The sequence below is a fragment of the Corynebacterium kroppenstedtii genome (genome assembly GCF_016894245.1).
Taxonomy (GTDB): Bacteria; Actinomycetota; Actinomycetes; order Mycobacteriales; family Mycobacteriaceae; genus Corynebacterium.
This window is the reverse complement of the sequence record NZ_CP069792.1, coordinates 2,249,192-2,306,862: the sequence shown is the minus strand read 5'-3', so window position 1 is coordinate 2,306,862 and position 57,671 is coordinate 2,249,192. Positions and strand designations below refer to the sequence as shown.

At 54.4% G+C, this 57,671-nt stretch carries 47 protein-coding genes and 1 pseudogene (2 of these 48 running past the window's edge); 34 read left to right on the top strand and 14 right to left on the bottom strand.

All coding sequences use genetic code 11. The features are described 5' to 3' along the window. The 7 genes from I6J23_RS09875 to I6J23_RS09845 form a co-directional block, all read left to right on the top strand. Nucleotides 1–233, top strand: the 3' end of a protein-coding gene (locus I6J23_RS09875) for a YggS family pyridoxal phosphate-dependent enzyme (protein WP_204581912.1). 517 nt of this gene lie to the left of the window's left edge; the window shows 233 of its 750 coding nt (coding positions 518–750); the start codon falls outside the window, past its left edge; it ends in the stop codon at nucleotides 231–233. Nucleotides 234–273: 40 nt separating this feature from the next. Continuing rightward, nucleotides 274–786 carry a cell division protein SepF gene (locus tag I6J23_RS09870; RefSeq protein ID WP_204581911.1) on the top strand — a complete coding sequence of 171 codons (513 nt, stop codon included), beginning with the start codon at nucleotides 274–276 and terminating at the stop codon, nucleotides 784–786. A gap of 58 nt (nucleotides 787–844) precedes the next feature. Next, nucleotides 845–1,150 carry a YggT family protein gene (locus I6J23_RS09865; protein ID WP_204581910.1) on the top strand — a complete coding sequence of 102 codons (306 nt, stop codon included), beginning with the start codon at nucleotides 845–847 and terminating at the stop codon, nucleotides 1,148–1,150. A 342-nt stretch (nucleotides 1,151–1,492) separates the two neighbouring features. Further along, complete coding sequence (locus I6J23_RS09860; protein WP_204581909.1) at nucleotides 1,493–2,545, top strand: DivIVA domain-containing protein; 1,053 nt, start codon at nucleotides 1,493–1,495, stop codon at nucleotides 2,543–2,545. A gap of 106 nt (nucleotides 2,546–2,651) precedes the next feature. Beyond that, entirely contained in the window at nucleotides 2,652–2,846 is a 195-nt protein-coding gene (locus I6J23_RS09855) for a hypothetical protein (RefSeq protein WP_204581908.1), read from the top strand. Nucleotides 2,847–3,265: 419 nt separating this feature from the next. Continuing rightward, a complete protein-coding gene (gene ileS, locus I6J23_RS09850; protein ID WP_204583067.1) occupies nucleotides 3,266–6,508 on the top strand; it encodes an isoleucine--tRNA ligase in 3,243 nt (1,080 codons plus the stop codon). 73 nt (nucleotides 6,509–6,581) lie between these two features. Then, nucleotides 6,582–8,141: a DNA polymerase IV gene (locus I6J23_RS09845; RefSeq protein ID WP_204581907.1), complete on the top strand. Its 1,560-nt coding sequence runs from the start codon at nucleotides 6,582–6,584 to the stop codon at nucleotides 8,139–8,141. Nucleotides 8,142–8,272: 131 nt separating this feature from the next. Here I6J23_RS09845 and I6J23_RS09840 read toward each other — a convergent pair whose 3' ends face one another. Then, nucleotides 8,273–9,274 carry an asparaginase gene (locus I6J23_RS09840; RefSeq protein WP_239454913.1) on the bottom strand — a complete coding sequence of 334 codons (1,002 nt, stop codon included), beginning with the start codon at nucleotides 9,272–9,274 and terminating at the stop codon, nucleotides 8,273–8,275. 10 nt (nucleotides 9,275–9,284) lie between these two features. Then, nucleotides 9,285–10,262, bottom strand: a complete 978-nt coding sequence (locus I6J23_RS09835) for a hypothetical protein (RefSeq protein ID WP_204581906.1) — start codon at nucleotides 10,260–10,262, stop codon at nucleotides 9,285–9,287. Nucleotides 10,263–10,302: 40 nt separating this feature from the next. On the opposite strand from I6J23_RS09835, the gene lspA reads away from it, so the two are divergent. Then, nucleotides 10,303–10,779 (top strand): signal peptidase II, encoded by a 477-nt coding sequence (gene lspA, locus I6J23_RS09830; RefSeq protein WP_204581905.1) that lies wholly within the window; start codon nucleotides 10,303–10,305, stop codon nucleotides 10,777–10,779. 19 nt (nucleotides 10,780–10,798) lie between these two features. After that, nucleotides 10,799–11,740 (top strand): RluA family pseudouridine synthase, encoded by a 942-nt coding sequence (locus I6J23_RS09825; RefSeq protein ID WP_204581904.1) that lies wholly within the window; start codon nucleotides 10,799–10,801, stop codon nucleotides 11,738–11,740. Nucleotides 11,741–11,749: 9 nt separating this feature from the next. Here the strand turns inward: I6J23_RS09825 and I6J23_RS09820 are convergent, their stop codons facing one another. Continuing rightward, nucleotides 11,750–11,950, bottom strand: coding sequence for a hypothetical protein (locus I6J23_RS09820; protein ID WP_204581903.1), 201 nt, complete (start codon nucleotides 11,948–11,950; stop codon nucleotides 11,750–11,752). Between I6J23_RS09820 and I6J23_RS09815 the strand changes: the two genes are divergently transcribed. Both I6J23_RS09815 and rarD read left to right on the top strand, forming a co-directional pair. After that, the gene (locus I6J23_RS09815) at nucleotides 11,949–12,809 is read left to right on the top strand and encodes a hypothetical protein (protein ID WP_204581902.1); all 861 of its coding nucleotides are present in this window, start codon (nucleotides 11,949–11,951) and stop codon (nucleotides 12,807–12,809) included. The genes I6J23_RS09820 and I6J23_RS09815 overlap by 2 nt on opposite strands. Before the next feature lie 161 nt (nucleotides 12,810–12,970). Next, the gene (gene rarD / locus I6J23_RS09810) at nucleotides 12,971–13,849 is read left to right on the top strand and encodes an EamA family transporter RarD (RefSeq protein ID WP_204583065.1); all 879 of its coding nucleotides are present in this window, start codon (nucleotides 12,971–12,973) and stop codon (nucleotides 13,847–13,849) included. A 26-nt stretch (nucleotides 13,850–13,875) separates the two neighbouring features. Here the strand turns inward: rarD and I6J23_RS09805 are convergent, their stop codons facing one another. Beyond that, complete coding sequence (locus tag I6J23_RS09805; protein ID WP_239454912.1) at nucleotides 13,876–15,381, bottom strand: alanine racemase; 1,506 nt, start codon at nucleotides 15,379–15,381, stop codon at nucleotides 13,876–13,878. Nucleotides 15,382–15,682: 301 nt separating this feature from the next. Between I6J23_RS09805 and dnaE the strand changes: the two genes are divergently transcribed. After that, nucleotides 15,683–19,261 (top strand): DNA polymerase III subunit alpha, encoded by a 3,579-nt coding sequence (gene dnaE / locus I6J23_RS09800; RefSeq protein ID WP_204581901.1) that lies wholly within the window; start codon nucleotides 15,683–15,685, stop codon nucleotides 19,259–19,261. Between the two features lie 109 nt (nucleotides 19,262–19,370). On the opposite strand, the gene treZ is transcribed toward dnaE, so the two are convergent. After that, entirely contained in the window at nucleotides 19,371–21,554 is a 2,184-nt protein-coding gene (gene treZ / locus I6J23_RS09795; RefSeq protein WP_239454911.1) for a malto-oligosyltrehalose trehalohydrolase, read from the bottom strand. A gap of 77 nt (nucleotides 21,555–21,631) precedes the next feature. On the opposite strand from treZ, the gene I6J23_RS09790 reads away from it, so the two are divergent. Genes I6J23_RS09790 through I6J23_RS09775 form a run of 4 tightly spaced genes read left to right on the top strand, consistent with a single transcriptional unit; the run spans nucleotide 21,632 to nucleotide 24,158 of the window. Next, a complete protein-coding gene (locus I6J23_RS09790; RefSeq protein ID WP_204581900.1) occupies nucleotides 21,632–22,393 on the top strand; it encodes an IMPACT family protein in 762 nt (253 codons plus the stop codon). Nucleotides 22,394–22,399: 6 nt separating this feature from the next. Continuing rightward, entirely contained in the window at nucleotides 22,400–23,485 is a 1,086-nt protein-coding gene (locus tag I6J23_RS09785) for an ABC transporter substrate-binding protein (RefSeq protein WP_204581899.1), read from the top strand. A 25-nt stretch (nucleotides 23,486–23,510) separates the two neighbouring features. Then, nucleotides 23,511–23,747, top strand: coding sequence for a hypothetical protein (locus tag I6J23_RS09780; RefSeq protein ID WP_204581898.1), 237 nt, complete (start codon nucleotides 23,511–23,513; stop codon nucleotides 23,745–23,747). 9 nt (nucleotides 23,748–23,756) lie between these two features. Further along, nucleotides 23,757–24,158, top strand: a complete 402-nt coding sequence (locus I6J23_RS09775; RefSeq protein ID WP_204581897.1) for an RNA-binding S4 domain-containing protein — start codon at nucleotides 23,757–23,759, stop codon at nucleotides 24,156–24,158. Between the two features lie 42 nt (nucleotides 24,159–24,200). On the opposite strand, the gene I6J23_RS09770 is transcribed toward I6J23_RS09775, so the two are convergent. From I6J23_RS09770 to I6J23_RS10830, 7 genes are all read right to left on the bottom strand, one after another. Beyond that, nucleotides 24,201–24,350, bottom strand: a complete 150-nt coding sequence (locus tag I6J23_RS09770; RefSeq protein ID WP_156441630.1) for a hypothetical protein — start codon at nucleotides 24,348–24,350, stop codon at nucleotides 24,201–24,203. Nucleotides 24,351–24,507: 157 nt separating this feature from the next. Then, nucleotides 24,508–25,578 carry a GTP pyrophosphokinase gene (locus I6J23_RS09765; RefSeq protein ID WP_204581896.1) on the bottom strand — a complete coding sequence of 357 codons (1,071 nt, stop codon included), beginning with the start codon at nucleotides 25,576–25,578 and terminating at the stop codon, nucleotides 24,508–24,510. Nucleotides 25,579–25,655: 77 nt separating this feature from the next. After that, complete coding sequence (treY, locus tag I6J23_RS09760) at nucleotides 25,656–28,178, bottom strand: malto-oligosyltrehalose synthase (protein WP_204581895.1); 2,523 nt, start codon at nucleotides 28,176–28,178, stop codon at nucleotides 25,656–25,658. Between the two features lie 1,155 nt (nucleotides 28,179–29,333). Continuing rightward, entirely contained in the window at nucleotides 29,334–30,224 is an 891-nt protein-coding gene (locus tag I6J23_RS09755; protein ID WP_204581894.1) for a fructose bisphosphate aldolase, read from the bottom strand. Nucleotides 30,225–30,734: 510 nt separating this feature from the next. Then, nucleotides 30,735–32,402, bottom strand: a complete 1,668-nt coding sequence (locus tag I6J23_RS09750; protein ID WP_204581893.1) for an exonuclease domain-containing protein — start codon at nucleotides 32,400–32,402, stop codon at nucleotides 30,735–30,737. Between the two features lie 48 nt (nucleotides 32,403–32,450). After that, nucleotides 32,451–34,766, bottom strand: coding sequence for a glycogen debranching protein GlgX (glgX, locus tag I6J23_RS09745; RefSeq protein ID WP_239454910.1), 2,316 nt, complete (start codon nucleotides 34,764–34,766; stop codon nucleotides 32,451–32,453). 31 nt (nucleotides 34,767–34,797) lie between these two features. Further along, on the bottom strand, nucleotides 34,798–35,640 hold the full coding sequence (locus I6J23_RS10830) for a TetR/AcrR family transcriptional regulator (RefSeq protein ID WP_204581892.1): 843 nt from the start codon (nucleotides 35,638–35,640) through the stop codon (nucleotides 34,798–34,800). 238 nt (nucleotides 35,641–35,878) lie between these two features. Between I6J23_RS10830 and I6J23_RS09735 the strand changes: the two genes are divergently transcribed. The 18 genes and pseudogenes from I6J23_RS09735 to pyk all read left to right on the top strand — a co-directional run bounded on the left by I6J23_RS09735 (nucleotide 35,879) and on the right by pyk (nucleotide 54,260). Continuing rightward, a complete protein-coding gene (locus I6J23_RS09735) occupies nucleotides 35,879–36,604 on the top strand; it encodes a hypothetical protein (RefSeq protein WP_204581891.1) in 726 nt (241 codons plus the stop codon). Between the two features lie 110 nt (nucleotides 36,605–36,714). Further along, nucleotides 36,715–37,779, top strand: coding sequence for a biotin synthase BioB (gene bioB, locus I6J23_RS09730; protein WP_204581890.1), 1,065 nt, complete (start codon nucleotides 36,715–36,717; stop codon nucleotides 37,777–37,779). A 9-nt stretch (nucleotides 37,780–37,788) separates the two neighbouring features. Next, nucleotides 37,789–38,109 carry a hypothetical protein gene (locus I6J23_RS09725; RefSeq protein ID WP_239454909.1) on the top strand — a complete coding sequence of 107 codons (321 nt, stop codon included), beginning with the start codon at nucleotides 37,789–37,791 and terminating at the stop codon, nucleotides 38,107–38,109. A 47-nt stretch (nucleotides 38,110–38,156) separates the two neighbouring features. Continuing rightward, entirely contained in the window at nucleotides 38,157–38,693 is a 537-nt protein-coding gene (locus I6J23_RS09720) for a hypothetical protein (protein WP_204581889.1), read from the top strand. 61 nt (nucleotides 38,694–38,754) lie between these two features. Next, nucleotides 38,755–40,086 (top strand): histidinol dehydrogenase, encoded by a 1,332-nt coding sequence (hisD, locus tag I6J23_RS09715; RefSeq protein ID WP_204581888.1) that lies wholly within the window; start codon nucleotides 38,755–38,757, stop codon nucleotides 40,084–40,086. 84 nt (nucleotides 40,087–40,170) lie between these two features. Next, a complete protein-coding gene (locus tag I6J23_RS09710; RefSeq protein WP_204581887.1) occupies nucleotides 40,171–41,442 on the top strand; it encodes a histidinol-phosphate transaminase in 1,272 nt (423 codons plus the stop codon). 5 nt (nucleotides 41,443–41,447) lie between these two features. Then, nucleotides 41,448–42,104 carry an imidazoleglycerol-phosphate dehydratase HisB gene (hisB, locus tag I6J23_RS09705; RefSeq protein ID WP_239454908.1) on the top strand — a complete coding sequence of 219 codons (657 nt, stop codon included), beginning with the start codon at nucleotides 41,448–41,450 and terminating at the stop codon, nucleotides 42,102–42,104. A 2-nt stretch (nucleotides 42,105–42,106) separates the two neighbouring features. Beyond that, nucleotides 42,107–42,928, top strand: a complete 822-nt coding sequence (locus tag I6J23_RS09700) for an imidazole glycerol phosphate synthase subunit HisH (protein ID WP_204581886.1) — start codon at nucleotides 42,107–42,109, stop codon at nucleotides 42,926–42,928. 42 nt (nucleotides 42,929–42,970) lie between these two features. Next, the gene (priA, locus tag I6J23_RS09695) at nucleotides 42,971–43,708 is read left to right on the top strand and encodes a bifunctional 1-(5-phosphoribosyl)-5-((5-phosphoribosylamino)methylideneamino)imidazole-4-carboxamide isomerase/phosphoribosylanthranilate isomerase PriA (protein WP_204581885.1); all 738 of its coding nucleotides are present in this window, start codon (nucleotides 42,971–42,973) and stop codon (nucleotides 43,706–43,708) included. Between the two features lie 72 nt (nucleotides 43,709–43,780). Continuing rightward, nucleotides 43,781–44,653 carry an inositol monophosphatase family protein gene (locus I6J23_RS09690; protein WP_204581884.1) on the top strand — a complete coding sequence of 291 codons (873 nt, stop codon included), beginning with the start codon at nucleotides 43,781–43,783 and terminating at the stop codon, nucleotides 44,651–44,653. Nucleotides 44,654–44,786: 133 nt separating this feature from the next. Then, nucleotides 44,787–45,893: pseudogene (hisF, locus tag I6J23_RS10770) on the top strand (imidazole glycerol phosphate synthase subunit HisF); the annotation flags it as partial. 63 nt (nucleotides 45,894–45,956) lie between these two features. Next, nucleotides 45,957–47,600: an anthranilate synthase component I gene (locus I6J23_RS10765; protein WP_239455066.1), complete on the top strand. Its 1,644-nt coding sequence runs from the start codon at nucleotides 45,957–45,959 to the stop codon at nucleotides 47,598–47,600. A gap of 169 nt (nucleotides 47,601–47,769) precedes the next feature. Continuing rightward, nucleotides 47,770–48,561 (top strand): TIGR02234 family membrane protein, encoded by a 792-nt coding sequence (locus I6J23_RS09680; protein ID WP_204581882.1) that lies wholly within the window; start codon nucleotides 47,770–47,772, stop codon nucleotides 48,559–48,561. Between the two features lie 219 nt (nucleotides 48,562–48,780). Beyond that, entirely contained in the window at nucleotides 48,781–49,596 is an 816-nt protein-coding gene (gene trpC, locus I6J23_RS09675; protein ID WP_204581881.1) for an indole-3-glycerol phosphate synthase TrpC, read from the top strand. 84 nt (nucleotides 49,597–49,680) lie between these two features. After that, complete coding sequence (trpB, locus tag I6J23_RS09670) at nucleotides 49,681–50,943, top strand: tryptophan synthase subunit beta (protein WP_412523840.1); 1,263 nt, start codon at nucleotides 49,681–49,683, stop codon at nucleotides 50,941–50,943. Further along, nucleotides 50,943–51,746, top strand: coding sequence for a tryptophan synthase subunit alpha (gene trpA / locus I6J23_RS09665; RefSeq protein ID WP_204581879.1), 804 nt, complete (start codon nucleotides 50,943–50,945; stop codon nucleotides 51,744–51,746). Before trpB ends, trpA begins: the two co-directional genes overlap by 1 nt. Beyond that, the gene (gene lgt, locus I6J23_RS09660; protein ID WP_204581878.1) at nucleotides 51,739–52,674 is read left to right on the top strand and encodes a prolipoprotein diacylglyceryl transferase; all 936 of its coding nucleotides are present in this window, start codon (nucleotides 51,739–51,741) and stop codon (nucleotides 52,672–52,674) included. Before trpA ends, lgt begins: the two co-directional genes overlap by 8 nt. Nucleotides 52,675–52,832: 158 nt before the next feature. Then, nucleotides 52,833–54,260 carry a pyruvate kinase gene (gene pyk / locus I6J23_RS09655; protein WP_204581877.1) on the top strand — a complete coding sequence of 476 codons (1,428 nt, stop codon included), beginning with the start codon at nucleotides 52,833–52,835 and terminating at the stop codon, nucleotides 54,258–54,260. 149 nt (nucleotides 54,261–54,409) lie between these two features. Here the strand turns inward: pyk and I6J23_RS09650 are convergent, their stop codons facing one another. Both I6J23_RS09650 and I6J23_RS09645 read right to left on the bottom strand, forming a co-directional pair. Then, on the bottom strand, nucleotides 54,410–55,696 hold the full coding sequence (locus I6J23_RS09650) for an amidohydrolase (RefSeq protein WP_204581876.1): 1,287 nt from the start codon (nucleotides 55,694–55,696) through the stop codon (nucleotides 54,410–54,412). 200 nt (nucleotides 55,697–55,896) lie between these two features. Beyond that, nucleotides 55,897–57,671: the 3' portion of a hypothetical protein gene (locus I6J23_RS09645; RefSeq protein WP_204581875.1), read on the bottom strand. It continues 19 nt past the right edge of the window; the window shows 1,775 of its 1,794 coding nt (coding positions 20–1,794); its start codon lies beyond the right edge, outside the window; its stop codon occupies nucleotides 55,897–55,899.

Genomic DNA, 57,671 nt, shown 5'->3' with positions numbered 1-57,671 from the left:
CGTCGCACTATCTCACCCTGGAGGGGCTGATGGTGGTCCCGCCCCGGGATGATGATTCAGCGCAGGTCTTTTCCCGCGCTGCTGAATTATCTGATGCCATTCTCCACAAGCATGGAGGTCGCGGTGGTTTGTCGGCCGGGATGTCGGGCGACTTAGAAAATGCGATTGCTGCTGGATCAACAGTTGTGCGTGTCGGAACAGCTATTCTTGGCTCTAGGCCAGTAACTTTGTGAGCATATCAACGGAGGAAGGACTCTTACTATGGCCGGCTCAATGGATAAAATAAAAGAATTCTTCGGCCTTCAGCCTGTAGAAGACTATAAACGCGATAGCTATTATGACGATGATTACGAGGACTATGACGATTACGATGATCGCCCAGTAGAGCGTGAGCGTCATGTCGACTCTTATTCCCGCGACTCTTATGGTTACCGCTCGGGAAGTAGCTATGGTGGATCCCGTTATTATTCTTCGTCGACGCCGGAATCCCGGGGGTCGACGGCAGAGACGTCTCGTGAGCCCGAGATTGTGCGGATAACCCTGGCCTCGTTCCGGCAAGCCCGCCAAATTGGGGAAGCGTTCCGCAATGGCGACATCGTCGTTTATGACGTGTCAGCGATGGAAAAGTCCCAGGCGCAGCGTGTGGCTGATTTCGCTGCGGGGATTCAGATTGCGCTTGACGCGAGGACGGAAAAACTGACTCCACGCAAGTTCGCCCTCATACCTAAAGGAGTCAGGTTGGATGACGAGCAGAAAGAGCAGCTGAAAGAGCCCGACTCTCTCTAAACACCGGTCGTCCGGTACGCTGTATCGAAATTATTTGTTAATGCGGTAAAGGACACGTGTGACTGCTCTTTCGCTCACTATTTATACGATCGCGCGAATTTACTCTTTCATCCTGGTTGTCAGGATCGTCGTTGAGATGATCGCGAGCTTCTCCCGGTCTTGGCGGCCCCCACGGTGGTTTGCCCTGGTTGCAGAGCCTTTCTTTGTTGTCACGGATCCGCCGGTCAAAGCTCTGAGAAAACTCATTCCTCCCCTCAACCTTGGGGGTGGTGTGGGCCTTGACTTATCAGTCCTCGTGTTGTTCTTCGCGCTAGAAGTAATTGCGATGATATTCCGACCGACTGGCGTGTTCGGCCTGTACTAATCTCGCGCTAATGGTCTGCTTTCGTTAAAGTGGCGAAAAAATTGGGGCACTTGATACGCTATATGAGCTATAGTGCGGTAGACTAACGACGTTAATCGAATATTTTGGGCTCGCAGTAGATAGCAACGGCTGATCGGTAGTAGTTAATAGCTGCTGAGATTGCCGGGGTTGTTGTGATCAGAGCATTTCTCGGCGATGTAACGTGTAAAGCGTTATCAATGAAGTTAAAGTAGATCTGACAACTGCGTGTCCAGAGACAGATAGAAACTCGGGACGGTATCCGAGTCCACCGGGTGAGGTGGACGGTGGTTGGCGTTCCGTATGAAAGTGAAGGGAATTTCCATGCAGCTGACTCCCGCTGATGTGCATAATGTAGCGTTCAGCAAGCCGCCGATCGGCAAGCGTGGCTACAACGAGGATGAGGTTGACCAGTTCCTCGACCTTGTCGAAGACACTCTCAGTGAGCTGCTTGATGAAAACTCTGAACTCAAGAGTGCCGTAGAAAGCAACTCGACAGAGTCTCGCGATGCTGCCTCATCGTCTGCAGCATCGGCACCAAGTGCTGGGGCCTCGGTCGATGAGGGCGCCCTCCGTGCGGAGATTGAAAGCCAGGTTCGCAGTGAACTGGAACAGTCGCTCCGCCGAGACATTGAGCAGAAAGTTCGCCAGAACCTCGAAGCTGAGTACGAAGCACGATTGGTTGAGGCTCGCAAACAGGCCGAGGCAGATGCTCGCTCCCGCTTTGAGTCTGAAAAGCAAAGCCAGCCGCAACAACCTGCACAGGCTGCGTCGTCGGTTCCCGGTACCGATAGTGAGACCGGCGAGGCCACCGCAGAGACTCACATGCAGGCAGCACGCGTCTTGAGCTTGGCCCAAGAGATGGCGGATCGTCTGACCAATGACGCTCGTCAGGAATCTCAGTCGATGCTGGACGAGGCTCGTACCGCAGCTAACAAGACTATTTCCGACGCTGACGAGTCCTCGAAGCGCACGCTGGCAGATGCGGAATCCCGGTCTACAAGCCAGCTCAATGATGCTAAGCAGAAGTCGGATTCCATGATCGCCGAAGCTCGCCAGAAGTCCGAGTCCATGGTGGCAGATGCTAAACAGAAGTCGGAGACGATGATTTCCGATGCCACCGCACAATCGGAGGCTCAGGTTCGGTCGGCTCAGGAAAAGGCAGATCAGCTGCGTAGCGACGCAGAGCGTAAGCACGCCGAGATCATGACCACTGTGAAGAAGCAGCAGGAAGCTCTGGAAGCTCGTATTGAAGAGCTCCGCACCTTCGAACGCGAATACCGTACTCGCTTGAAGACCTTCCTCGAATCTCAGTTGGAGGATTTGAACTCACGTGGTTCTGCGGCACCCGCTGGCCAGCTCGAGTCCAATGACTAAATAATTCCCGTCGTTTCGTCGACCCACTGCGGGATAGTGTCTCGCGGTGGGTTTACTTTTGTCTTATTTGGATTTGCTAGGCTGGTGACAAACAAAGGATGTGGTTATGACCGTATTAGCTCTGCTTCTAGCTGTTGTGGCTTTTGCCTTCCTTATTGTTGCCTTGGTATTGGCATCAAAAGCATGGGCAATAGCCTGCATCGTGGTGGGAGCTATAGGAGTTCTTATCGTCATCATCGATATCATCGTTAAACGAAAAGAACGTGTTAGGAAGAGCGGTCAATCCGCGAATAGGGAATAACGAACATGAGTTCCCTGTTAAATTTTTAGCATCATCGATAATCCCGTATAGTTTTGTTCGTTCGCTGTGATCCGGCTATCTCCGGGGAGTGACTCGGAAGAACAGGTGCCCAAACCGCACTGTGGCGACGATATCCGTCGTCATAGCAGTGCAGATGTGGTCCCTTAGTAGAACCGAGCGGTTCGGCACCGTTAATGTCGCCAATGAGTGGGATACAGTCCTTGCTTCGTTTTTATGGTGATCGAAACAGTGTAAGGACATATCCAATCAGGGTGGTACCGCGTGTGAGCGTCCCTGGCTGAGCAAAGCTGAGCTCGATGAAGCGCGGTTCTTCTTCCGAAGGTACCCGTAACATCAGCTCCGCCACGTCATTCGTTGTTATGACAGCCTAGATAAGAGGAGCCAGGGTGACCGATAACATGTCGACGTCGGAGACGAAGTCTGATTCTCCCAGGAACCCGGAAGATGCGACTCCTGCGGGTGGCGCATACCCGCGTGTCGATCTTGCAGGTGGATCTACACGGTTTGCTGATATGGAACCAAAGGTGCTCGATTTTTGGAAGAAAGATCGCACCTTCGAAGAATCAATTAGCCAGCGTGATGGTGCCCCGGAGTATGTTTTCTACGATGGTCCCCCGTTCGCGAATGGTTTGCCGCACTATGGACATTTGCTCACCGGGTACGTCAAGGACATCATTCCCCGGTATCAGACAATGCGTGGCAAGAAAGTTGCTCGCATCTTTGGGTGGGACTGCCACGGTCTCCCGGCCGAGCTTGAGGCAGAAAAGCAGCTAGGGATCAAGGACAAAGGTCAAATCGAGTCGATGGGGCTCGAAGCCTTTAATGACTATTGTGCCAAGTCTGTTCTTCGGTACACCGAGGAGTGGAAAGCATATGTCACCCGCCAGGCCCGTTGGGTTGATTTCGAGCATGGCTATAAGACCATGAACCTCGACTTCATGGAGTCTGTGATGTGGGCTTTCAAGACCCTCTATGATAAGGGGCTCATTTATCAGGGCTTCCGCGTCCTCCCGTATTCGTGGGCAGAGCACACGCCGCTATCGAATCAGGAAACCCGCCTCGACGATTCGTATAAGTTGCGGCAAGACCCCACGGTTACAGTGACATTCCCGATCACCGGGGTGAAAGAGGGAACTAATGCCGACGCCAGTCTGGTAGGCGCGTTGGCCCTTGCTTGGACGACGACGCCGTGGACGCTGCCGTCGAACTTAGCTCTGGCTGTTAATCCGAACGTGACCTATGTCGAGGTTGAGGTGGGCAGTACCGGGCTTGACGAGTTTAAAGGTCAACGCGTTCTGCTAGCCGAAGAACTAGTTGGTGCATACAAGAAAGAACTGGGCAAGGACTATACGGTCCTGTCAACCCACCCGGGGCGCGACCTCGTCGGCCTGACTTATGAGCCGATCTTCGATTACTTCAAGAATAATCCGAATTCGTTCCAGATCCTTCCGGCTGATTACGTCACGACGGAAGATGGTACGGGTATCGTCCACCAGGCACCGGCTTTTGGTGAAGACGATATGAACACAACGAATGAGTTTGATATCCCGCTGGTTATTCCCGTGGATGCTGACGGAAAGTTTACGTCTGAGGTTCCGGATTATGAAGGCCAGTTGGTCTTTGATGCAAATAAGCAAATTATTAAGGACTTAAAGAAGGCCAAGCGTGTGGTGCGCCATCAGACGATCGAGCACTCATATCCGCACTCATGGCGGTCGGGCCAGCCGTTGATCTACATGGCGTTGCCGTCGTGGTTTGTGTCGGTGACGAAGTTCCGCGATCGGATGGTCGAGCTCAACCATGAGCACGTTGAGTGGCTTCCGGAGCATATTCGCGACGGGCAGTTCGGTAAGTGGCTCGAAGGCGCCCGGGATTGGAACATCTCACGAAATCGGTACTGGGGTTCGCCCATTCCCGTGTGGGTTTCGGATAACCCGGAATATCCCCGTGTTGACGTTTACGGTTCACTTGATGAACTAGAGAAGGATTTCGGAACGCGTCCGGAATCGCTTCATCGTCCCTACATTGACGACCTGACTCGCCCCAATCCGGATGATCCGACAGGTGCGTCGACAATGCGACGCGTGCCAGAAGTCCTCGATTGCTGGTTTGAATCGGGATCGATGCCCTTTGCGCAGGTACATTACCCCTTTGAGAACCAGGAATGGTTTGAGAAGCATGCCCCCGCGGATTTCGTAGTTGAATACTCCGGCCAGACGCGCGGATGGTTCTATACCATGCATGTTTTGGCAACAGCGCTGTTCGATCGACCCGCGTTCAAACGTGTCGTCGCCCACGGAATCGTGTTGGGCAATGACGGCTTGAAGATGTCCAAATCGAAGGGCAATTATCCCAATGTCAATGAAGTGTTCGACCGCGATGGGTCGGATGCGATGCGCTGGTTCTTAATGTCGTCACCGATTCTTCGCGGTGGAAACTTGATTGTCACCGAGGAAGGCATCCGTGAGGGTGTGCGCCAGGCGATGCTGCCGATGTGGAACGCGTATTCATTCCTTGCTTTGTATGCCTCGAAACCGGCGGAATGGTCGACGTCGTCGTCGAATGTCTTGGACCGCTATATCCTCGCTAAATTGCACGACACTATCGACGAGGTTACCCACGCTTTGGACGATACTGATGTTGCGCGCGCGACGGATGAGGTGCGCTGGTTCTGTGATGCCCTGACGAACTGGTACGTGCGTCGTTCGCGTGATCGTTTCTGGGCGGGGGATACCGTCAGGCCTGAAGCCTTTAATACTCTGTATACGGTGCTTGAAACGTTGACGCGTGTGACTGCGCCACTGTTGCCGATGCTTTCGGAGGTGTTGTGGCGTGCCCTGACCGGTGGACGCTCGGTGCACTTGGCTGATTGGCCTTCGTCCGATGTAATCCCATCAGATGCTGACTTAGTTCAGGCGATGGATGGTGTGCGCTCCGCGTGTTCAGCGGCATCGTCGTTGCGGAAGGCTCATCACTTGCGTAACCGGTTGCCTTTGCTGTCGGTGACTGTGGCTATGCCTCATTCGTCGTCCTTGGAGCCATTCGCTGACATCATCCGCGATGAGGTGAACGTCAAGGACGTCATTTTGACTGACGATGTTAATTCCGTGGGTCGGTTTGAAGCTGTCGTCAACGCTCGCGTCGCCGGCCCCCGTCTGGGCAAGAATGTTCAGAAGGCAATCAAGGCAGTGAAGGCGGGTAATTACACCGTCGACGGGGACGTTCTTCACGCTGATGGAATTGAGCTCAAGCCTGAGGAGTTCACGCGTCGTCTCGTTGCGGTGAATCCTGACACGACTGCTGAAATCGCGGGAACTGAGGGGCTGGTTGTTATCGACACGACTATGACACCGGAGCTCGAAGTCGAAGGCTGGGCGGCCGACCGAATTCGCGGGATTCAGGATGCGCGGAAACAGGCAGGGCTGAACGTCTCGGATCGCATCGCGCTGACGATGTACGTCCCGGAAGACAAGGTCGATATGGTGAAGTCGCAGAAGGACACCATTGCCTCTGAAGTTTTGGCGACCTCGGTCGATATCCAGGCAGCATCGGATGCTCCCTCTGAGGCCACAGATCTGTCTGATGGCTGCTTTGCCTCGGTGGCGATTGCTCTTCACCGTGACGACTCCGCCGAGTCATAACAGCGACGAGTCAACAGAGCGCTTTCGCACCAGGCAAGCCGTTCTAGTCTGAAAGGGTGACATCTGTAGAGATATGGTGAACACCACACATGACGATGCCAGCCAGCATCGGTGGGTTCTCCATATCGACATGGATGCTTTCTTTGCCTCGTGTGAGCAATTGACTCGGCCGACTCTCCGCGGCCGCCCGGTATTAGTGGGCGGAGTGTCGTCTGGTCGTGGGGTCGTCGCCGGGGCGTCCTATGAGGCCCGGGCATTCGGTGTGCATTCCGCGATGCCCATGATGCGTGCCCGCCGCTTAGTCGGATATACCGGAATCACTGTGAGGCCGCGTTTTGATGTGTATAAAACCGCGTCTCGACGAGTAATGGAGATTATTCGCGAAGAAGCCGGGTTGATTGAGCAGCTTAGTGTTGATGAAGCCTTCATGGAGCCGGACGAGCTCGCTGGCGCCGCTCCCGATGAGGTCCGTCAATGGGCGGGGCATTTAAGGAAGCGCATTAGGGAGGAAACCGGTCTGCCGTCGTCGGTGGGAGCAGGAGCTGGGAAACAGTTCGCCAAGATAGGGTCTGGGTTGGCCAAACCCGATGGAACCTTTGTCATTCCCGTCCAGGACCAGCACACAATTCTCGATCCGCTGCCGGTACGAAAATTGTGGGGAATCGGACCGGTAGCTGAAGCCAAATTGGCCGACATTGGGGTGAGGACAATTGAGCAATTTGCCGATATGTCCAGAGCTGATGTGGAAATGACATTGGGGAAAACAAATGGGCCAGCCTTGTGGTTGCTTGCTCAGGGGCATGATCCGCGCCCTGTTGCACCGCGAGCGGAAGCGAAACAAGTGTCGTCGGAATCGACGTTCAGCGACGACGTGACCACCCTGGACAAAGTGGACGACGGCATACGCGCGGCCTTGACAAAGGCTCACCGTCGTCTCATGAATGATGGTCGTGGGGCTCGCACGGTGACGGTTAAGCTCAAGCGTGCTGATTTCGAGCAGCACACACGGTCAGAAACACTTCCTTTTTCGACGACAGATTGGGACGTGCTGTATCGCGTGGCCAGTCGACTCGCTGCCGATCCCGCTGTTTTTGGTGCTGTTCGCCTGGTGGGAGTATCTCTCTCAGGGCTCGAATCTGCTCGCCAGGAAGCATTGTTTCCTGATCTCGATCCATCACAAGGGGCGGACTATAGAGCCTTATCAGAGGCTGATGGTGATTTTGAAGCAGGAGTGGTGTCAGTGGCCAATACATCCTCATCTGTGTCACCTGTCGCCGATAGTGAGGGACTAGCGAACACCTCGACGGATGAGGGCGCGGAGAAATCTGATTTCGATGGTGCTCCAACGGATGCGCCCAAGATTGCTTCGACGCCGACGGCTGCGCCCCACACGGAAACAATTGTGTGGCCTGCGACGATCGATGTTTATCATCCTGACTATGGTCATGGGTGGGTACAAGGTTCGGGACACGGCGTAGTTAGCGTTCGATTCGAAACGCGGACGACGGGCAAAGGGCCAGTACGAAGCTTTCCCGTCGATACGCCGGAGCTTACTCGTGCAGATCCCGTCGATAGTCTTGAGTGGGACGAATGGCTAGGGCACGGCCTAGGGCTAGGTGATGACACTAAGTAGCAGTGGTCAGCAGCGAGGAGAGAGCCTCAGTCTGTTTGTCAGGATGAGCCAGTGGGGTAGGCAGAGCCTGCTTACGCCCCTGAGCATGTGGCCACACTGCAGAGGTCGGTGATGACTAATGTCAGAGGAAATCACACATCAAACAACGTTTGCGGATGAACCTTTGCGTCAATGGCTGCAGCAAGGATAATTCGTGCTTGAGCAGCATGGACGCACCCAGCGCCGATGACCCCCTGCCGGGAGAGAGTCAATCCCCCTCCGTCTCCGCCGTATAAGGGATTGACGTTCCCTCGTGGGACACGGCTCGCCATCACGACCGGAATTCCTTGTTTTAGGGCGGACGTGATCGCAGTCGCTAAAGCGTCGCCGACATTTCCCGCGCCCATACCTTCGATAACGAGGCCCTCGGCGCCGTTGCTGATAGCTGCGTTCAGTAGGGTTGCGTCGGCTCCAGGGTATGCCGGAATGATATCGATGCGATGCCCTCCGAATGTGACATTGGGCAGCGGGCGCGGCCGCGGTGGTTCATCAGGTGCGTTGGTCGCAAAAGCAAGCGGGTCAGACGTATGCCATTTCACTGCTCCACGTGCGGGAATGACCGCATGCCCGAAGACGATGAGCACTCCAATGTCACGAGCGGAATTATCTGTTGCGATCACAATTGATTCGAATAAGTTTCCGGGGCCGTCGGCCTCAGGATGGTCGGCGGGCCGTTGTGCGCCAGTGAAAATGACCGGACGGGAATCATTGTGGACGATGTCTGCCGCGATAGCTGATTCCTCCATCGAGTCGGTTCCGTGCGTGACGACGACACCGGTGACCTCAGTGTCACTGAGTGCCTCCGTAATAGCCGAGTTAATGGTGTCGTAATCGTCGAAGGTGATTGAGGAGCTGTCGAGCTGGGCTATATCGCGTGCTTCGACGATGACATTGCCCTCGAAGCGTTCAACCACTGGGTCGATGAGTTGTTGCGTCGACAATGTTGGCACCAATGCCCCAGAGGAATCATACGTGCAGGAAATTGTCCCCCCGGTGCCGAGTACAACGATGCGCGGGGGTGTAGCAGAGGGCTGACCAGACGTGTCGTCTTGTGGCGCAGTGGCATGAGCGGGTGTGTTAGCTGAAACTGGCATGATGTGTAACCTACTTCCACGTCATCGCGCGCTGATTCTTTTGAATAATCGACGTCTCTTGCGCGGTTGAGTTTTTCTCGGACGCTGGCGAGGCGTCATCGGAATGCCCGCTGGTGTTGCCGGCATAGGTCGTGATTGTTGTTGTGTCGATGGAGCCTTTGACCGGGATCGGCTTCGTCAGATCAACGGTGACTTTGCCAACGTGGGTGTTGGTCGACGAGTCTTTAACATCCAGTGAGCCTTTCGCATCGGAGGGGACGTCAGGCGCTTCCGATAAAGAGAGGGAAGTGGTGCTAGGGCGTTGTTGAACGCTTGCGTCGAGTTCGACGGTATTACCGTCGTGCTTCTCTAGCGTGTAGGTAATCGTCTTCACTGCAGGTGAAGGGTCGTTTACTTTAATGCGGACGTCCCATTGAGCTCCGATTCCCACGGGATCGGTGGGGAACACGACGGGGGTGGAGAGATATTGAGTAAGCGCACGTTCGATGGAGGCACGCGCGGTTTCCGTCGCCTTCTCGGGGGCGGTGAAAGTTGCTTCAGATTTAATGCCGGTTGGGGAATTATTCGTTTTTAGCGTGAAACCTTGGGCGGTCGCAATATCGGAATTGAGGGTGTTGTTAGACCCGGTCGGTTTTCCAATGGTGATGGTGTCACGTTTCGCGGTATAGGGCAGTGTCATCGTTGTGGATGTCACGTCCGGCTCCGTGTCAGTGTTCGTTTGCTGCCCAAACCCTTGTGTCACGTCCATCGTTCCGTGCTGGTCAGAGTCGCTGAGGTCATAAGTGAGCTTCGACTGCGGTTGTTGCCCCGGGTTTGTCACAGTGACGACGGTTGCCTCCAGGTTCACGGTGGCGGAATTCTCTTTTTTCGCATCGTTACTATCTGAGCCACATGCTGTTGTGAAGAGGAGGAGTATGGCACTTCCAGCGGCAGCGATTCGGCGGAGCATGACATTCACGTCGTCAACCTTACCGACGACCCTGGCCATGGCGTAGCGGCATGGGGTGATAGGGCGACACTCCGTTACTATGGTCTGCGTGAATCGATGGATTGTCCTGGGCATCGTGGCGGCGGTGGCGATTGTTGATCAACTGGTGAAATCGCTCCTAGTGGCGGTTCTTACACCCGGACACGCGTATACGGTCGTTCCCGGTTTTCGTTTGTACCTCATTCGTAATTCGGGGGCAGCCTTTAGCATGGGCAGCAGTGCAACGATCTTTTTTACCGTGATTCAGGCTCTCGCTGTCATCGCCGTGCTGGTGTGGGCTCCGCGTATGAAGGTGAGGCAGGAAACACTAGCCTTCGGTCTGATTGGTGGCGGTGCGCTGGGTAATCTTCTGGATCGCCTTTTTCGGAGTCCCGGTTTTGGCGTAGGGCATGTGGTGGACTTCATTTCGGTGGGGCGTTTCGCAATTTTCAATGTGGCGGATTCGGCGATCACCATTGGTGTGGTGCTTTATATTGTTGGGGTTCTCTTCGGTGGTAGACAGAGAGAAGCGCGATAATAGGTAGGTGAGTGAAATAATGCGTGATTCTCGGCGCATGCCTGTTCCCGTGGGGCTCGATGGTCTTCGCGTCGATTCGGGCTTGTCAAAGTTGCTCGGCCTATCTCGCACGGTTGTTGCTGATCTCGCATCCTCGGGAGACATTCTTATCGACGGTGTTCCGGCTTCGAAGTCTGACCGGTTGACGACGGATTCGTGGTTGGATGTCACCCTGCCGGAGGCGCGATCGATCGCAGATGAACCTGCTCGCGAGGTAGAGGGCATGGACATTCTCTACAGCGATAGCGACGTTATCGTCGTTGATAAGCCAGTGGGGGTGGCTGCTCATCCGACTATGGGATGGGATGGCCCCACTGTGACGTCAGGGCTGCGTGCCGCCGGATTTCGCGTGTCGACATCGGGACCCCCGGAGCGGCAGGGGATTGTCCAGCGCCTCGACGTGGGTACGTCCGGGGTGATGATTGTTGCAGCGTCGGAGCGAGCGTATTCGTTGCTCAAACAGGCCTTTCGAGACCGCACTGTGGATAAGACATACCATGCTCTTGTCCAGGGACATCCGGACCCGACGGTGGGCACGATTGATGCTCCTATCGCTCGGCATCCAGGGGCAGGTTGGAAATTTGCGGTCCGTTCGGATGGCAAACGAGCGGTGACGCATTATTCGACCATGGAAGCTTTTCGGGAGGCGACGTTGGTGTCGGTTCATCTCGAAACAGGGCGAACGCATCAGATCCGCGTCCACTTTTCTGCGTTACATCATCCGTGTTGCGGTGATCCGATGTACGGATCTGATCCTAAGTTAACTGAGCATTTGAATCTGTCACGGCAGTGGCTCCATGCGGTTTCTTTGGGCTTTACCCATCCCGATGGCCATTACATGGTGGTGGAATCCCCATATCCTGCGGATTTAAACCATGCTTTAACCACGCTTCGGCGTGATAACGGGATGCTTGATGGATAGTCATAACCGTCACCGCCGTGGGCCCACCTCTCGACGTTCTGGGCCTACGTCATGGGTTCCAGGTGCAGGGCGTTCGTCGTCGCGTTTCTCCGCTAGGGCCAAGGAGTCGTCGTCATCGAGCGATTCTCCTTCCACGCCGTCTTCATCCACGCCGTCTTCATCCACCGGTTCTTCGTCGGCGATGACGTCCTCGTCGTCTTCGTCGGCCATGACGTCCGCGTCGAAAAGCCGTATTAACTGGGGAGCTCAGCGCCCTAATCTCGTCTCTGCCAGCTCGGTATCCGGGCCCTCAGTCCGGAGCCAGAATCGGGCGTCGGCGTCGGAGCCTGGAAAGGCTGCTGGGGCGCACAACATGGGGTGGAACGTTGCTGCAGTAGTGGCAGTCGGTCTGTTGGTGACCGTTTTTATCATTATGATGGTCCGTCCGGATACCACCTCATCGACCATGGCTGTAAATGGCGACACTTTAGGCCCTGAGGATGAAACGATGGCGCAGTACCAAAAACGCTCCGATGCGACGCTGCAGTCTGAGACCGCTGAGAGCGCTAACGCGAATAATGGTTCGGATAGTGCGGGAAACCAAAAGCCATCCAGTCGGGGAACTAACGATGACAAACACTGGGCGCTAGTGACCTTTAATCCACCGACAACACCTGCCAAAGCTGCGGAGGCCTTGCAGGGTAGTAGTGTCAGAGTGGGATCAGTGTTGGTAGGGCCTGGAGTAGTTTCCGGAATTCCTGATCCGACTGCCGGGTATCCGCTGGAGAGACTGTTTGCTGATCAGGTGCAGTGGGCCAATGAGCTTGAAGACACATCAAAAAACGACCAGATCCCGGGTGTCATTGTGTATGGGACACTAGATCAGTTCCGGACTATCCGCAAGAAGACGTTTGCTGTGGAGGCACTGCCTTCTGATGCCGTGTGGGGACGGATCGGAGTAAGAAATCCTGCTAGTGCGGGCGTTGACGATTCCACGGATACATCCCAAGATTCGGCGACGCCTCAGGACGATGTGAACCCCATTACTCTTTCTGCACCCACCAGTCCTGAACCAACCAGTGGCCGTTAGTTCGCCTCATTCCGTTGTCGCGCCCCATACTTCTTAAGCCGGGGATAATGGTGGCTCTCAGTGCCCAAACCTGGAAGATAACCCGTCCCTCAACGATGACGTGATCAAGGCTTGCGCCGATCGTCTGGGAAGAGTGTTACGTGTCCGCTACCATCATTCACGTGTTATGGGCCTGGGCATGTTACGTGTTGTGGGGATTATTCCCCGCGTTCTTTCCTCTTTTGAAACCGGCGTCGCCTGTGGAAATTTTGGCGCACCGATTTGTATGGACCCTTGTTTTCATGCTGGCCATTGTGCTGTTCAGCGGACAGTTCAAGAAACTACTAAGTATTCCTTGGCGAGTGTGGGTGACGGTGTTCGCTGCCGCCGTGCTCATTGCAGTGAATTGGGGAACCTATATTGTGGCGGTCAATTCGGATCATGTCGCAGACGCCGCGCTGGGTTATTTCATTAATCCGTTAGTCAGTGTTCTCCTTGGGGTCTTTTTCTTGGCGGAACGGCTCCGCCCACTGCAGTGGCTATCAGTTGGAATTGCCGTGGTAGCAGTAGCCGTTCTTACAGTGGATTTGGGACACCTGCCGGTTATCTCGTTGGCGCTCGCTTTCAGCTTTGGCTTTTATGGCTTACTCAAAAAGCGAGTTCCTCTAACACCCATGATCTCTTTGACGTGTGAAACGCTATGTATCGCTCCAGTCGCGATCGGCTATTTGCTCATTCTGGGGCAGCGACACGAAGGAACATTCACCTCAGAGGGAGCCGGCCACACCTTATTGCTGATGACAGCCGGCATCGTGACAGCTGTGCCCTTACTGCTCTTTGGGTACGCGGCTCAGCGGATTTCACTGACATCCTTGGGAATGCTTCAGTATCTCACTCCCGTTTTGCAGATGCTATGGGCCGTTTTCGTGACACAGGAATCATTTAGCTTCGGACGGTGGCTCGGTTTCATCATTATTTGGATTAGCGTCGGATTCTTCATAACAGACTTGGCCTTGATATCCCGCAGACGCGCGAACCGCGTGCGTGCCGCGTCGTCATAGTCCTGCTGGATGACGAGCCTGTGTACCTAAAAGGCGAAACCTTCACCCCGATAGGTCGTCCATGTATCAACCACTTCTCCGCCGGACACGACCAGAACCGAGTTCGTCCATTCCATCGCCTCTCCAGCCTTGGCGTGTCGAAGCCACACCTTGTCTCCAACGGCTAGGCCATCGCTAGCGGGGCCGATCAAAGCAGTTTGTACTTCTCCCGCGCCTTCTCGTGGAGCGAACTCCAGTTCTGCTGGAAAGTCGATAACAGGAAGTTTGTCGTGGCTAGGGGTTCCCGACGCTACACGGCCTCCGCCAGCCACAACGATGATTCCTTTGCCGGGACGTCGGATAACGGGTAACACGAACCAGCAGGCCGGGTGGGGATGAAAACTGCGAAAATGATCCAGTAAACCAGGGCCAATAAGCCCAGAACCTGCAGCGATTTCCGTCACAGCGCTTTCTGTCCCCGTCGATTCCAGTGATCCTGTGCCACCACCGTTGACGAACTCTAACTGATCAAGGCCCGCCGACATCAGGGCGAAATCGACGCCGTGGACGATCTCTTGTCGTCGGCTCGCGATTTCACCGCGAGATAATGATTGCATAATCCGGCGCATGGTTGGCCTGATACCTGTTCCCGCGTCGCCTTCGTCAGAAATTTGGCTCTCGAAGGCAAGGATTCCGACGACCTTCATGTTTTTTCGTCCCCAGATTTCTTTGACGAATGCTTGCGCGTCGCGGATTCCATGAATGGGTGAGCGGAGGGCTCCAATTCGTAGAGAAAAATCTTTATCACTCGTCTGCGTCGACCACAATTTTGTCGCCTCTCCCGAAGAAAGGCCAGGAATATACATCCCGCGCCCGATCACGAGGGCGGCATCGACATCTAAACAGATGCGGAGTTCGTTGCGGTTTTCCGGATCGGTCACTGCATCGAGAAAATTGAGGTGCTCGGGTGAATCAGCAGTTAATGTGATGGCACGTGCGAGGTGTTCGTCTTGAGCAATCTCGCGCAGGGCATGTTTATTCGTGGAGGGACTACTAACGAGTACGTCATCTGATACTCCGTTTTTTACCAGCCAAATGGCTTCCTGAAGAGAATAGGCCTGCACACCTGAAAAACCTGGTTGAGCGAGGGCTTCCTTGATTGCGTTTTTCATCCTGAGGGATTTACTGCTAACACGTATCGGTGTGTCATTGGCTCGTGTCACCATGTCCCGGGCATTGGCGCGGAAAGCATCCAAATCAAGCACAGTAAGCGGAGCACTGTAGCTCGCAACAGCTTCGCGTACTTTTTGGGGAACACCGTAGTTATGGTGATAGACGCTGGACTGTGGGGCACTGGGGCGTAAACCATCTTTCATCGTCTCGACGATGACTCCGCCGCTTTTCCTTGCGCGCTCCGCGGCATCGTTTGCTGCAGAGGATGCAGAGTTTAACCGACGCTTAGCTGAGGTGAACGCGTTGGACAATCGGGTCGACGCGTGTCCGTCTGAGTGCGACGGTGTCGACGCGGACGATGGTTGTTTCGGGGAGTTCATGACGCCCTGCTTTCGTTCGGGTTGTTTTCACGGGTCAATGTCGTATTTGTTTTGCACTCCCGTCGGGCACTTCCCGCAGATCGTGGGGTGGTAAGACGCCCACGGTGTGGTGAAGGCTTCGAGACGGAAGCTGTGAAGTGATAGCAGTCACATTAATGGTTCTTGGAGTAGAGCGTGCGGTTTTTCTCGAAAAGACGACAAATGCCCGAAGAGAAGACATGTCGACGAGCGTGACGTCGCCACAAAAATGCTCTGACCAGGACACTCGACCACACTAGAAATGCCCCCTATGATCGCGAGCATGGCCAATTCTTCCTTCGTTCACCTGCATAACCACACTGAGTATTCAATGCTCGACGGAATGGCCAAGGTTGATCTCTTGGTGGATGAAGTAAAACGGCAGAACATGCCGGCAGTCGGAATGACCGATCACGGCAACATGTTCGGATCCGATGCTTTCTACCGCGCGATGACGGCGAACGACATTAAGCCCATTATTGGCGTCGAATGCTATATGGCCCCCGACTCCCGCTTCAATAAAAAGCGTGTTCGGTGGGGTGAAGCCCACCAGAAGCGTGACGACGTGTCAGCCTCGGGCGCTTATCTGCACCAAACAATGATCGCGGAGAATGCCACCGGACTGAAAAACCTCTTTTATCTGTCCTCGATGGCGTCCTATGAGGGGCAGCTTGGTAAATGGCCCCGCATGGATGCCGAGCTGATCGCAGAGCATTCCGAGGGAATTATCGCCACGACGGCGTGCCCATCAGGTGAAGTTCAAACCCGCCTTCGGCTTGGGCAGTTTGACGAAGCGCTTAAAGCAGCCGCCAAATGGCAAGACATTTATGGGAAAGACAATTATTTCCTCGAGCTCATGGACCACGGCATTGAGATCGAGCAGAGGGTCCGTAATGAGTTATTAGAAATTGGTCGAAAGCTCAACATCCCTCCGCTGGTGACGAACGATTGCCACTATGTCACCAAGGATCAGGCCCGGTCACACGAAGTGATGCTCTGTGTGCAAACGGGTTCGACGATGAACGAACCCACCTTGGACCAAGGCGGTAACCGCTTTGCTTTCAACGGTGGTGGCTACTACCTGAAATCAGCTCGTGAGATGCGAGATACGTGGGATGACATGGTCCCCGGCGGGTGTGATAACACCTTGCTTATCGCTGAGCGCGTCGGGGATTACAGCGAAATTTGGGAACCCCACACCCACGACCGGATGCCAAAGTATGACGTCCCGGAAGGCTACACGCCGACGTCGTGGCTAACTCACGAAGTTGAACAAGGCCTGAAAAAGCGCTTCGAGGGTCAGCCCGTCCCACAGGAATACACCGACCGAGCCAAGTACGAAATCGGAGTCATCGATTTTAAGGGTTACCCCAGCTACTTCCTCGTCGTGGCCGATCTGATCAAGCACGCGCGCCAGGTCGGTATTCGTGTGGGGCCCGGCCGTGGCTCAGCTGCAGGGTCGCTGGTCGCGTATGCGTTGACCATTACGAATATCGATCCGCTCCAGCACGGATTGTTGTTTGAGCGATTCCTTAATCCTGAGCGTCCGTCGGCACCTGATATTGATATTGACTTCGACGATCGTCGCCGTGGTGAGATGATCCGCTACGCAGCAGATAACTGGGGAGAAGACAAGGTCGCTCAGGTTATTACCTTCGGCACAGTGAAGACGAAGCAGGCGTTGAAAGACTCTGCTCGCGCACATTTCGGGCAACCAGGTTTCCAAATGGCGGAGCGGATTACGAAGGCCCTGCCAGCCCCGATTATGGCGAAGGATATTCCGTTGTCCGGCATCGTCGACCCGGAGCATCCTCGCTACAGTGAGGCCGCTGAGGTTCGCCAGCTCATCGAGACCGATCCCGATGTGAAGAAGATTTTTGACACAGCTCGGGGACTTGAAGGCGTCGTCCGGCAGGCTGGTGTTCACGCCTGTGCTGTGATTATGGCGTCGGTGCCGTTGCTGGACCACATTCCCATGTGGAAGCGTGCCCAGGATGGGGCGATCATCACCGGATGGCCGTACCCGGCGTGTGAAGCCATTGGCCTGTTGAAGATGGACTTCCTGGGGCTGCGAAACCTCACCGTTATTGGCGACTGCATCGAGAACATCAAAGAAAACAGGGGAGAGGACCTCGATCTTGAGGGCCTTTCTGTTGTCGACGAGCCGACGTATGAGTTGCTCTCGCGCGGCGATACTCTCGGTGTGTTCCAGCTGGATAGTGGCGGTATGCGTGAGCTGCTCAAACGGATGGGTCCAACCGAATTCTCGGATATTGTTGCGGCGTTGGCGCTCTACCGCCCAGGGCCGATGGGTGAGGGTGCGCACTGGTCCTATGCTGACCGCAAGAATGGGCGTGAAAAGATAACCCCGATTCACCCGGAATTGGAGGAACCGCTTCGGGACATCCTGGCGGAGACCTACGGCCTGATTGTCTACCAGGAGCAGATCATGAAGATCTCGCAGAAGGTAGCCAATTATTCCGCGGGCCAAGCTGATAGCTTCCGAAAAGCGATGGGTAAGAAGAAGCCCGAGGTTCTGGCGAAAGAGCGTGTCAGTTTCGAGGCCGGGATGAAAGAGAACGGCTATTCGGATGACGCTATTAATACGCTGTGGAAAGTTATTCTTCCGTTCGCTGGTTACGCCTTTAACAAGTCTCACGCTGCCGGTTATGGATTAGTGTCCTTCTGGACGGCGTATTTAAAGGCGAATTACACAGCGGAGTATATGGCGGCTCTTTTGACATCGGTGTCGGATAAAAAAGATAAGTCTGCGATTTATCTTTCAGATTGCCGTCATTTGGGTATTGATGTGTTATCTCCCGACGTTAATTCGTCGAAATATACCTTCCAGTCCGTCGGCAAAGACATTCGCTTTGGTCTCGGTGCTGTCCGCAATGTTGGTGAAGATGTCGTGGAGTCGATTGTCTCTACACGTCGGGAGAAGGGTGCTTTTAAAGACTTCACTGACTATTTGAACAAGATTGACACTATTGCGTGCAACCGACGAGTGACTGAATCTTTGATCAAAGCTGGCGCATTCGATTCCATGGGTCACCCGCGTAAAGGTCTTTATTTGATCCATGAGGATGCGGTCGATTCCGTCATTTCAACCAAGAAAGCGGCGGACAAGGGGCAGTTCGATCTTTTCGCTGGTTTAGGAGGGGAGGCTGAGGAAGAAGATTCAGCATTCTCCATTGAGGTTCCCGATCAAGAATGGGACCGTAAGCATAAATTGGCTCTAGAGCGCGAAATGCTCGGATTGTATGTCTCAGGACACCCGCTTGACGGGTATGAAGAGACGTTAGCTGCGCAGACGGATACGCCATTGACCACCGTGTTGTCGGGTGAGTTGAAAGATAAACAGGATATCGTGATTGGTGGAATTATCTCCGCCGTGGATCGTCGTTTCTCCAAGAAAGATGGTTCACCATGGGCCATTGTCACTATCGAGGACCATAACGGTGCTTCTGTGGATATCCTTGTTTTCAATAAACTATATGCTTTAGTGGCACCGCTCATTGTGGAGGACACGATTATTAAAGCCAAGGCGCATATTAAATATCGTGATGACCGAATGAGTGTCTTTTGTGATGACCTCACCCAAGCGGATTTGAGCCTCAACGGCGGCGGCAAAGGGAGTCCACTGAAATTGAAAATGCGCACTGACCAATGCACCAAGGAGAATATTGCCCGGCTGAAGAAAGTCTTAGTTGAGAATAAGGGCGAATCCGATGTTTATTTGACCCTTGTCGACGGCGCTAACTCCACCATGATGGTCTTAGGTAATCACCTGCGAGTCGATCGTTCGAGTTCTCTGATGGGTGACCTTAAAGCCACGTTGGGGGCTGGTATCGTGGCCTAGCCGTTCCCGTGGGACGGTGACTCCCTAGGTCGATAGTTTGGGTTTCGACATAGGGAGTCTGAATTATTCGCTCGTGGGCTGGCTACTTGTGTTGGCCCATTGTGCTGGTCTATCGCGCAACAATGATCGTTTCCCAAGGGGCTAGCATAACGCGGGTTTCCTCCTCGTTACCAGCGCTTTTATCTTCTGCCGACGGCTTCAGCGTGGTCGCCGTTTGCGTTGCTAATGACGCTTCTTCCCCTTCCGACGCACCAAACCGGAAGATAACATTCCAGTCGTTAATGGCACTGCCGTGGGGTAGCGGAACATCGGCTGGTTCGTCGGCAAGGTTGATGAAGGCAGAGATGCCGTTTTCGTCGGTGACCTGGGCCGATGCTGTCGCGCTATCAGCGACGGGGACAGCTGTATTCGTGATCGGAGAAAACCTATCTACGCGGATCCACCTGCCGCGTCCCGGTGATTCGTCGACAACCGGCGGGGTTGAGAGTGCTCCCGAGGCATTGACATCGGCTCCGTGAGCTGCCGCGGCAGGGTTTCCGCTATCGTCATGCCAGGACACTGAGATGGACGCGAAGTTCCCTGAGCGCAGGAGAGGGAAATCTTCCCTCATTGCGATCAGCTTCCGGTACGCATCATGGATGGCCTGATGAGAACCCTCCGTGAGCTCGTCCCAATCTAACCGCGCGGAGTCGAATGTTGATTGCGCAGACGGGTCAGGCACGGCGTCGTCACTCCATCCCGCGCGTGCGAATTCGCGCTTGCGCCCCTCCTTGGTCAACTCATTAAGTTCATCGGATTCATGCGAAGCAAAGAACGGAAATGGTGTGGAGGCACCCCACTCCTCGCCTTCAAAGAGCATGGGCGTGTAGGGAGAAGTGAAAACAAGCGCTGCTTTCGCGACTTGCTGCTCCGGCGTGAGATTCATGCTCGGCCGGTCGCCGGCGGCGCGGTTGCCAGTCTGATCGTGAGTCGTCGTATATGTGACAAAGGACGACGCGGGTTGTGTCGCATGGTGGATCGGCCGCCCATGCGTCCGGCCACGGAACTGCGAATAGCGGCCATCATGCCAGAAGGCGCGGGTTAATGCCGTAGCAAGAACCTGGGGAGAGCCGAAATCGCCATAGTAGGCGTGGTGTTCACCGGAGACCGCCGAATGAATGGCGTGGTGGACATCATCACACCATTGGCCAGCCAACCCATAGCCGCCGGCTGCGACGGGGCTCACGATCCGCGGATCATTTTGGTCTGATTCCGCGATGAGCGTGCGGGGAATACCGGTACGGGCTGTCACGTCCCGCGCCACGTCGTTCATCTGCTCCAGGATCGGGTGGGCACCCGGGTCGTTGAACGCGTGAACAGCGTCGAGCCGTAGAGCATCGATACGGAACTCGGTGAACCAGCGCCGGATCGCGTCCATGATCAGGCGCCGGACAGTGTCTGAATGATCACCGACGAGGTTGACTACCTCGCCCCACCCGGTTGAACCGCCTGAGGTGTAGGGCGCGAACGCGCCGCCATAATATCCGTCGGGGCCGAAATGGTTATAGACGACGTCAAGGCAGACTGCGAGGCCATGCTGGTGTGCCTTATCAACCAATTTTCGCAGACCGTCGGGCCCACCGTATGACTCTTGGACGGCAAACCAGTTAGTTCCGTCATATCCCCAGTTCCGCGTACCGCCGAACGGAGCGACAGGCATGAGCTCAACCGTTGTTACCCCCAAATCCTTGAGGTAGGGAAGTTTCGCGATAAGTCCGTCGAAAGTTCCTTCAGGAGTAAATGTGCCAACGTGAAGTTCGTAGAGGACGGATCCTTCTAGGGGGCGGCCACGCCATTGGGTGCAGGTGAATTCGTATGTCGGTTCCCAGATCTCACTAAAACCGTGAACGCCGTCCGGTTGCCGTTCGGAACAGGGGTCAGGAAACGGACCGACCCATTCAATAGCATCGCTATCCTTGCCCGACTCTGTGTCGTCGCTGACAGCGGGATCAGTTGTGATAGAGAAGGCATAACGGTCACCGGGATGTGCTGGGATATCGGAGATCCACCATTCCCCGGTGCGATGCAGCGGATGGATCACTGTGTCGGCGTCGCCGGTTATGTCGTCGGACTCTGCAGGAGTCGACGAGGAAAGTGCCGACGAGTTGCGCCAGCCTGGGCTGGAGCTTTCCTGTTGTCCATGAGGACGCCGAACATGGACACGTGCAGCAGTGGCGTCGGGGGACCACAAACGGAAATAGCGTGCTGTGGATGTCATCTTCTTTGTGGATTGGGCGGGCCTGGTGTGTTCCATATATCTAGGGTAGGGGATTTATGCCGGGGAGAGCAGGTTAGTTCTTATCGAGCAGGCCAGCTTTACAATAAACCCTTATGAGCACTCAGCCGTCGTATGTTGTCCCGCAGGATCATCGGGACTACTCCACTGAGCAGGAAATAAAACGGTCCCGTTTTATTTGTCATCTTCGGCGAGCTGACTCAGAGGATGATGCGCGCAAGCATATTGCTAATATTCGTAAGGCATACCCCGATGCCCGCCATCATTGCAGTGCGTTTATTACCGCGGCGTCAGATGAAGCTGATGACATGCCGGACAAGGTGAATGCACCACTGATGCTCGTTGAGCGTTCCTCCGACGACGGCGAACCTGCAGGAACGGCGGGTCAGCCGATGCTCAATGTCCTGCGCGAATCGGGAATCACCAACGTATGCGCAGTCGTCGTCCGATATTTTGGTGGAACCAAGCTGGGGGCGGGCGGTCTGGTGCGCGCCTACTCAGATTCGGTGGCGCAGACAGTATCTGTAGCACCGACATCCCGACGTCATCGTGCTTTACGCATTACCTTTATTGTTTCGATTTCCGACGCAGGCCGCGTGGAATCGGCGCTCCGCAGCGATGACTGGTCAGTAGAACCCACTGTGTACGGGGCGGGTGCGCCTGAGGACGCACATCCACTGGATACAAATTCAACTCAGCGCAACGAGGGTAGCGGGGATAGCGGAAACATCGTGCAGATCAACGTCGTCGTTTCCCCAAGCGATGTCGATGCCGTGGTATCTGCAGTAGCCGCATTAACGCAAGGGGTATTCAATGCCTATGAAACCGGAATAACATGGAGAGAAAGTTCCACCTAAGGTCTCATGCTGCCAGAAAGTGACGGTTCGGCTGTGAACGGGTCCGCATTTCAAAACCAGACAAGTAAAACCGGCGGTCGTGTTGGGCGGCCCGATCCCGAGCCCGGGCGTCCGGGAATAAACCGCCGCTCATTTCTTCGTGTCGCAGGAGCCAGCTTTATTGCGGCAGCGGGTTGGGGGCTCGCTGCATGTTCCTCAGATTCGTCAGATGATTCCGCAGGGCAATCGTCGGGAGCTAACCAGAAAGGATCGAAGGGGAAAGACAGCCGCGTCGCTGCCGTAGGAATGGGTGATGGAGACACTCTTATAGCGTTGGGAATCATCCCCGTGATAACTACCTCGTACGGTGTTCAGCCGAAGGCTCTCAACAGTTGGACGCGCGAGGCTTTACAGTCGCGGAATATTCATGATCTCCCCATCGTCTTGGATAGTACTCAAGAAGCATTCTCAACATCCGTGCTTGAGACGATTGCCCACAAAAATCCGTCTTTAATTATGGCGATCAATACGGCAGTGGATAAACAAGCTCATCAGCGTCTTTCTGCCATCGCGCCGATTGCAACACACTCCGATAAGTACCAGGACTACGAAATTCCTTGGGATGAACAGATTAAAGAAGTATGTAGAGCTGTTGATAAGGAAGGGGAAGCAAGCAAGCTGATCGCAAAAGTAAAGGAGTCTTTCAAGAAATACCGAGACAAGCACCCCGACATCCAGAACAAAAAGGCTGCCATCGTCATGCCATACGATGGCAAAGCCGCTGTCTACGATGATTCGGCGGGTCGGGGACAATTTGTAACGAATATGGGATACACCATCCCTCAATCGGTTCAAGGGGACGGCTCTGGCGGCCACAATTCCGCGTTCTATCATGAAATTGCAGCCGAAAACTATGACATCTTCCAGGGGCTCGACAAACTGTTTGTCATTGATTACGCAGGGAACAGCGAGGCATTTCTGCACGACCCGGTATTCAGCACACTCGATGTAGCCCAAGAAGGCCGCACTCAAGTTCTTCAGGAAGAAGTCGGAACAGCCATGAGTATGCCGAACCCCTTGTCCGTCCCCTGGGCACTATCAAAAATCGAGTGACCTTTTTCTTCGCTAGAGTGTAAGCATGAGCTCTCAGGTTGATCGATACGTCGCAGCCTCACCCGCCCAACGTAAAGCTGATGTGAGAAAGTACTCCGCTCGCGGTGCTACCTTCGCAGGCGTCGGAGTCATCGCGCTGATTACCAGCGCAGTAGCAAGTTCGACATTTTTTATCGTCGTTAGCATTCTTATTGTTGCTGCTGGTGCATGGGATGTCTACAAAGTCATGCGAATTCTCAAACACGAAGATACGTGGACATAAAACCTAGCTATGTCACCGACGAAACAAGGTTCCGCAGCGGACAACACCTCAGCTGTTCGTGCCGATATATGGGTGTGGGCTATCCGCTTATACAAAACCCGCACTGCTGCCACTAGTGCAGTGCGTGCCGGTCACGTTAAAGTCAACGGGAAACAAATCAAACCGGCACAAACAATTGTCCCCGGCGACACCGTCCGGGCCTGGTCACATCACCGGGAATTTATTGTCGAGGTCGTCAAAACTCCCACCAAACGTGTAGGCGCAGCTGTAGCGCGAGAGTGTTATATCGATCATTCCCCACCGCCACCGTCACCGGAGATACTAGCGTCTATGCCGCGCCGAGATCGTGGTGCTGGCCGCCCCACTAAGAAAGAACGTCGGCAGATGGAGAAGCTGCGGGGTCGTCGCTAAAGACCGAATTAGAATAGGTGCGATTGAATATGGGTGCTCGTTTTATTGTTTTCGCTCACTCCAATACTTGAGTCCAACGGCGACGAGCACAAGGAGGATGAAAACAACGAGTGCCCACTTAGGCGGGAAAAACGCTAGGGAAAAGATAGCTGAAATAAGGATCAGGATGGCGTCCTGCGCGCGGAATTTCATCTTTCTGCTCCTTCACTGACGGTGTAATGAGGAAGTAATGGGTGAACTCCGTTGTTCATGAGGTGGGATGGCGATTAATCGTGATAGTCCTTCTGTGATGTGTCGAGTATAGCGGTGACCCGCAGTTCGTCAGGTCATCTAACTATAATGGGTGAGACTACGATTTGCTTGCCGCGCCGAGTCCAGCATCAAGAAGTTTTTTCCATCGGTTGCCCAAGCGGCCCGAGCGGGTCTCACCGTGATCCCCGATATCGACAGTTTTCTTGATATGGTCACGCCCATATCGTGCCAAGAGAACATCATCGACCATGCGGACTTGCCCTGGAGGAAAATCTGGGTGCATGACTGCCCTGACCGCCTCGGCAAGGTCGTCGGACAGGAGCTCACGTAAACTACCGACGTCGGTGATCCCGTGGGCCGCCAACATTGCGTACGCGTAGCGGTAGTATTCGCTTTTTGAGCGGGGGAAAAGCGGACCAAGGATGACGGTGAGTACTCCCGGCAGAATTTCTGGGGAGAGTGGTGCATCATCGGAGCTGTCTGTTGCGCGGGGGTTTTGGTTGGCAATGGACGCAATTTGGTCGAATTGTTGGTCGGCTAATTCGATAAGACCGGCAGCAAGAGTGAATGCCCGATCAATTCGTGGATCGCTTCCTGTATGTGGCCCCTTGTAGCGGACATCATGCTCAAATTCAGCCCACGCGTGTTGAAGGACAGTTCGAATTTGAACTTCCATTACCTGCCCCGAATACTCGGCTAATTCTTGAATCAGAATGTTCGTGGAGTCAGAGGTAATGTTTGGGATCCGACAAATAAGATGGAGGGAACCATAACCGAACCCACCAGCTACACGAGTTTCAGCTGCTTTGTCGATAACACGGTCGATCTGGAAGTGCTGTTCGAGCACGCGTCGGATTTCCGGGATCTCAGTGGAATGGAATGTTGTTACCCGCACACCAATGAAGTCGTAGGCGTCATCGAACCCGTGGGGGAAGAACCATTCACCGGCAGGAGTTTTCTTCTCTACCTTGTCCAAGAGGCTGGGCAGCGCTTTGATTCGGGCCGTGACAGCGTCGAAAGCTATTCCAGAATCACCGAGGAGATCCTCGATTGTCCGAGCGAATTGCTTCGCGGCAAGTGGGTGTGCCGAGGTCCATGTAGCGTATTTCTTTCGTGCCTCGCGCTGCCTCGAGGTTTCCTTGGGAAGCTTGTGCTGGCGGTGGGACAAGATTGAGTAAAGGTTCCTTCCTTATGATCCGTGACGACCGTTGAGTCGTTAAGGACAGTACACCAGTTGGTTAGAACTTAGCGGGGGGATTGATCGGGCAATGATGGCGTGTCACGAACAAGAACCGTGTATGGATGCTGGCGGAAGAGGTCCGCAAGGGCAATGTCGGCACTGTATCGTTCACCCGTAAACCGGTCGGTCCACCGTCCAGCGGGAAGGGATAGCGTCGTGTCTCTCCATCCGCCACAGCGTTCGAGTTCGAGCGGCTTTCGCGTGGCCAGAACAACGACGTCAACGTCGGTATGGCGGCTACCTCGTGCAAAACCTATAGCATGATGAGCTGCCGGGCCCTGTGCAAAAACGGGGACGTAGGAAGCCCCGATAAAGCTATACGGGCGTTCGCGGCGAACCGCTAGTGCCACCGCCGTTACCGCAATCTTGCGAGCCTGGGAATCAGGTAGTAGGGGAATATCGTCGATGCTAGGGCCTTCTGGTGATGACACATGAGCGCCTAGCCCTACAGCATCGCGGATTTCTGCCAATGCGGCCCGTCGTAAGTGGTAGTCGACAAAACGACGATTATCGGGATCGACCAAACTGTCCTCGGGAAACTCGGTGCCTTGATAAATATCAGGTATCCCCGGGGCGAGGAGCTGAAGTAGTTTCCGTGACAAACTAACGATATGCCCAGCTGAAGCTATCTTTTGCACAAAGTTCGTAATGAACCCTGCTGTCTCTTCTGTAAACAGGGAGTCAATCCATCCGTGGATGGACGTTTCGAATTCCTCGTTGATGTCTGTCCACTCGGTGTGCAAGCCGGCTTCCCGTACAGCCTTCGTAGCGTATTCATGAAGTCGATCGATGAGCTGTGAGTCGATTCGGCCCGACGACGGCCACACACCGATAATGTTCTGAATCAAGAACAATGATGTAGCCGGGTCTGGAGCAGGAGCCCGGGTGTCTAATCCGCTCAAGAATTCCCGGTAGGCATCGGGAATCTCGGTGAGTTCGATAATTCGCGCTCGGGTATCTTCACCACGTTTCGTATCGTGGGTTGTCAGCGTCGTCATCGCCCGTGGCCATAGATTTGCTCGCTCGGACTGAAGAAGATGGAATTCAGCCGCTGAAACGCCGAAAAGACCAGGCGAACCCCCTACCTCTTGAAGAGCGATTAGGCGACAGGCACGATAAAAGGCGGTATCCTCAACTCCCTTCGCCATGACCGCACCACAAACTTGGGCAAATCGCGTCCAGGCTTCCCCATAGCTCATGAGACCTGCTGTCATGAGGTCAAGAGCCCCGCTCCGCTCGGGGTTATCGTGAGCCATCTTCCGGATGACCGTGGAGGTTAATCGCGAGAGTGACAAGTAATCGGCACGATAAACCGGCATATGGGCTATGACGTCGGTGACTGTCAATGTCAGTTCCTCATCGGTGACATCTTTGCCGATAGTTGACCAGTTGTCATGTCGGATAGCGCGTGCCAGTCGTCGTACCTCCGCAGCTAACTCATTCGTTGCGACATCGCGTTTAAGAGCGACGATCGCGGACTCATAGCTGTCGGAATCCCAGGTCGATTGAGACCGTTCGTGTGCGATAGCACCTAGACTCTTCTCGGCAGCACGGTTGATAAAGATGCCGTCCAGTTCACGAAGTGCGTCGTAGCCGGTGGTCCCGTCAACATCGAGTCGCGGATCTAAAGGCTCGGAGTTGCCGAGGATCTTTTCGATCAGGAGTAAACGATGGTCACCCACCAAGTTACGGAGACGTGACAAATAGCCGAATGGATCAGCTAGACCGTCAGGGTGGTCGACGCGGACCCCGTCGATAAAGCCAGCCGCGATGAGTTCCCGCAGTACCCGGTGTGTGTGTTCGAATACAACGGGGTCTTCTTGCCGGATCCCCGCAAGGCCGTTCACGGAGAAGAACCGACGGTAGCCAATGATTCCATCGCGCCAATACCGGAGGGCGTAGCGCTGCTTTGAAAGGACGTCGAGGGGGTCGTCGCCCTCTGTACCGGGGCGAACTGGAAAGTAATTGCCGTAGTAGTCAAGGAGGAATCGGCAGGGTTCGCCGCTTCCTTCTACAGATGCGGGCGCGTTGTCCTCGTCGACAGGGACGATAGTGATGGCATTGACGTCATCGGGGCTGCCGAGAACCGGGATGCCTAGCTTCCCATCGGCCCCGTTGCCGGGGGACCAATCGATGTCGAAATAGGAATTGAATCGTGATTCTTCCCCGTAGGTGAGAACGTCCCACCACCATGGATTGTCTTTAGGCACATCGATACCCAAGTGATTGGGAACGATGTCAATGATGATTCCCAATCCTTCCTCATGTGCTGCTTGGGCTAATTCCTCGAATCCTTCACGTCCTCCCAGGGCGGGATTCACTTCGGTGGGATCAATGACGTCGTAATTGTGGTTCGACGACGATGGAGCGGTCAGGATAGGGGAGAGGTAGAGATGAGAGACGCCCAGTTCGTTAAGGTACGGCACGATGGCTTTGGCGTCGGCAAATGTGAAAGACCGCCCGTGCGGATCTGCATCCGGGCCGCGCAATTGCAGCCGGTATGTGGCTGAGAGTGAACGGCGTGGCATGGTCTACCTCTTTCCTCATCATTCCGTGGAGGTGGTTGGTGTCCACGGATTTAGCTTCCTCTGACACCGTAAAAGCTGCTAGGTGGTGTCTTCATGTGGGGCATGTGACACGACAGAGCGTTGTCACGTGCGCGGATTGATGTGTCCAAAGTGGGCTCTGTATGGCTACAGCTAGATCCAGAATCCCACTGTACTTGCTTTTCAGGAAAGACCCAGGGCTCGGGAAAATGATTGTCGATCACCCACAGTTGCCGGAAGACTTCAAACGAACTATCCGGCCAATGGCGGTTTAACCATTGATGGGCACGGAGAAGAGAAAGTGTGTCGTTAATGGGCACGGCGATGAGGTTTCCGTTATTGGTGCATCCGATCACCATGGGACGAGACCATTGTTCGTAGAGATAGTCTCGGAGGACTTTTATGAGGATAGGGTGGCTAAGCCAAGTGTGAGCGTTGGGTGTTATCTGTTCTTCATTCGACCGCGGACATGTCAGAGGTCTCTGCATCGGAGAAAGGGCCGATGCCATCGGATGCAACGAAGAATCGTCACGACTATCCAGCGGGGGCTGGGGTGGTGTGCGAAGTTCCCACCCTGTTGCACCTCGAATAGTGGCGTTAAGAGAGCAATAGTGAACTCGCACGCCTTGTTCTGTAGAGAAGAACTCCAGGAAATTATCTGCCGCGCTACCCCACGCGTGGTTCGCTGGGCAAGTGAGACTATCGCGATCGACGGGTCTCCCGTGTTTATCAATGAGCCGGGCTACAAGACCTGCGCCGAGGTGAACGAGCGCGTCACGGTAGTGCGAGACCTGGGTCAATAGTTGGAGTTCGAGTTGATAACTCCGCATGGGGGCTTCACTCGGTGAGCTGCTTAGCGTGCCGGTGTTCGAGCGTGTGTTGTCTACACCGACCGGTAAAACAGGCGGGGAGGAAAGGAGCGAAGCATGTGTCTGATGAGGTGTCATGCTCCTTATTGACGATGTGACTGCCTCATGGTTCCCGGTGGTCTCATTGTGTGGCGAGGGACACTACTAGGTGACGCTTCCGCACTATGTGGCACTGCAACGTAGAGAAAACCGGGTGACAGTTTTACTGCCACCCGGAATTCCATCACGAAAGGGTTTGGGTTAGCCCCAGTGTTTTTGTCGCTCGCTATTAGCCTGCGATCGAAGCCTTGTAAATACCATCAATAGTGGTAGCCAAAGTGTTGTCGAACTCTTCTTGCGACTGATCAGCGGTCAGTCCTTCGAGGAGAGCGCGAGAGAACGATGCAATGAGGCCCTTGTTGCGGGAAAGGCGCTCGTTGGCGTCGTCGCGCTCGTAACCACCGGAGAGGGCCACGACGCGCATAACCTTCGGGTGGTTGATGAGGTCTTCGTAAAAGTTATCGACAGTTGGGATGGAGACCTTAATCATGACCTGCTGGCCCTCAGGAATGTCATCCAGACCCTTCAGAAGGGCAGCCTTTAGAAGCTCTTCAGCTTCCTTCTTGTCGTCGATGGAGATGGTGACCTCGGGCTCAAGGATCGGAACCATGCCCTTGGCCAGGACCTGCTTACCAACTTCGAACTGCTGGTCAACAACAGCCTGGATGCCCTCAGCGTTAGCAGCGTTAATAACCGAACGCTCCTTGGTGCCGAAGATACCCTTCTCGACGCCGCGGTCGAGGAGTTTATCGAGTTCAGGCATGGGCTTCATGACCTGAACGTCGTTTTCTTCGTCGGCCAGACCCTTATCGATCTTGAGAAGCGGAACGATACCCTTCTTTTCCCAGAGGTATTGGGCGGTAGGAATGCCTTCAATATCGCGGTCCATCGTCATCTCGAACAGGATGGCTGCGAGTACCTTCTCGGAAGTGAAGGATGGAGAGGTAATCAGACGGCTACGCATAGCGTGGACAAGATCAAACATCTCGGCATCAGAAGAATATTCGTCATCTTGGATGCCATAAGCGCGGAGCGCCTTCGGGGTGGATCCGCCGGATTGGTCAAGGGCAGCGATGAAGCCCCTGGCCTCAGTCATGCGAGTGGCCTGCTCCTGGTTCATTACAACTCCTTCTATGTTGCCACCATGGGCAACGTCGATGTCGTGTAGACGTTCTCCGCTATTTATGGGAGATCATCTGTCGCGCTCTATGGTAGCCCGAAAATGTCTGAATGAACACCGATCGGACAAAAAATTGCGATCATTTCTGGTGAGTTTTCATCGTCGCGTGCGCAGATTATGGCAGTGGAATAGCGGGAGACCCGGAGTTTATGACGAGTGTCAGGTCGTTTACGTGCAGTGATGTCTATTTGTACTTAACCGCAACTAAACGGGCACATTATTGCCCTATTCGGGCATCGTAAAGGACGAGAAAATGTTGTGACAAACCTCACTGAGTTGTATGGGGTGTAATCCATACTATCTGGGTCGGTCTATCCCGTTGGAGGTCTAGATTTTGAGGTTCCGGTCATTGGCCGCTCCGCGCCTCAAGCGTGGACCTGGAGAACCTTAAAAGCCATAGGGCTATGCCTGATGCCCGCGGAGTTTACACGACGAATCAGGTTTTGATGCTTAATTGAGGTCTAGTGCATCGAGAAGCTGGCCTTGATTCCAGATCTCGATCGTTTGCCCTTTGTCCTGAAGTTCTTCAGCGCGTTTCTGTTTTGATGTCTTCCCATTCCATTCCCCGCAGACAAGGAGAGTAGTCTTCTTTGTCACATTCTTGCCGACGGTCCCGCCCGCCTGCGCTATCGCTTGCCACAGTTGTCCTTTATCCAGGGGAGAGAACTCCCCAGTCAGCGTAACGTTTTTGCCAAATAGCGGCCCGTTGGGATCGGCGTGGGTATTCGTCTCAGGGATGTCGCGGGGAGTGGCAACGGACTCCCAGTTGGTAGGACCATGGTTTCCCCGCGTTTGTGCATTTCGTGATGACTGCTGGTGATCTGGTCGAGATCGCCGCGGTTTCCGGAAAAGTGATAGCGAATTGTCGTGTACTGTTCCGAACGTGTACCCAGCTGATTCGACGACGTCCGCCATCGATTGGACGCCTGATGGTGTCTTAGCGTCGTGGGGGGACATTCCGCACAAGCTCAGCATGATTTCCCCACACGCGCGGGCATCCGCCAAGGCGTCGTGGTGATGAAATGCGTCTGAACCTGCTGATTGAGCCACTGTCGTCAATTTGTAATTAGGGAGCCCAGGGCGAAGCGCGCGCGCAAGGAGATAGGTGCAGGCGAAAGTAATGTGCGGAATATCGACTTTCTCTATCCGAGCCGCGTCCCGGAGGGCGACCATATCGAACTTGGCATTGTGGGCGACAATGGGGAGATTTTCTTTTCTGAGTAGTGCTCCAAGTTGCTCCAGCCGGTCATGACACGAGGGCTCATCAGTGACTGTGTCAGCGTTAATCCCATGGATTGCGGTGGTTGCAGGCGTGAAATCTGGCCACGCTGAAGGTGGTTGGCACAGCCACGTGTGCGATTCAGTTTCTTTTCCCTCGTGATAGACGACGATGCCAAATTGGCATATTGAACCATTGGCTTCGTTCGCTGTTTCCACGTCAAAAGCAATAAACGAGGGCGGATAAGACTCTAGTGCTCCATTGACAGTCTGTGGAAAACCACTTTGCGGGGCATCGTCGTCCGTCGAGGAAACGCTATCGTCTTGTTTCTTCTCAGTGGATTGCGCTTGGTTGTCGCCTGCGCTTTTGTCAGTTGCATTGTTGTTATCTGCATCTTTGCCATATGCGCTGCCGGATGATGACTGAGAACTCGTTTGATGAGAAACGGCGCGGGCTATGCGACGTAAATTATCTAAGTCCCCAGCCTGCATTGCAGTCAGGGCTTCATTCGCGAAATCAATCGACGATGTGTTGACGGAATGCGCCGGTGAAAATCGGAGAACGTTGGGTGCGAACTGCGAGCGTCCCCGCGATGTCGGAGGAGTTGCATCTAGGAATAGATCGATAAATCCTGGTTCAAGGGGTGTGGGGTCAATTCGTGACCAACCACGAATTGAATCCCGATCAATCTTCGTTTCCGGGGCTAGATAAATCTGTGCAGCGGGAGTTCGTGAGATAGTTACTCCGCTTTCACTGATATATGCCGTGCCCCCGAGGATTGGGATTGCGGCAATATATTCAGTGGGCTTTGTCTCATCGTCAGCGTGAATTTGTGAAAAATCGGCGTCAGCTGGGATCCCATTTCCCGGGGAAGAAATGTCAGTGTCGGAATTCGTCATGGTGCACTCCACTTTAACCAGTTTTAGGCTGAGCGATGACAGGTCGACTTATGCCGAATGACGGCGTCGCCGGCATAGCACGACAACAGATCGGCTCTCAACGGGAACGGTTGATTCGGGCTGGTAGACATCTGGATCATCTTCAGAGAATCCAGTGGGCAGCGACGTATCAACGACGACGCTCCAGAGACATGAAGGATCCGTGTCTTCGGGATCTCGCGATGCCTTCACTGCATCGTCTTTCGGAAGAGTGAAATCTATGCGCTCGTGGTGCGCATTGAAACACAAGATGAATGAATCATCGAAGATTTTTTGCCCCTGCTCGTCTGGTTCAGCGATTGCTTCTCCTCCGAGGTGCACCATGAGAGAGCGTCCGAAGTCGTGGTCCCAGTCGGCCGTTGTCATGAGGGTTCCGGCAGGTGTCATCCACGCGATATCTCGGTCTTGCACGTCGTACCCCAGTGGGCCACCGGCAAGGAACCTGCGGCGACGGAACACGGGATGATCATTGCGCAGCTCGATCAAGCGTCGGGTGAAGTCAATCAGATCTTTATTGTCTGTTGCCTGGGACCAATCCACCCACGATAATTCCGAATCTTGGCAGTAGACGTTGTTGTTGCCATTTTGCGTACGACCCATCTCATCGCCGTGGCAGATCATGGGCGTCCCCTGGCTGAGCAACAGTGTCGTTAGGAAGTTCCGGATTTGCCGGCCTCGCAATTGGATAATCTCGGGATCCTCCGTGGGGCCTTCCACGCCACAATTCCACGAGCGGTTGTGAGATTCTCCGTCGCGGTTATCTTCCTTATTAGCCTCGTTGTGTTTGTCGTTATAGCTGACAAGGTCATGAAGGGTGAATCCATCATGCGCGGTCACGAAGTTAATCGACGCGGTAGGACGTCGATCATTAGCGGCGTAGAGATCCGACGATCCCGTCAAACGTGAAGCAAACTCACCCAATGTTGCAGGCTCGCCGCGCCAGAAGTCTCGGACAGTATCCCGGTACATTCCGTTCCATTCTGACCAGATGGCGGGGAAGTTTCCGACCTGGTAGCCACCTTCGCCCACATCCCAAGGCTCGGCGATGAGCTTAACCTGGCTGACAATGGGATCTTGTTGCACAAGATCGAAGAATGCTGACAACCGATCGACATCATGAAGTTCGCGGGCCAGGGTTGACGCAAGGTCGAAGCGGAACCCGTCGATATGCATTTCGGTCACCCAATACCGCAATGAATCCATAATCAATTGCAGTGTGTGGGGATGCCGAACATTCAGACTATTTCCTGTACCGGTGTAATCCATATAGTGCTGGCGGTCATCGTCGACCAAGCGATAATAGGCCGCATTGTCAATGCCACGGAAGCTCAGCGTGGGGCCCATATGGTTGCCTTCAGCCGTGTGGTTATAGACGACGTCGAGGATGACTTCGATGTCATTGTCGTGGAAAGTCCGCACCATGTTCTTGAACTCAGAAACAGCTGCGCCGGGTTTCTTGGCAGCTGCGTAATCTTGGTGCGGCGCCAAGAATCCGAAGGTGTTGTACCCCCAGTAGTTGCTGAGACCGAGTTCATGAAGCCGATCGTCCTGATAAAACTGGTGGATTGGCATGAGCTCGATAGCCGTTACACCAAGGTCTTTGAGGTACTTGACGATCGAAGGGTGGGCGAGACCCGCATAGGTACCCCGATGATTCTCTGGCACGTCAGGGTGCGTCATGGTCATGCCCTTGACGTGAGCTTCGTAGACAACGGTCTTGTTCATCGGGTGCCGTGGTAGACGGTCAGAGCCCCAGTCGAAGTAGGGGTTGATGACGACAGACAGCATGGTGTGGCCCAAGCTGTCGTCAGTATTGCGTTCGTCGGGATTATCGATGTTATAGCTGAACAGGGAAGGGTCACCGTCGAATGTTCCATCGAACGCCTTTGCGTAGGGGTCGAGCAGTATTTTCGACGGGTCGCAGCGAAGACCCTGATTCGGATTCCATGGGCCATGAACGCGGTAGCCGTAGCGTTGTCCCGGGATAATTCCTGGTAGATAGCAGTGCCAAATGTGGGCGTCGACCTCGCGCATATCAATGCGGGTCTCGGCGCCATCACTGTCAATCAGGCAGAGTTCTACCCTATCGGCGACCTCTGAGAACAGAGCAAAGTTCGTTCCCGAGCCATCGTATGTCGAGCCCAGAGGATATGAGTTTCCCGGCCAGACGATGGGGTCAGGGACGGTATCGGAGGATGCCGCCGACGATCCATCGTTGGCTGTGGCGTCATCTGTGGCTGGAGAAGTTGGTAGGCCGGATTTCGTTGGGGCCTCGTGGTCACTATTGACGGTCTTCTCAGAAGCCTGCTCCTGTGTATTTGTCATGGCGTTAATTTTAGCGGTGAGGGCGGACAAACTATGATTTCCCCGCGTGAGATAGGGCTATGCCGTCGAGAATGATTCGTAGCCCTGCGTCTGCGCTCGTGCTCACCGCTGCTCTCCACGCGTCAATATTCCCGGTGTTATGCGTTAGAAGACCGTCCCACTCAGGTGCACGAGGATGGCCTGATGCAGGGGAAGAAGCGTCGTCATCTGTAGGGGAGGATGCGGCATTGTTTCCTCCGTGGGTTTCGTCGGTAGTAAAAACTGAGGAAGCAACAATTTTCGACGCCTCCGCCGCCGTCTGCTCTCGGATAGCAAGACCAAGGACGAAGGAGATGAGTGTTGTTGAGCCATCGTGGATTAAACCCTTCCCATCAGGAGGTAGAGAAGAGCCTAAGATCTGCGATAGTGCGACAATAGGGTCGTTGGATACCATTCCCGCTGGTAGCGCTGCAGATATGAGGTCTGCAGCATCACGACAACAGATACATTGCCGGTAAAAGGCGGCGCAGAATACATATGCATGCCGATACCACTGAGGAAGACATGGGTGCGACGCCATCGCCGGTGCTTTCCCGGAGAATGTTAGTAACTCGGAATCGTGCGATCCTTTGTGCCGGTTAGATTCCTCCTGATTGACAGAGTCTTCATCCTCATCGACGTTTTCCAGAAGCCGCTCTTTAAGGTCATTCAGAGGGGAAAGGAGCTCGTCAGCTACGCCACCGAGAAGGGCCTGTTTGTTGGGAAAATGCCAGTACAGTGCAGCTGGTGCGACATCTAAGGTACGGGCGAGCCGCCGAATCGTGAGGTCTCCTAATCCGTAGTCGTGCAGAATTTCTAGGGCACTCTTGATGATCGCCGTCGTTGTGAGCTGCATGCTTTCAAAGATAAACCGTTCGCGGACCGCGTTTCGAGCAAGATAGCGTAGTTCTTGGCAAAGACGGTAATCATCGCCCGGGGCGCCCAACGTCGACTAGCTTTAGTCGCCAGTGGACGTGTCGCACGAAGGTGTCAAAACTCTGTGAGAACCCTGGAAGCTTTGGGGAATATGCGGATATTGATAGCGGAAAAGGTAGAATGACCGCGGTATCTTAGTGGTAAAGGAGCTATGTGTCGTGCCAGATGTAGTTTTGTCAGAAGTAGATGAGGTACAGGCTGCGGATCAAGGCGAAAAAAGGGGACAGTCTCGCGCGCAGGTACGTCGTTGGGGGGCCCTTCTCATGACTGCATCGCTATGTGGTGCATTAGCCGCCTGTTCACACGGATCATCGTCGGATGATGAAGAGAGTTCTTCTGCAGCTCAGGCATCGTCGAGTAGATCTTCTGCGAAGCCCCCATCATCGACTGGAGTAGCACAGCCTCCCGCAACACAATCAGATAATGCTGCGGGGGATCAGCATTCTACCGGTGAGAAACTCGGTGCGGATATTCCCACCGTTCCAGATTCGAACGAAACCCCGTCAAGCGGGCCCAAGCCAATTAATGGAAAGCCCGGTAGTGAAGACGACGTCGAGAGCATTAAGGATGCTCTCGGCCACTATGGGGACACCTCCGGAACCGTGCGCCAGTATTACGAAAGCACGAAAGCCTATACATGCAAGGATCGGATTGCTGCTCATCCGGAAGTGTTCTCCGACCAGAACATCAATTCTCTGCCTAATGAGTCGATTGACAAGATGAACTTAGCTGGGTCGATTCCGAAATTTAATAACATCTCCAACATCAAAGTCGACGGCGACCGGGCTACCGCCTCTGTGAACACTACTTTCAATGGTGCGACCTCGACAGGGACGATGCTGTTCACCAAAGAAGAGGGGCAGTGGAAAGTCTGCTCTGACTAGAAATCACCCCCTTGCTGTTTCTCATTGAACAGTGTTCAGGAATGGAATAACCTTGAACTCAACGATGGTGATTATCCGGAGAATCACCACGGTTATGGAGGTACAGCATTATGTCGGAGAACACGACGCAACAGACCACGACAAGCCGGTCGGCTACCAGCAGTGATACAGTCGCGGCCGAACAAGATATTTTGGACCTGGCTCGCGAAAAGGTCCTTGAGCGTGGCGAAGGGCTTTCTCAATCAGAAATCGTTCGGGCGATGACAATTTCTGACGATCGTATCGACGAACTCCTTGCTCTAGCGCACGAAGTTCGTCTGCGCTGGTGTGGTGATGCGGTCGAGGCAGAAGGAATCATTTCCCTGAAAACGGGCGGATGTCCGGAAGATTGTCACTTTTGTGCACAGTCGGGGCTCTTCGAATCGCCCGTCCGGTCGGCATGGCTCGATATCCCGGCCCTCGTGGAAGCTGCTAAACAAACAGCAAAGACGGGTGCGACGGAGTTTTGTATCGTTGCTGCCGTCAAAGGGCCCGACGAACGCCTGATGAGCCAGCTTGAAGAAGCCATCGCCGCGATTAAAGCAGAAGTCGACATCGAAGTTGCTGCCTCCATTGGCATTCTTACTAAAGAGCAAGTGGAACGTTTGGCGAAGGCAGGGGTTCACCGTTACAACCACAACCTGGAAACCGCGAAGAGCTACTTCCCCCACGTGGTAACAACTCACTCTTGGGAGAAGCGCCGCGAAACCTGCGAGATGGTTCGTGACGCAGGCATGGAAGTGTGCTGTGGCGGCATCGTCGGAATGGGGGAGAGCGTCGAGCAACGTGCAGAGTTCGCGGCCCAGTTGGCTGAGCTTCGCCCCGACGAAGTCCCCATGAATTTCCTTGATCCTCGCCCCGGCACCCCCTTTGCCAATCGCCCAGTCATGGAATCTAATGAAGCACTCAAGACTATCGGTGCCTTCCGCTTGGCGTTGCCGAAGACCATCCTGCGTTTCGCCGGTGGACGCGAGCTCACCTTGGGTGACCTGGGCGCAGAAAAAGGTCTCCTCGGTGGCATTAACGCGATCATCGTTGGTAACTACTTGACGACGTTGGGCCGCCCCCAGGAAACCGATGTCGATATGCTTAACCGGCTGCACTTGCCGATTAAAGCTCTTAACGCGACTGTCTAGGGTGGCGCAATGTCGGAAGTAACCACTGCTCGCGGGGGAGTACCGAAGAAGAAGCCCGTTCGTCGTCGGCCTCGTAGAATCGCCTCTACCGAATTGGCGGACGCCATCATCGCTGGCGACGATCCTCTTTACGATCCCTTTACCGGAACTGAACTCAGTACCGGCGAAACTCCTTACTACTCACCGTCCATGAGGGCGGGGCTCGAAGCGCCACGATTTTGTCAGTTGTGTGGCAGACGAATGGTGGTTCAAGTCCGTCCAGATGGATGGACTGCGGTGTGCTCGAGGCACGGGGAGCTAGATTCTGTTCTCCTCGACCCCCATCGCTAAATTGACCACGCATCCCCATTATTGCGGCCACCCCTATAATGGTTCCGGTGTTACGTTCTGAGCGGTATCGCCGTGCCCTGATAGTTTTGGTGACTATCCTTGCTGTCTTCGCCGTGGGTGGATGCGTGTGGGGAATTTTCATTCCAACTTCCGCCGCCACGGTGGACAGTGGTTACCTGTCGACAGATCCGACTCAAGATGGGCGAGAGTTTACCGGTTTTGTAACCCTCGTTGCTGGCCTTTTTGTGCTGTCGATGGGCAGTGCACTGGCAGCGTGGGGATGGGCGCCACGTTCGCGTGGTCCAGCCATGATATGGCTCCTAGCTATAGTGGCGATGCTCGGGGGGATTATTTTTACCGACGTGGGAAACGCTGTCGCTTCTAGCTTGCACCCACTCCCGGATGTTGACGATGTTCACTCCGGCCAAACGATTACGTGGGCTCCTCACATTACTCCAGGAGCGGCTCTTGCTGTCCCACCGTTATTGGCGTCACTGACATATTGGTGTGCGGCTGTCGTGGGGAAGGGGGATTTTCCTGATGAAGTGCCTTCTCTTGAGCGTTACAACAGCACGGTAGATTAGCATTACACGAAAGAAGCAGTAATGGCCGTTTCGTAGGCCCCGGCAGAACTTAAGGATAACAATGCTTGCCCTAACCGACATGCGTGGAACTCACCCGACTGTTAGTGAACTTCGTGCCACTTTGCCTCGGGGTGGGACCGACATCGATTCAGTGATTCCAACAGTTCAGCCCATTGTTGAGGCCGTGCAGGAAAACGGCGTAAGGGCTGCACAAGAGTATGGGCAGCGTTTTGATGGTGTTGTACCGAAGAGCATCCGAGTTCCGCACAACGTGATTGCCGACGCTGTGGAGTCCCTGGATGTGGCCGTGCGAGAGGCATTAGAACACGCCATCGAGCGCGTTCGACGGGTCCATGCTGCGGTTAAGCCGAGTGACAACGTTATTTCTGTCACTGAGGGCGGTGTGGTGACTGAAAAATTTATCCCGATCGGCCGAGTTGGTTTGTACGTCCCCGGTGGACAGGCCGTTTATCCGTCGAGTGTCATTATGAATGTTGTGCCGGCGCAGGAGGCAGGGGTCGGTTCGCTCGTCGTTGCTTCGCCTCCGCAAAAAGAATGTGGTGGATGGCCACACCCGACGATTCTTGCTGCGTGTGGTCTTCTTGGTGTTGATGAAGTGTGGTCGGTTGGCGGCGCACAGGCAATAGCTCTCATGGCTTATGGTGACGAGCGAGCAGATGATCCATTGGTGCCGGTTGATATGGTGACCGGGCCAGGCAATATTTTCGTCACCGCAGCGAAGCGCTTGTGCCGTAGTGTCGTTGGGATTGATGCAGAAGCGGGACCGACGGAAATAGCAATTATCGCTGATTCCACTGCTGATCCGGTTCATGTCGCCTATGACCTCATTAGCCAGGCGGAGCATGATCCGATGGCCGCTAGCGTTTTGATAACGGATTCCGCATCATTTGCTCAGCAAGTTGATGAAGAAGTAGAGAAGCGGTATTCAATTACCCGGAATACCGATCGTGTCGCTCAGGCATTGCAGGGTAAACAGTCTGGCATCATTCTTGTCGACGACATACCAGCTGCGATTCGGGTGGCTGATGCTTATGCGCCCGAGCATCTCGAAATTCACACTCACAATGCCCGTGAGGATGCAGCTCAAATCCGTAACGCGGGGGCCATTTTCGTCGGGCCCTTTTCGCCAGTTCCACTGGGGGATTACGCCGCTGGATCAAACCATGTTCTTCCCACATCAGGATCGGCGCGGTATAGCTCTGGTTTATCGACGCATACATTCGTCAAGTCGGTCCACGTTATTGAATACGATGAAGCTGCACTCAAAGGGACGGCAGATACTATCGTCGCCCTCTCTAATGCGGAGCAGCTCCCGGCGCATGGAGAAGCAGTTCGTGCGCGGTTTGAGAATCTTACGGCCGGGAATAACTAAACCGAACGAATACCAAGACGGATAGAACGGGATGGCGGAATATTTTTCGCGATCATACGTGAATAGAAAAGGGAAGAGTACACAGTGGCACTGACGAATGATAACCAGAAGTTATCACGTGGGAGTGGTGAGAATGGTACCGTCGAGGAGTTTCACGCACTAGGAGAGAACGTCACGCTTGATGCCCTACCCCTCCGTGAAGAATTCCGCGGAGAAACTGCTTATGGGGCACCGCAATTGGATCTCGACGTTAGATTAAATACAAATGAAAATCCGTATCCTCCCTCGCCGCGAATAGTTGCCGATCTTGTTAAAGAAGTGGAAAAAGTGGCATCGGGACTTAACCGCTATCCTGAGCGTGATTCGATTATCTTGCGCCAGGAGCTTGCCCGGTATGTGTCGGGCCAAACCGGTATAGCAGTGACTGAAGACAACATATGGGCTGCCAACGGGTCCAATGAGGTTCTTCAAGAGCTCTTGCAGGCCTTTGGAGGGCCGGGTCGGCGAGCATTGGGGTTCACTCCCAGCTATTCAATGCACCCTATCCTATCCGCGGGGACGCACACGGAGTTCGTTGAATGTCCGCGACAAGAAGCGCGTGGCTTTTCTATTGATATTGCCGCAGCGACCACAGCTATCAAGCACTACTGCCCATCCGTCGTTTTCATTACGACGCCGAATAACCCGACTGGTGGTACAACGAGTTTGGACGATATTCGGGTTCTGCTGGATGCTGTTTCTGATCCAGACGTTAATGGCATCGTCATTGTTGATGAGGCCTATGGTGAATTCGATGATGGCCCTAGTGCGTGTGAACTATTGCAGCTTTATCCTGACCGGCTCGTGGTATCCCGAACGATGAGTAAAGCATTCGATTTTGCTGGTGGTCGGCTGGGGTATTTCGTTGCTGCACCAGCTTTTGTTGAAGCTGTTATGCTGGTTCGGCTTCCATACCACTTATCAGCATTATCGCAGGCTGCTGCGACTGTTGCACTCCGTTATTCTTCCGATACGTTAAGCTCGGTGGAAAAAATCATTCGTGAACGTGAGCGGGTTCAGGATTCGTTGCAGAGATTGGGATTCTCTGTTGTCCAGAGTAAATCTAATTTCCTTTTCTTTAAAGTCATTCCTGATGAGTCAACGAATTCCTCTGGTGAGAAGTCCGCTAATGGAGATGCACCGTCCCGTCGCGAGCTAACACAAGCAGCGTGGCAGGAGTTTCTCGATCGTGGAGTCCTCATTCGAGATGTAGGGGTTGACGGATATTTGCGGGTTACCATCGGACTTCCGACAGAGAATGATGAATTCCTTTCTGCGGCAGGCCAGTATGCGAGTGAACACAACGGGTTACGGTGAACCATATGAGCAATAGCAATGACGAAAGTCTGAACCAGCAAGAAAGAAATAACGACAAATTCCCCTCTCGACAGGGCCATTGTGAGCGCGAGACGAAAGAATCTCGGATCACGGTTGACATTAACCTCGACGGCTCGGGGGTTACTGATATTTCGACCGGATTGCCGTTCTTCGACCATATGCTGAATGCGGTCGGAACCCACGGCAGCTTTGACTTAACAGTTAAAGCAGAGGGGGATATCGATGTTGATGCCCACCACACCGTGGAAGATACGGCCATTGTTATGGGCGAGGCATTACATGAAGCTCTGGGAGATAAGGCTGGTATTCGCCGCTTCGGGTCAAGTTTTATCCCGATGGATGAGACACTAGCTCAGGCTGTCGTGGATGTGTCGGGGCGTCCGTATTGCGTCACGCGGGGTGAGCCACAAGAGATGATAAATACGGTGATTGGTAATCACTATGCAACCGTGATTAACCAGCATTTTTTCGAATCCCTTGCTTTCCACGCGCGGATTGCATTACATGTTCGCGTTCTTTATGGACGAGATCCGCACCACATCACTGAGGCTGAATACAAGGCAGTTGCCCGCGCCCTCCGCGAGGCCGTCGAACGTGACCCGAGAGTGCATGGTGTTCCATCCACGAAAGGAGCGCTGTAAGTATGGCAAGTCTGGCGAAGAGCACGACACGCCCTTCAGTGGCAATCCTCGATTACGGCTCGGGAAATCTTCGATCCGCTGAACGCGCTATAGAACGTGCGGGAGCCGAGGTCACGATTACCGCTGATCCAGAACGTGTTCTCGCCGCCGACGGATTGTTAGTACCTGGAGTCGGCGCATTCGCAGCGTGCATGAAAGGCCTGCGGTCGGTTTATGGCCCACGGCTAATTGGTCAGCGGCTCGCCGGTGGCCGGCCTGTGCTAGGCATTTGCGTGGGTATGCAGGTTCTTTTCGATAGCGGAGTTGAGTTCGCCGACGGTATCCACGATGAAGTAGAGGCCCTCCACATATCAGATTCCCTAGATAACGGGGACGACGCGAACTCGGCCCGACATGATGACGTCGTCCGTGATCCTGAGACAGGACGACCACTTGATCCGACGGTGTCATCGACAGAGGTATCAGATGACGGGGTGCTTAGTACTCCTGGTTGTGGTGAGTGGCCAGGAACGGTTGAACGCCTTACAGCGAAGGTACTGCCTCATATGGGATGGAACACACTCGACATCCCGGAGGGATCCCGAATGTTCGAGGGAGTGGCCCATGATGATCGGGTGTATTTTGTGCACTCCTATGCGGCTCAACAGTGGGATATGACACCGGATGTTCACGTTTCTCCAGCGAAAGTAACCTGGTCCACGCATGAAAATTGTCGTTTTATTGCAGCGGTAGAAAATGGCCCCTTGTGGGCGACGCAGTTTCATCCGGAGAAATCTGGTGCAGTTGGCGCTGTAATTCTCCGCAACTGGGTGGAGACTTTGTAAAATTTTATCAGTTGTAGATGTGATCTCCGTTATGATTCATCTATGGCTTTAACGTTATTACCCGCAGTAGATGTATCCGACGGCCAAGCTGTTCGCCTTGTTCAAGGAGAAGCGGGGAGCGAAACCACTTATGGGCGCCCCGTTGATGCCGCGATGGCGTGGCAGAACGCTGGTGCGGAATGGATCCACCTTGTGGATTTGGACGCCGCATTCGGCCGCGGTACGAACTACGAACTGTTGAAAGATGTCATTAAGCGGGTGGACGTTAACATCGAACTATCCGGAGGGATCAGGGATGATGACTCCTTGCGCAGAGCTTTAGATACCGGTTGCCGACGGGTGAATATCGGCACTGCTGCATTGGAAGATCCTGAGTGGTGCCGTCGGATCATCGGAGAGTACGGCGAGCGCGTCGCCATTGGTTTGGATACCAAACTCGTCGACGATGAGTGGCGGTTGCGCGGACGGGGCTGGGTATCTGACGGAGGAAATCTGTGGGAAGTCCTTGAACGCTTGGATTCCGAGGGCGTATCCCGTCTCGTCGTCACCGATGTTGGGCGTGATGGCACATTGGAAGGCCCCAATATTGACCTTCTTCGCGACGTCGCGATGGCCACAGATGCCCCTGTCGTTGCGTCGGGCGGAGTATCAACCCTTGACGATATACGCCAACTTGCAGCCTGTGTGGACGAGGGGATTGATTCGGCCATCATCGGTAAAGCCCTCTATGCAGGAAACTTTACTCTGGAAGAAGCATTAGCAGTCGCACACGATTCCTGATGGAGCCGTTCCTGAGAGGCTGATGAAATAGGCTTTTGGGTTATCGGCAGTGAAAGGCTAGGTGACGGACCCGTGATTGAACATTCTGACTTGGTGGCGTATTTGTCTATTGCCGAGCGCTTAGTCAAAGATTCTGAAGATCTTTTTTGCGTGAACATTGGTGCCCAGCCGTCTGTCATTAAGAATGAAGATCTCCAGGATTTCGCAACCGACGTGGACCTGTCACTAGAACAGCAGTTCCGCGAACAACTCGTGAAGGAAACGGGATTCCCAGTTCTGGGTGAGGAATTTGGCCTAAAAGGTGGATCCACAGCCTCTCAGGATGTTTCAGTTAACAGTATGGGTGGCGGTCATCAACCTGAAACAATGTGGTGTATCGACCCGGTGGACGGAACGTCCAATTACACTGTCGCCAATCCGTTGTGCGGCATTTTGGTCTCACTTATTCATAAGGGAGAACCGGTTATTGGTTTGACGTCTCTTCCGCTGTTGGGACAGTTTTATAGCGCTGTTCGCGGTGGGCCATTACATGTTAATGGTGAGCCTTTTCCGCCATTGCCGACAGATGACCCAGAAGTTATTCAAATTGGTTTCGGTTCCATTTTGTCGGGCCGGCGTGGTCACGTTCCGCGACAGTATCGCCAGAATTTGCTTTTTAGTATCGGTGAATCGTATCCGCGAATGCGTGTGACGGGATCTGTCGGCGCAGACTTAGCTTTTACTGCCGGCGGCGTTTTTGCGGGAACTCTCACGTTTAGCCCTAACCTGTGGGATAACGCAGCCGGTATCTGCTTAATTAAGGCTGCTGGTGGCGTTGTTACGAACCTTGATGGGCAACCTTGGACACCAGGAACAATTGGTCTGGTCGCGGGATCTCCGAGTATTCACTCGACTTTGTTAGCGAGGATCCATGCGGTTCCACGGCCTTTCGAACCACTAAGCTAGATGCTTATGTCGTCGCGTGAAGCGATTAGTCGTTGTGGACGTATCTAGTTTTACTAGTACGTATCTGTTTTACGTGGCCATTATTTAATCTCGTTCGTGAATAATTATTAACTTATTGCCGAAAGGCGTTTTCATGTCCGTAGCAGTCCGAGTTATTCCGTGTCTTGATGTGTCTCATGGCCGTGTCGTCAAGGGGGTTAATTTTGAGAATCTTCGCGACGCCGGCGATCCTGTGGAATTGGCGTCTCGTTATGACAAAGAGGGAGCCGATGAACTGACTTTTCTTGACGTGTCAGCGTCGACAGAAGCACGAGGAACGATGCTGGACGTGGTTCGACGCACTGCCGATGAAGTGTTTATCCCCTTAACTGTCGGCGGTGGGGTCCGCAGCGCTGACGATGTTGACCATCTATTACGTGCAGGTGCAGATAAAGTCAGCATTAATACGGCGGCCATTAAGAGGCCAGAGCTGCTGCGCGAGCTTTCTCAGCGCTTTGGATCACAATGTGTCGTCTTGTCCGTGGATGCCCGGCGCGTTCCTGACGGTGGAACGCCTCAACCAAGTGGTTTTGAAGTCACAACACATGGCGGGACCCGAAGCGCAGGCATAGATGCGATCGAGTGGGCCCGTCGTGGTGAAGAATTAGGTGTAGGGGAAATTCTTCTCAATTCCATGGACAGCGATGGTGTTAAGCAAGGTTTTGATAGCGAGCTTATTTCCGCTGTTCGCCAGGTGGTGCGCATACCCATCATTGCGTCAGGGGGAGCTGGAGAAGCGAACCATTTTCCCCCGGCCGTTGATTCAGGGGCAAACGCGGTTTTAGCTGCCTCGATTTTCCACTTCGGTGATGTGAGCATCTCTGAGGTGAAGAGCGCATTGGCATCGTCGGGGCATGAGGTTCGGCATACCGGCCCCGCTGATTACCCGCTGGATCCGTCGATTGCTGCTCGTTTGAAGCGCAATGATAGGGGGTTAGTTCCTGCTGTTGTCCAGGATGCGCAATCTGGAGAGGTACTAATGCAGGCGTGGATGGACGACCATGCATTGGCTTATACGCTGGCTACTCGTCGGGGAACATACTGGTCTCGGTCGCGGTCCGAATATTGGGTTAAAGGGATGACCAGTGGTCACGTCCAGGATGTTCGTGAAATTCGGTTGGATTGTGATGGGGACACCATTCTGTTGAAGGTTGATCAAACGGGTGCGGCGTGCCATACCGGAACCCACACGTGTTTCGATAATGATCTTGTTCTGACCGATCCATCATCTGCACCCGGCGCCGAATTTTTAGAAGGCGAAGAGATGTCAGATAACCAGCCAGAAGGTGATCCCACTAGTACTATTGAGCAGTCTGAAGACAATGCGGAACTGAATAATTCTGTAAGGTCGTCAACGCCCGTAGGGGTTCCGGATCTTGGATCTGGCCGCACGACGACGACGCGGGAACAGTTCCGTGAATTAGCTGCTCACCACAGGGTTGTACCTGTAGCGCGAAAAATCCTAGCCGATGGAGAAACACCGCTAAGCGCATACAACGCTTTGGCCCAGGACAAGCCAGGCACGTTTCTATTTGAGTCGGCTGAGCCTGGACGTTCCTGGTCACGGTGGTCCTTTATTGGCACAGGAGCTAGATCGGCACTAACGGTTCGTGACGGAGAAGCAGCATGGTTGGGTACCACTCCTGAAGGGGTCCAGACAGGAGGCAATCCCTTCGACGCCCTCAAGTCCGTGCTGAACGAATTGCACACTGACCCCATCGAGGGAATGCCACCGATGACGTCGGGAATGGTGGGATATTGTGGTCACGACGCAATTCGCTTTATCGAAGATATTCCCGATACGTGCGACGATGATCTCAAGATTCCAGAAATGATGCAGTTCCTTGTCGCAGACATGGTGGCGTTGGATCACCACGAAGGGACGATGTGGCTGATCGCTAATGCATTCAATTTTAATGGCTCTGACGACAATGTCGACGAGGCATATGATGATGCCGTTCGACGATTGGATTCATTAACTCAGCGGCTGAAGGCAGCTCGTGAACCGATGGTGAACAGTTTTACTACTCCCGAGCCGGTAGTCCGTCGCCAACGCACTGCTGCAGAGCACATGCGCCGGATTGAGTTGTGCAAAGAACACATTCGCGCAGGGGACGCTTTCCAAATCGTTCTGTCGCAGCGGTTTGAGATTGATACTGAAGTGCGTGCTCGTGATGTGTATCGAATGCTGAAGTATTCGAATCCCAGCCCTTACATGTACTTAATGAATATCCCGTCGGATGACTTTTCGTCGGTGGAGTTCACCATTGTTGGATCGTCGCCGGAGTCGCTTATCGCCGTCGATAATGATGTGGTGACGACGCACCCCATCGCTGGTTCTCGGCCTCGCGGCGCCACTAGGAAAGCTGATTTGCAGTTAGAGCGTGATTTAGCTGCCGACTCTAAAGAGAATTCCGAACACCTCATGCTGGTTGACCTGGGGCGCAATGACCTGGGGAAGGTATGTGTCCCTGGAACGGTGGAAGTCGACGATTTCCGGCATATTGAGCGCTACAGCCACATCATGCACCTGGTCTCCATGGTCACTGGGCAGTTGGCTCCGGACATGACAGCGGTGGACGCTTTCATGGCGGCATTCCCCGCAGGAACCTTATCGGGGGCACCCAAAACCAGTGCATTAACCATCATTGATCAACTTGAAGACACGCGCCGAGGAATCTATGGCGGCACCGTCGGATATTTTGATTTTTCGGGAAACACTGATCAAGCAATTGCTATAAGAACAGGGGTTCTCAAGGAAGGAACGATGTATGTGCAAGCCGGTGGCGGGATTGTCGCTGATTCGGATCCTGTTGCCGAAGATGAGGAAACGCGGAACAAAGCCGCGGCCGTTTTGCGAGCAACTGCAGCTGCCGAAACAATCGTTGATGTTGATGGCTCTCTGTGAGTTGTCGCCCGCCCGAATTCCGGATTGGCCGTGTTTGAGTGTGAGTATCCACGAGTGATGACGCTACGCGCTGAGTAGCCTGTTTATCACGTGGTGGGCACTCGATGACACACAGGGCGGATACGAAGACGCTAGGAAACGAGTGCAGTGATGTTAGGGAGAATGGACAATGGGTTCACATGACTCGCGTCGGGACGATGCAGCGGCACCGATCGCGTCAGAAGAAGTCGCGTCAGACCCGACCGATAACGATGTAAGCACGATGCCGATGGATCCGGACACCACGAGTTCTTTCCAAACTAAGCGACGGTGGATAGGCCTAACCCTGGTTGCGATTGGGGCAGTGGCTATCGGTGGAACATCCCGCATGACCTGGATGACCGTCCATGCCAGCGATGATAAACAAGGTGAAGTGACCCGCACCTTGGCCGGATCCACATGGGCCCCCAGCACTGACGCCATCGCTATTGCCCTCATTGCAGCATGTCTTGCCACCCTGGTTCTTAAGAGAACAGGCCGGCGGATACTAGCAGCAATATCGGCGGTAATCGGTGCCGCTTCCTTATGGACCCCCCTCAATGTGCTCCTTAGCTCACCAAATGCGACACGTGCGCGAAATCTCCTTGTTAATGGTCAGGCAACACAAAAGAAGAATGATCCGCAGACCTTGACCGAGTGGGCCGTCGTTACGGGAGTTGATGTTCATACAATTGCGGTCATCCTGGCCCTCATAGCGTCCGTCATCACCATCGCGGGCGCAATCATCCTGTTCCTATGGCCAGGAGTGGATACCGTTAAAGGAAGTAAATACGACACCACCTCAGCCCGGCGCGATTCCCTGGCAACGGATCTTGAGAATGATAGAGAATCGGGGCGCGTGCTGTGGGATGCAATGGATGCGGGGGTTGATCCAACGCAAGATGATGCGGTTGATGTAGCTCGGCGTCATAAAAAGAAGTAGCCAGATTATGGGCAGAGGCGTGTCCGGTGATCAGCACATAGTTGCTGTACAACTGCGTTAGTGTTACGCGCTATCCTGCTGCACAATGTCATGGGCAGCACAACTAAAGTCCACATCTGCGGGGAATGTCAGACAGGTGCCATCGCGCCGATTTATGCGCCAGTCAATGGTGCCTTTAGGATTAAGTACACCGCTGTAACACGGGCCTAGGAGTCGAAGATGAGTTCGGTTTTAGACACTATCGTCGATGGCGTCTTAGACGATCTTGCAACCCGTGAAGCTCGCGTTAGTTTTGCGGACATTAAAGCGCAGTCGCATGACACTCCCGCTCCTCGCGATGCCATTTCTGCATTGTCTGCCCCGGGTGTGGGAGTTATCGCCGAAGTGAAAAGGGCAAGCCCATCTAAAGGCAGCTTGGCACGGATCCCTGAGCCAGCTGAACTTGCTAGGCAATATGAAGCCAATGGTGCCAGAGTTATTTCCTGTCTCACTGAAGAACGACGCTTCAAAGGCAGCTTGGATGACCTGGATGCAGTACGAGCAGCCGTTGATATCCCTGTTCTTCGGAAGGATTTCGTCGTCACCCCTTACCAGATTCATGAAGCTCGTGTGCATGGTGCGGACCTCATTCTTCTCATCGTGGCAGCACTGCAGCAGCCTCAGCTCGAGTCACTTCTCGACCGCACAGAGTCCCTAGGGATGACTGCCATCGTTGAAGTACACACCGAAGAGGAAGCGGAGCGCGCCATCGCTGCAGGTGCAAAAGTCGTGGGAGTGAATGCGCGTAACCTTAAAACACTCGATGTGGACACCTCCGTGTTCGGCACTATCGCGCCGGGTTTGCCGTCGGATGTGATTAAGGTCGCTGAATCGGGGGTGAAAGATCGTAATGATTTGCTGGCTTACGCTGGTGCCGGTGCAGATGCGGTCTTGGTAGGCGAGGGGCTAGTTACTGCAGGTAATCCCGGGTTGGCATGCAAAAGTTTGGTCGCGGCGGGCATCCATCCGGCATGTCCGAAGAATCTCTCTGAGTAATCTGCCAGCACCCGGATGCAGTGTCTATGCGAGTGATAAGGCACACTGGTGTGCGTGAATAACTCAGAATCAGTTCATCGCAATCTGTATAGTGATCTGCCTACTATCGCCGATGTGTTCGCTGAGACGACATCGACTGAGCCCGATGATCGTGGTCATTGGGGCGAGTATGGTGGCCGGTATATTCCGGAAGCCCTCATGGGGGTTATTACCGAAGTCACCGACGCGTGGAATAAGGCGAAAACTGACCCTGAGTATATCGAGCAGTTGAATGACCTACATTTCCATTATTCGGGTCGGCCATCGCCACTGTATTATGCTTCGCGCTTTTCCGACGCTATCCATGCTCGGGTGTATTTAAAGCGGGAGGACCTAAACCACACCGGGTCTCACAAGATTAATAACGTTCTCGGCCAAGTGTTGTTGGCTCAACGCATGGGGAAGAAGCGTGTCATCGCTGAGACGGGTGCAGGCCAGCATGGTGTTGCAACTGCTACGGCATGTGCATTGCTCGGTTTAGAGTGCCACATCTACATGGGGGCCGTGGATGCACGGCGTCAAGCCCTAAATATTGCGCGTATGCGTTTACTGGGGGCCGAGGTCACAGCTGTCACCATCGGTTCCCAGACTCTTAAAGATGCCATCAACGAAGCAATGCGTTTTTGGGTATCGCATGCAGATGACACGTATTACTGCTTTGGTACTGCAGCTGGCCCCCATCCGTTCCCACAAATGGTTCGGGACCTCCAGCGAATCATCGGGTACGAAGCACGCCAGCAAATCCTGCAGGCGGAAGGCCGTCTTCCCGACGCAGTCGTCGCTTGTGTTGGCGGTGGCTCGAATGCGATCGGTCTTTTTCACCGCTTTATTGGCGACTCTTCTGTTCAGCTCATCGGTGCTGAAGCGGGGGGTGACGGCGTCGGCACTGGCCGCCACGCTGCGACGATTACCGCGGGCAATGAAGGTGTCTTCCAAGGTTCATATGCCGCACTGATGGAAGATGACGATGGGCAAATCATCGAGTCGCACTCCATTTCGGCCGGTTTGGATTACCCGGGAGTAGGGCCGGAGCACTCGTATCTTCATCATGTCGGGCGCGCCGAGTACCTTCCTATAACGGATGCACAAGCTATGGATGCGTTCATGCTCTTGTGTAAGACTGAAGGGATTATTCCTGCTATTGAGTCTGCCCACGCTCTTGCGGCAGCACAGGCGTATGCCGATCGGTGGAATCATGATTCAGATGACGGCCCACTTCTGATCGTTAACGTATCGGGCCGCGGCGACAAAGATGTAGATACCGCCGCGAAGTGGTTTGACCTGAAACCCAAGGAGGAGCTGAACTAATGGTGGCATTGTCTTCTGATTCCCCCGCAGGGGCCCTTCGCGACGTTTTCGCACAGGCCCGTCGTGAGCAGCGAGCTGCGTTCATTGGTTATCTGCCATCCGGGTACCCGACGAAGCACGACTCTGACGAGTTGATGGCGTGCCTGGCGGACTATGCCGACGTCATCGAGGTCGGGATACCGTTCTCTGACCCCATGATGGACGGTCCTGTCATCCAGGAAGCCGGTATGGCTGCTTTGAAAGCAGGTTTTCGTGTTAAAGATTCACTAGGCTCTGTCCGCAAGATCTCTGATGCAGGTGGTCGAAGCGTTGTCATGAGTTATTGGAATCCAATCTTGCAGTATGGGCCGGAAAAGTATGCCAAGGAGCTGGCTGAGTCGGGAGGATTGGGGACGATCATTCCTGATCTTTTACCCGAGGAATCGGCGCGCTGGGCAGAAGCATGTCACAAGTATGGGTTGGCGCCTATCTATCTTGTGGCCCCATCGACAAGCCCAGAGCGGATGGCGCTCACGGTGGGAGCTGGTGATGGCTTTGTGTACGCAGCCTCGCATATGGGAGTTACGGGTGCCCAAGAGTCCGTAAGCAGCGGTGCGCGTGACCTCGTGAATCGTGTGCGGGAGCACACTAGTCTTCCCGTTGCCGTCGGGTTGGGTGTCAGCAATGGGCAACAAGCCGCAGAGATCGCGCAGTATGCCGATGGGGTCATTGTTGGTTCGGCACTTATCCGCGCTGCGAAAGATGGGCTCCACTCACTCCAGGCATTGGCGAAGGAACTCAGCGAAGGGGTAAGGGGTGACTAACGTCCAGACCGCTATTGTCCAGCAGTACGGACGAGCTCCGAGTGTCGGGGGAGTAGATGTGCATTCGCCGGATGTGACGCTATTAGCTGCTATTCCGTCGCCCTCCCGAGGTGTGTGGATGGTCGGTGGTTTTCCGATCCGCGGGTATGCCCTATCGATACTGGTGGGAATCCTTGTCGCGGTTCTGTGGTCGCAGCGTCGCTATGCTGAACGTGGTGGTAACCGCGAGGTGGTTCTCGACGTTGCACTCGCCGCCGTCCCTGCAGGTATCATCGGCGGGCGGTTCTACCACTTAGCAACGGATTGGCGGACATATTGGGGCCCCAATGGAACACCAGGAGATTGGTGGAAGATCACCAACGGCGGCTTAGGAATATGGGGAGCCGTCATTGGCGGTGGATTGGCCGCCTGGGCGGTGCTCCGGTGGAAGGGCTTAGCGCTTGCTCCGTTTGCGGATTCCGTGGCTCCACCGATTTTGGTCGCACAGGGAATTGGGCGCTTAGGAAACTGGTTCAACCAGGAATTATATGGTCGGCCCACCGATCTCCCCTGGGGGCTGAAGATTTTCGAGCGCATCGACGACCATGGTGTCTTGGATCCAGTTCTGGGGCATTCGAACGGCCACGTTATCGCGGTTGTTCAGCCGACGTTTCTCTACGAGATGCTGTGGAACTTTGCCATCGCTGCTCTGATCGTATGGATTGACCGCAAGTTCAGGTTGGGGGGTGGCCGAGTTTTTGCCTTGTATGTTGCCGGGTACACAGCGGGTCGCTTTTGGATTGAGCTCTTGCGGGCTGATACTGCCACGCATGTGTTTGGGCTCCGGATTAATACCTTCACGTCGGCCGTGTGCTTCGTAGGCGCAGTGATTTTTCTGGTGTGGACGCGATCGCATCATCGTGAGATACCCGAAGAACTTCGGGCATAATCGGGCATAAATCTGGGAAAAGAGTGATTTTGGTGACCGTGTCGAAGAATTATTTTCCCTGGTCACCAACTTTTTTCGTTTTTCGCCGTGGCATTACAAAGCTTATTTCGACCGTTTTGTAGTAGCTAATCCGGGTGGAGCGGGCTAACCTGGTGCTCGTGGATAGAAGAACGAAAATTGTTTGTACATTGGGTCCGGCGGTAGCCAGTGCGGAGAAGATCCGTGCTCTGGTTGACGCGGGAATGGACGTAGCACGACTGAACTGCTCACATGGCGTTCACGCTGACCATGAACAGAACTACAAATGGGTTCGGCAGGCTTCCGACGAAACCGGCCACGCCGTTGGGATTTTGGCTGACCTCCAGGGGCCGAAAATCCGCTTGGGCTGGTTCAAGAACCACGAAGAAATGTGGGAAACCGGCGAAACGGTGCGCATTACCGTTGACGAGATCGAGGGTACGCACGATCGTGTATCCACGACCTACAAGAATCTCGCCAAGGATGCTAAGCCCGGTGATCGCCTCCTTGTTGATGATGGCAAAGTTGGTCTGGTCTGCAAGGCAGTCGAGGGCAACGACGTGATCTGTGAGGTCACCGAGGGCGGCCCTGTGTCAGACCACAAGGGTGTGTCCCTTCCTGGCATGGATATTTCCGTCCCAGCATTATCTGAAAAAGATATTGAGGACCTCCGTTTCGCACTCCGCTTGGGTGTCGACGTTATCGCTCTGTCGTTCGTCCGTTCGCCGGCAGATGTTGAGCTCGTTCACAAGATCATGGACGAGGAAGGCCGTCGACTTCCAGTCATCGCGAAGTTGGAGAAGCCTGAAGCCATTGACGCTTTGGAGCCCATTATTATGGCATTCGACGCCATCATGATTGCCCGTGGTGATATGGGTGTCGAGGTTCCGCTTGAAGACGTGCCGATGGTTCAGAAGCGCGCCATCCAGATTGCTCGTGAAAATGCTAAGCCAGTCATTGTGGCAACGCAGATGCTGGATTCCATGATCACGAATTCACGTCCTACGCGTGCTGAAGCGTCCGACGTTGCTAACGCTGTCTTGGACGGCACGGACGCGGTCATGCTGTCGGGCGAGATTTCCGTCGGTAAGTACCCGGTAGAAACCGTCAAGACCATGGCCCGCATCGTGAAGGCTGCCGAGCAGGACGGCACGGTGCCGCCGCTCAGCCACGTTCCGCGCACCAAGCGTGGCGTTGTGTCGTACGCGGCGCGCGATATTGCCGAGCGCCTGAATGCTCGTGCGGTTGTTGCGTTCACCAGTTCAGGCGATACGGCACGTCGTGTGGCTCGTCTCCACAGCTTCCTCCCGCTGTTGGTGTTCACCCCGAACCCAGCAGTGCGGTCACAGTTGGCTGTCACGTGGGGTGCGGAGACCTTCTTGACTCCTGAGGTCAAGACGACCGACGAGATGGTTGCCGAGGTCGATAAAGCCCTGCTGGCTATCGACGGTTATGAGCGCGGCGACACAGTCGTCATCGCTGCCGGTTCTCCTCCCGGGGTTGAAGGCAACACCAACATGATTCATGTTCACATGGTGGGTGAAGACCTCGAAGGCCACGAGCGCTAGACTTTCGGTTCCCACACCGTAACCATTGCGAGATGTCGCGATGGCAGGGGGTGATGGGTGCCAATCACAATGCGAAACCGGGTCGCACCATTAGGTGTGCGGCCCGGTTTTTCTATGTCTAACCCTTCGCAGCTTGCCCCTGTGAACCTCTACTCCTTGAAAAGGAAGCTCAGAGGTGCTGCCGCCGCAGCCTTCGTCGTCGACGAAATAGTCGAGAGATCGGGGAGGAACGTCGCCATATGGTTGGCGGGGACGGGCGTCTCGTCGCGCTTCTCCCACTGTTCATCCGGGGTGATGCCGGCAGTCCAGAACAAATAGGGGACATCAAAGTGTCGCGGTATCTCAGAAAAGTCCTCCGATGCCGTCCACCGCTCAGCATCAACAGAGGAATCCCCAAAGACGGCATCGAATGTCTCACGGACATGGGAAAACACGGCGGGGTCATTGTCAGTCAGTTCACCGTGAGCCCAGTACGTGATGTCAGGCTCGCCCGGGCACCCGGATGCTTCGCACTCGGCGCGGATCACTCGTTCGATAGCGTTATAAACATGATCGCGCACGTCGGTGTTGTAGAACCGGCAGTTCAACGTCAAGGTGGCCGTGTCCGGGATGGAATTATTTGTGTTACCAGCGTGGATTTGGCCTACAGAGACGACGGCGAACTCGCCGGGATCGACTTCTCGTCCAACGATTCCTTGTAAGCGAAGAATGATGTGTGCCGCAACATAAATGGGATCGACGGATTGATGAGGACTCGACGCGTGAGCGCTCGTTCCATGAATAGTGACCGTGATGGAATCACATGCGGCGAGGGCTGCTCCCGGCATACTCATAATCGTGCCGGCTTTTCCAGGCACAATGTGTTGGCCCAGGCAGACGTCAGGCCGTGAAATCTCGTCGGCAAGGCCATCGCGGATCATAGCGCCGGCGCCAGCGGTGACCTCTTCGGCAGGTTGGAACAGGGCGTGGAATGTTCCTGACCAGCGCTGACGTGTGGCGTCGAGAATGGCTACCGCGCCGAGCAAAGCGGTCGTGTGCATGTCGTGACCACAGGCATGCATGACCCCAGTTTCGTTGCCATCACGCCCAGTCGTACGAACAGTGGAGGCATATGGTGCACCGGTATCTTCGGTGACGGGCAGCGCGTCGAAATCCGCGCGTGAGAGAATCGTCGGCCCCTCGCCATTGGAAATCGTTGCCACAAGTCCGTGTCCACCTATGGGACGTGACACGGTGCAATTGTAGTGAGATAACCGCTCTCGTATGGCAATTGCAGTTTGTTCTTCGCGTTCAGATAACTCGGGATGAGAATGCATCCAGGTATAGAACTCGTGTTGCCAACTGAGGTCGGCCGGATTGGCATCAAGTAACTCCGCGATGGCTGCACCCGGGGTATGGACATGAGCGATGGATTCGATATCTGCATTGTTTTTCACTTTTTCCTCCATCTTCTGGTGACCGTATCCGTCCACGGATCGGACGCGATGTGCTTTACCAGTGTAGGCGCACCATGCTTGATAGAGTCAGGCAGTAATCTGTCACTCTGTCCACGAGCCAGACGATGTCACACACGTCTGAGGGATTCAGGAGAGAGTCGGCGACGGGGACACCTGGTCACCTTGCTCATAGCTACTGATTACTGATAGCTGATGAAGTCTGGGCGGGGTTTAATGGCCATCGTGTCCTTTGGATCGAGCATAGGTTTGTCCTCATCGTAGAAGTTCTTCCACCCCAGGCTGATCTTCGGATTCAAGTCTTGCTGGATAACATGCCAGGTATCTAGCTTGATGGACTGCGATCCATGGCCATCGATATGGATAACCATCGCAATATTATCGGTACCAGGGATCATTTTGTCGCGGTTACGAATCATATGAACCTTGAACTGGTGAACGACCAGGGGCTTTTGTGGCAGTTTGTTGTCCTCAGTGAGCTTATCCAGCCACTTTACGACGTCATTAATTTCCTGGGCATCGACGTGACCGATTTGCTCCATGGGCAATTCGTTACCGTAGAGACGCCACTCGGGGTCGAGGGCGAGCCCGACATATGGTCTCTTGAGCAGCTTCTCGTATTTCTTTGCCTGTTCCAGAAGAGTCATGCGTCCAGGCTGGAGATCAATGACCGCATACCCGCCGGCCTTGTTAATAGCATCAATCCATGGCTCGACGGTTTCAGAATCGATGAAGCGGCTATAGGAATTGTCCTTTTCTGGTTCCGACGATGCGACGGTTACGATGAGTTCGAACGCCGGGATCACAGGCTGGTCCGTGAATGCTTCGTAGCTCTTGGCCATTTTCTTCGCCCGGGCGACGGACGCATCTTTTCCTTGTTCCCCGAGACACCCGAGATCAGGTCCGTCGGTGGATCCGTAGAGGGCAACGATATGCCGTCCAGGCGTAACGAGGCCACCTCCGCCTGGCTGTTCTTTGTCAATGCTCTTGGCTTTGTCTATACGACGAGAGAGCGTGTCCTTGTCGCCGAACAATTCGCCCAAGGCAATGACATGGTCGTCCTTTTTGACGATCTCTATCGACTCGTGAGTAGCGCGTGGGTCAGCTGCGGGGAGTCGGACGACGTTTCGGCCGGCCACAGATGCGTTAGTGAAACTCGCGGGGCTTGTGTCGGGAGCGACGAACACGTGTCCATCAGAGTCAGGCTCTTTGTCCGCTTTGCTGTCCGGGTTCCACGGCGCTGTGAGTACCGGGCGGGGAGTGTACGGTGCACCATCAGATGTGGTGGGAAGATTTGGAGTACTCGGTGCGCTGCTGCTCGTGCTCTTTTTGGCGCTCGCTGACGGTTTCGACGAGCTTGTGGTACTCGATGTGCTCGCCGCCGCACTGGCAGCCGCTGCCGGCGCAGTCCCGGATCCGTCGCCTTCAATGGGGGCGTCCGGAATAATCACAAGGTCATGAAAGCAGTAATGACCTTTGTCGAGCCCATCTGGCCACGAATCAGGCGTCGTTTCGTGAGTTTTCGCCGACGAAGACAGCGAGCCTAGAGAATCGCCTTTGAGGGTGACGATGTCGTCGACTCCCAATCGATCAAGTTCAGATTCAATGTCCTTACGGGAGTCGTCCTCGTTAGTCGCGTCGATGAGGAAAACCGGAACTCCAGCGCTGGCGGCCAGGTTGCAGGCCCGTGCGCGTGTCGCGGAGTCGGCGTTGGGTCCAGTGACCACGGCGGCTTTTGCTGAGTCCAGGAATGTCGAACTCGTCTTGGTGCCCGTGGGATCGTCACCAATAACGTCCGTTTTGTTCGAGACGTTCTTTGTTGACACGGTGTCATTGCCTCCACCGCCTGAGCCACGCGAACAGCCGCTGAGGCTTCCGGCTACTCCGGCAGCTCCAAGTGCTGTGACGGCCGCGCCCACTGTCGTTAAGAATGTCCGGCGAGTGACTGGTCGGGCAA

Excerpts from the sequence above, each read along its gene's own strand:
- I6J23_RS09775 (WP_204581897.1), top strand. The coding sequence starts at position 23,757 with ATGTCACCGACGAAACAAGGTTCCGCAGCGGACAACACCTCAGCTGTT.
- ileS (WP_204583067.1), top strand. The coding sequence starts at position 3,266 with ATGTCGACGTCGGAGACGAAGTCTGATTCTCCCAGGAACCCGGAAGAT.
- trpC (WP_204581881.1), top strand. The coding sequence starts at position 48,781 with ATGAGTTCGGTTTTAGACACTATCGTCGATGGCGTCTTAGACGATCTT.
- priA (WP_204581885.1), top strand. The coding sequence starts at position 42,971 with ATGGCTTTAACGTTATTACCCGCAGTAGATGTATCCGACGGCCAAGCT.
- I6J23_RS09725 (WP_239454909.1), top strand. The coding sequence starts at position 37,789 with ATGTCGGAAGTAACCACTGCTCGCGGGGGAGTACCGAAGAAGAAGCCC.
- I6J23_RS09845 (WP_204581907.1), top strand. The coding sequence starts at position 6,582 with ATGGTGAACACCACACATGACGATGCCAGCCAGCATCGGTGGGTTCTC.
- treY (WP_204581895.1), bottom strand. The coding sequence starts at position 28,178 with ATGCCACGCCGTTCACTCTCAGCCACATACCGGCTGCAATTGCGCGGC.
- I6J23_RS10765 (WP_239455066.1), top strand. The coding sequence starts at position 45,957 with ATGTCAGATAACCAGCCAGAAGGTGATCCCACTAGTACTATTGAGCAG.
- lspA (WP_204581905.1), top strand. The coding sequence starts at position 10,303 with ATGGTCTGCGTGAATCGATGGATTGTCCTGGGCATCGTGGCGGCGGTG.
- I6J23_RS09785 (WP_204581899.1), top strand. The coding sequence starts at position 22,400 with ATGCTGCCAGAAAGTGACGGTTCGGCTGTGAACGGGTCCGCATTTCAA.
- I6J23_RS09815 (WP_204581902.1), top strand. The coding sequence starts at position 11,949 with ATGACGTCCGCGTCGAAAAGCCGTATTAACTGGGGAGCTCAGCGCCCT.
- I6J23_RS09750 (WP_204581893.1), bottom strand. The coding sequence starts at position 32,402 with ATGACGAATTCCGACACTGACATTTCTTCCCCGGGAAATGGGATCCCA.
- I6J23_RS09805 (WP_239454912.1), bottom strand. The coding sequence starts at position 15,381 with ATGAACTCCCCGAAACAACCATCGTCCGCGTCGACACCGTCGCACTCA.
- I6J23_RS09680 (WP_204581882.1), top strand. The coding sequence starts at position 47,770 with ATGGGTTCACATGACTCGCGTCGGGACGATGCAGCGGCACCGATCGCG.
- I6J23_RS09780 (WP_204581898.1), top strand. The coding sequence starts at position 23,511 with ATGAGCTCTCAGGTTGATCGATACGTCGCAGCCTCACCCGCCCAACGT.
- trpA (WP_204581879.1), top strand. The coding sequence starts at position 50,943 with ATGGTGGCATTGTCTTCTGATTCCCCCGCAGGGGCCCTTCGCGACGTT.
- glgX (WP_239454910.1), bottom strand. The coding sequence starts at position 34,766 with ATGACAAATACACAGGAGCAGGCTTCTGAGAAGACCGTCAATAGTGAC.
- I6J23_RS09840 (WP_239454913.1), bottom strand. The coding sequence starts at position 9,274 with ATGCCAGTTTCAGCTAACACACCCGCTCATGCCACTGCGCCACAAGAC.
- I6J23_RS10830 (WP_204581892.1), bottom strand. The coding sequence starts at position 35,640 with ATGCAGCTCACAACGACGGCGATCATCAAGAGTGCCCTAGAAATTCTG.
- treZ (WP_239454911.1), bottom strand. The coding sequence starts at position 21,554 with ATGGAACACACCAGGCCCGCCCAATCCACAAAGAAGATGACATCCACA.
- I6J23_RS09870 (WP_204581911.1), top strand. The coding sequence starts at position 274 with ATGGATAAAATAAAAGAATTCTTCGGCCTTCAGCCTGTAGAAGACTAT.
- I6J23_RS09860 (WP_204581909.1), top strand. The coding sequence starts at position 1,493 with ATGCAGCTGACTCCCGCTGATGTGCATAATGTAGCGTTCAGCAAGCCG.
- I6J23_RS09700 (WP_204581886.1), top strand. The coding sequence starts at position 42,107 with ATGGCAAGTCTGGCGAAGAGCACGACACGCCCTTCAGTGGCAATCCTC.
- I6J23_RS09855 (WP_204581908.1), top strand. The coding sequence starts at position 2,652 with ATGACCGTATTAGCTCTGCTTCTAGCTGTTGTGGCTTTTGCCTTCCTT.
- I6J23_RS09820 (WP_204581903.1), bottom strand. The coding sequence starts at position 11,950 with ATGGCCGACGAAGACGACGAGGACGTCATCGCCGACGAAGAACCGGTG.
- I6J23_RS09790 (WP_204581900.1), top strand. The coding sequence starts at position 21,632 with ATGAGCACTCAGCCGTCGTATGTTGTCCCGCAGGATCATCGGGACTAC.
- I6J23_RS09835 (WP_204581906.1), bottom strand. The coding sequence starts at position 10,262 with ATGGCCAGGGTCGTCGGTAAGGTTGACGACGTGAATGTCATGCTCCGC.
- bioB (WP_204581890.1), top strand. The coding sequence starts at position 36,715 with ATGTCGGAGAACACGACGCAACAGACCACGACAAGCCGGTCGGCTACC.
- I6J23_RS09825 (WP_204581904.1), top strand. The coding sequence starts at position 10,799 with ATGCGTGATTCTCGGCGCATGCCTGTTCCCGTGGGGCTCGATGGTCTT.
- dnaE (WP_204581901.1), top strand. The coding sequence starts at position 15,683 with ATGGCCAATTCTTCCTTCGTTCACCTGCATAACCACACTGAGTATTCA.
- I6J23_RS09755 (WP_204581894.1), bottom strand. The coding sequence starts at position 30,224 with ATGAACCAGGAGCAGGCCACTCGCATGACTGAGGCCAGGGGCTTCATC.
- hisD (WP_204581888.1), top strand. The coding sequence starts at position 38,755 with ATGCTTGCCCTAACCGACATGCGTGGAACTCACCCGACTGTTAGTGAA.
- hisB (WP_239454908.1), top strand. The coding sequence starts at position 41,448 with ATGAGCAATAGCAATGACGAAAGTCTGAACCAGCAAGAAAGAAATAAC.
- I6J23_RS09770 (WP_156441630.1), bottom strand. The coding sequence starts at position 24,350 with ATGAAATTCCGCGCGCAGGACGCCATCCTGATCCTTATTTCAGCTATC.